This window comes from Planotetraspora thailandica (genome assembly GCF_016863335.1).
Taxonomy (GTDB): domain Bacteria; phylum Actinomycetota; class Actinomycetes; order Streptosporangiales; family Streptosporangiaceae; genus Planotetraspora; species Planotetraspora thailandica.
The window spans coordinates 1-57,671 of record NZ_BOOR01000032.1 but is presented as its reverse complement, the minus strand read 5'-3'; the positions used below and the strand labels follow the sequence as shown (position 1 = coordinate 57,671).

Genomic DNA, 57,671 nt, shown 5'->3' with positions numbered 1-57,671 from the left:
TTTCGCACCCGCACCTTGCGCAGAGCGCTGGACGCCACCATGGAGGCCGCCCTCCGGCCGGCGAGGAGGGCTTGATGAAGCGCCAGGTCAGCTACCAATGGCGGTTGCGTGAAGTGATGGCCACCCGAGGCATCTTCGCCGCCTCCGATCTGTCCCCGCTCCTGGCCGAGCGCGGCATCGAGCTGTCCTCGGTCCAGGTCTGGCGCCTGGTCACCCAGACCCCGGAGCGGTTGTCGCTTCCGGTGCTCGCCGCGCTCTGCGACATCCTCGACGTCACCCCCGCCGAGCTGATCGCCACCCGGGCTGAGAACGTCGCCCCACGTCGAACCGCGGTCTCCGGTGGCGCCGAGGTCGTCGACCTGGCCGCCACCATTCGCCCCAAGCGTGCTCGGATCACCGGCAACAAATGAGCCCCGCCAATGTCAGCCGCGAGCAATACGAGCGCTGGCACATCCGCACCTGCGCACGCTGCAACCGGCGAGCACCGAAATCGGCGGAGTGGTCGGACGGGCCAATCTGCCGGACCTGCTTCGAGCGGGCCATGCGGGTGCGGGGCCGCTGCCCAGGCTGCGACACCGAACGACTACTACCCGGCCGGGACACCTGCGGGATCGCTGTCTGCCGAGACTGCGCGGGTATCAGCCGCGACTTCTTCTGCGACCGCTGCGGCTTCGAGGGCATGCTGCTCGGCGGCCGGCTCTGCGAACGATGCACGCTCGCTGACAAGCTCACCACGCTCCTGGACGACGGCACCGGACGCATCCACCCACCCCTGGTGCCACTGCACGACCTGCTGACGAGCATGGACCGGCCCAAAAGCCGACTGATCTGGCTGCGCAACCCTCAAGTCTCGGGTCTGCTGCAAGACCTCGCCGCCGGACGGGTCGCACTCACCCACGAAGCGCTGCAGCAGGTCCCGACCTGGCGGACCGCCACCTACCTGCGCGATCTGCTCATGGACAGCGGTGCCCTGCCAAGCGTCGACCGCCGGCTTCTCTTGTTCGAACGCTGGCTTGCCGAGCGCCTCGGCTCCATCACCGATGCCGAGCAGGCCCGGCTGCTGCAGCACTTTTCCATCTGGCACCAGCTGCGCAAGCTACGAGCCAAGGCGAGCAAGGGGCCGCTGGGGCCCAGCACCATGAACGAATGCCGGCAGCAGATCACCCAGGCCAGTGCCTTTCTCGTTTGGCTCACCGAACGCGGCGTCGAGCTGCCATCCTGCGCTCAGGCGGACCTCGACGCCTGGCACGCCGAAAAGTACGCCACCCGACGCCCCGCGCGAGTCTTCCTACGCTGGTGCATGACCACCCGCCGCATGCCAACGCTAACGATCCCCGACCGGATCACGACGAACCCCAATCCGATGGGCCAGCACCGCCGGATCACCGTGCTGCAACGGATTCTCACCGACGACACCCCACCACTCGGGGCCCGGATCGCGGCCTGCCTGGTCCTGCTCTTCGCCCAACCCGTCAGCCGAATCGTCCGCCTCACCGTCGACGACGTCCTCCACGACGACGAGCACGTCGCATTTCGGCTCGGCGATCCACCCTCTCCAGTCCCCGAACCAGTAGCGGACTTGCTACTGAGCTACGTGCAGGCCCTGCAGGACAACACGTCGGCTACGAACTCCAACCCCCGATGGCTGTTTCCCGGCCGACGGACGACCCGGCCAATGAACCCCACCACCCTGCGGGATGCGCTACGAGAAATCGGCGTCCCCGTCGAGCGAGGCCGCACCGCCGCTATCCGGCAACTCGTCCTGCAGGCCCCGCCTCCCGTGGTCGCCCAAGCACTCGGCTACCACGACAAAAGCACCACCAGGATCGCCGCCGAAGCCGGAGGCACCTGGAAGAAGTACGCCCCCGGCGATCACCCTCGATGACTCTGCTTCCTGGCACCCAGGCAACGGGATAACCCGTTGCCGCCACGTCTGGGGAGGTGGTGGAGTGCCTCGGTGACCAACACCTCGGCGCGAGAAGAATTCTCTGCCCTGCTCGCCCGTGTCAGTGCCGACCCGGCCGTCATAGGGGCCGTCCTCAGCGGATCACAGGCACGGCAAGGCATGGCCACGCACCGTTCCGACTATGACATCTACCTGATCACCACCGATGACAGGGCAGCCGACGAAGAGCGCCGCGACTCCCGGCTGGACGTCATGGCCATGTCCCTGGAGGAATTCCGCGCGCACGCGCTGCCGGGTTCGGGCTGGGAATGGAACAGGTACTCCTTCACCCATGCCCGCGTCCTCAAAGACCGGCCCGACGGCCTCATCGGTGAACTTGTCGCCCGCAAGGGAGCACTGTCACGCGAGGAAGCCCATCAGACAGTCGCCGCCTCACTGGACACCTTCGTCAACGCCGCCTACCGCTGGCTGAAAAGCCACCGCGACGAACGCGCTACCGAAGCCCGCCTGGATGCCGCTGAAGCTATTCCTCCCCTGCTGACCTGCATCTTCGCTCTCCACCGCCGGGTCCGCCCCTATAACAAGTACCTCGGCTGGGAACTACGGAACCATCCCCTGGGACCGCCTCCATGGCGCCACGAAAGGTTGCTGCCGCTCCTCGAAACAGTCCTGTCGCACGCCACCCCGCAGACGGCTCGCCGGCTCTTCCTCGACCTGGAACCATTCGCACGCGCCGCCGGTCACAGCTCGGTACTGGACGCCTGGGGCGACGACCTCCACCTCCTGCGGCAAAGCCCTAGCTGAACAAACAACGCGCAATGGCTGTCGGAGGCCGGCGTCGATCAACCGGCCCTTCGAGGCTGTCGTCACGGAATGTGAGAACAGACCAAGAAAGAACGAGGAATACAGACCGGCCGATCAACGGTGCCTACCAGTCTCGACCCCGCACACGCTCGATCGGGGTCGAAGCGTGGTTCACAGCAGCGGTCGCAAGCGTCGGGTGGTTGCCTACCACCGCCGACCGCCGACCGCCCAGCGACGCCCGTCCAACGCCGACCGCCGCCCCGGCGGAACCGGTCGGGGCGGCGGCTCGTGGTCGTTTAGAGGCGGTGGTTACTCGGCGCGCTTGGGCTTCTTCGGAGCCATGACGAGGCCGTGGCAGGTGGCGCCCTCGGAGTTTTGTTACGGTAGTTCGCTCAGACGCCGAGGCTCCGCCGCATCACTGCGGTCGCGACAGCAGTCTTCGTCCGCAAGGGCAGAGGGAGGAACGCGTCGAGCGCGCGGAGCACGCGGTTGACCGCACCCGGCACGTGCACCACAGCGCGTCCGAGGGCGGCCAGTGAACTGGCGGCCACCGCCTCCGGGGTCATCGCCCACGGAGGCAGGCGGGTGCTGCCGCTGTGCGTGTGGAAGGGAGTCACCGAGGTGCCGGGCAACAGGGTTTGGAACGCCACGCCGCTGCCCCGGTTCTCGTACCAGACGGCCGTGGCGTAGGACAGCAGGAACGCCTTGGTCGCCGAGTAGACGGCACTCCAGGCGATCGGTGCGATCGCGTTGATCGATGCCACGTGCACGACCGCGCCGCGGCCGCGGGCCAGCATCGGCGGCAGCAATGCGCGGGTGAGCAGCACGGGAGCAAGCAGGTTTACCCGGACCATGTCGGTGTAGGTAGCGGCGTCTGTAGCCGTGAAGAGCCCTTTCGTGCCGAACCCGGCATTGTTGACGAGTATCTCGACGCGCCGGTCGGCGATGAGGTCCGGTAGGCCGCCGAGGACGGTCTCGGCCGCGAAGTCCTGGCACAGCGACTCCACCCGGACCCCGTGCCGGTCCCGCAACTCGGCGGTCACGCGTTCGAGGTTCACCGCGTCGACGCTGGTCAACAGCAGGTTGACGCCGCGGGTCGCGAGCGCCGTCGCATAAGCGAGCCCGATACCGGACGACGCACCGGTGACCAGCGCCCACCCGCCTTCGGTGGTCGCGGCGGCAAGAGCGGCGGCACCGGGCCCTACCGGTCCTCGCGGCCTCTTCCGATCAGTTGCCATGGAGGTGACGCTCCTTTCCTCCGGTCACCGGGGCAGGCGTCCGGGGAGGTAGGCCAGAGCTCAGTGCGGCGCGGCGCAGCTTATACCACACCATGCGCACAATGCCGACGTACCGCCGATCGATTCTGTGTACGTAGACCCAGCCGGTCTTCTCGATCCCGTCGACCAGGACGGGGCCGACGTACAGCGGACGCGGACGCGTGGACTCGTAGAAATCGCGTAACGCGGGGACCTCGGTGCCCATGAGAACGGCTCGCTTGCCGACCTTGCCGGCCTGCCGCAGTAATTCCCACCAGAAGAGGTAGGACCGCCAGCTCCGGCGTAGGCCGGGCTCGAGCCAGACGCACGTGAACTCCTGGGCGTCCTCCGAGTCGACGGACATTTCACAACGAGCCCGGTCCGGTGCCGGGATACGGATGAACGTACGAAAGGGCGCGCTCACCCCAAGGACGAAGCCACAGGTGAGGGCAGACCCGTTGACACCGCCGAAGACGTGTGAGCGCCGCAGGTAGTCGAGCGGGACGGAGTAACCCGAATGCCGGGCATAGTGATCCGCGAATGTATGGAGCTCGGTTTCCGTGTACAGCCGTCTGATCCTAAGCACGCCGACGCGGCTCACAAGCTTCTTGGGCATTTCTATTTCTCCGCGAGAACGGTCGTGTCAGTTCGGCTGGACGATTGCGCTGTGCGACGCCGGCTTTGTTCGGCTGAGCCCCGTCGGTAGTAGATCGGCGCCGGCCGTAGTGGCCGGCAGGCCCAGCCCCCCAGGGCCGCGAACAACGCCGGCGATATGTCGCCTGCCCGGGCACGTCTTGTGGCGTGGAAGGGTAACAAGGTGAGCCTTCCTCGTGATGCATGGCTTGCCGCAGCAGCATGCTTCACGGCGGCCGTCGCTAGCATCGGGAGGTCCCTAACCCCACCCCCTACATCGGCCCGGCCGCTGCTCAGTCGTCGGCGGTCAGGTGCTGGGTCAGGGTGGCGCGCGACTGGATGCCGAGCTTGGCGAAGGTGCGGGAGAGGTGAGCCTCCACCGTCTTGGGGCTCAGGTACAGGCGCTCCGCGATCTGCTGATTTGTCAGTCCGCCCACCGCGAGGTCAGCGATCTGGCGTTCCCTGGCGGTGAGCGCGGACAGCGGACCGGCCGGTTTCCGCTGTCCCCGGGGTACGCGGGCGGCCAGTCGGCGTTCGTCGCGCGTCGCCGCGGCCGACAGCCAGGCCGCCCCGGCGGTGGCGTACAGGGATTTGGCCCGGCCTAACTCGTCCCGTGCCGTCACGACCGAGCCCTGAGCGGCGTACAGCTCGGCGGCGAGCTGCCGCGTCAGCCCCTCCTCCACTGGCGCGCCCGCGGCGGCGAAATGGTCGGCGCCCCGTGCCGCGTGAACGGCCGCCTCCTTCGGCCGCCCGGAGAGCATGAGCACCTTCGCCTGCGCCCGATGCGCGAACCCCAGCGAATGAGGCAGACCCGACTTCATTGCCCGGTAGAGGGCGTGTTCGGCGAGCGAGCCAGCTTCGGAGCCGGTGCCGGCGGTGGCCATGATCACCGCCTGGAGGGCCAGGCAGTACGTCCTGGTCGGTTCGTCGGCCGGGTACTCCCCGGTCAGCGCGGCGAGGGCGCGGTCCGGCTGGCCGGCCTCGGCGTACACCATCGTGAGGTCGAGCCGCGCCAGCCCCGACCACCAGCCGGACCTGGGGAGAGTCCCGGAGATGCGTTCGGCCAGTTCCAGGGCGGCTCGGGGGCCGTCCCGCCACAACAGCGGACGCAGCAGCAGGATGCTGGACATGGCCAGCGTCTCCCGGCTGTGGATCAGCCGGGACGCCTCGCGGGCCTCCTCGGCGGCGGTCACCGCCTCGCGCAGCCGGCCCTGCCGCTCGTACAGCGCGGACAGGGCGATGAGGAGGTACGGCACGCTGTGGCTGCGCCCGGCACGGTGTGCGATGTCCAGCCCGCGGCGCAGATGCCGTGCGGCGTCGTCGTGGCGTCGCAGGTGGATCTCGACCCAGGCCAGCGGCGCGACCAGCTCGAGGTGCGGCGCGAGCACGTCGTCGGTCAAGGCGTCCGTCAGCCACGCCGCCCGGTCGGTCTCCCGCCGGCTCTGTGCCACGTGTCCGTCCCGCAGGCTGGCCAGCGCGTGAATGGAGCGGGCGGCTGATTCCAGCGCCTCGTCGTCCGCGTCCCGCAGGGAACGGATCGCGTCGGCGGCCGCGAGCCGGGCCTTTCCCGGCTCCCGCCCCATCAGCTCGACCGCGGCCAGCCCGACCTGGGCCAGGCTGGTCGGCCGGTCGCGCGCGTGCGGCCGGGTCAGTTCGGTGGAGACGAGTGCCTTCGCCTCGTCGTAGTCGCCGAGCAGGCGATAGATCATCGAGGAGAAGCTCACCGCCGCGATCCGCAGCGGCCCAGGCGTCCGCATCACCTCCTGCAGAATCTGCCGGCTGGCCGCCAGTTCGCCGGTCACCCCCAGCGCGCGGCCCAGCGCCCATTGCAGCTGGATCCGCCACAGGGCATGGTCCGCCTCATCCGGCAGCAACCGGATCGCCGTCCGCAACAGCCGGACGGCGGTGGACGGAGCGGCCTCCACGGCGGCCGCGGCCGCCGCCTCCAGCGTCCGCACCGCCTGTACGTCGCCGTGCTGCGCCGATCGTGCGGTGTGGTGGGCCAGCAGTTGCAGCGGGCCGCCGTTGCCGCGCAGATGCTTTGCCGCCCGGTCGTGCGCGCGCGACCGCCAGGCCGCGCCGGCCATCCAGTACGCCGAGGCCCGGACCAGGGGGTGGCGGAACCGGAGAGAGGCGTCGGCCTCGACCACCAGGCCTACGCCGACCAGGTGGTCGACGGCGCGATCGAGGGCGGCCTCGGGCAGTTCGGTGATGGACGCGACGAGGTCCAGCGAGATCGGTTCGCCGGCCACCGCCGCCGCGCAGGCCACCTGCCGTACCTCCGGCGTCAGGGCGGTCAGTTCGGTGCTGAGCACGGCGAGCAGCGCCCGCTCGGGTGCGCCGGTCGCCGCGTCGCCGGCCTCCGCGAGGGCGGTCAGCGTCTCCACGCCGGCGTCGGCGAGCACCTGAAGATAGAGCGGGTTGCCGCGCGTGGTGCGGTACAGCAGCCGTCGTCGCCCGCGGTCCGCCTCCGGCAACAGCGCCGCCATGTCGCTCTCGCTCAGCGGAGCGAGACCGATGTGCACGGCCGCGTCGCCGAGCTGGGCGACGGCCCGTGCGATCCCCGGGGGCACCTGAGCCGTGCGGTACGCGGTCGCGAGCAGCAACGGAGCCCGTGGCGGGCGGCGTAGCAGATATTCGGTCAGCTCGATGGAGGACTGGTCAGCCCAGTGCAGGTCGTCGAGCACGATGGCGAGCGGCCCGGCGGCTCCCTGGTCCTCGATGAGCCGGCGCGCACGCTGGAAGAGCCGGTACCGGCCGAGCCCCTCGCGCCGGGCCTCCGACGGCCCGGTGGCGTCCATCAGCAACTCGGTCAGCGCGCCATGCGCGTCCCGGCCCGGATCGCCCCGCTGCGGCTCGAATGCGGCGAGGTAGACCCCGAACGGCACGTTACGCTCGAACTCGGTCGCCTGACCGTGATGGACGGTGAACCCACGGGCCCGGGCCAGATCGGCCAGTTCGGCGAGCAGACGGGTCTTTCCCATCCCCGGATCGCCCCGCACCGCCACGGCCCGTAGCGCTCCGTCCGCCGCGCCCGACACGGCGCCCGCAAGGAGGCCGAGCTCAGCGTCGCGACCGACCGGCCTGCCATATGTCGCCCCGTCGGCCATCTTCCCTTGAATATCCGGTCCGGTGAGTAGCAGAGACGCGCCCAGCCTAGTCGGCCCGGACCTCCTATAGTTACGGCGAGCCGCCACCTGCATGTGATCGCGCGCCAGCAGGGGTGGGGGCTGGCGGAAGGCGGAATCGGAGGCGGGATCGCCGTGCTGGCCGGGCAGGCAGGCGCGCCGCAACTGGCCGGCTCCAGCCTGAAAGCCGCCCTCGATGCCGACTGGGACGACCCCGCCGCCCGCGGCCAGGCCCTGGCGGTGGTGCTGCAGTGCCTGTGACCGCGGTGGAGTCGTTCGTCGCTGCCCAACCGGCCGGGCCGGGCACCGACGCCGCCGCGACCTGCGTGGCCCTAGCCGCCACCATCCGCGATCAGGACGTCGTCCTGGCCTAGTACTACAGCCAGCTTTCGTGATCTATAGTTCTGGATCATGTCAGATGGGTTGAGCGCGGGCGACCTTCACGAGTGGGTGGCCGGGCTGGACGCGTTGTTCGCGCGGGTGGCAGGACGGTTCGGGCGGGTGGAGCCGCGGCGGCAGGCGCGGGCGTATCTGACCGGCTTGCTGGCCCCGGTGGAGCGGAAGAATGGCTGGCAGTTGGCCGAGGCGGCCGGGGACGCGACGCCGGATCGGATGCAGCGGTTGCTGGTCAGCGCCCGCTGGGACGCCCGTGGTGTGCGGGCGGATCTGCGGGCGTATGTGGTGGAAGCACTCGGGCACCGGGATGCGGTGCTGATCGTGGACGAGACCGGCTTCATCAAGAAGGGCACGAAGTCGGCCGGGGTGCAACGTCAGTACTCCGGCACGGCGGGCCGGATCGAGAACTGCCAGCTTGGCGTGTTCCTGGCCTACGCCTCCCCGCGGGGCCGAGCGCTGATCGACGCCGAGTTGTACCTGCCCAAGTCCTGGCTGGAGGACCAGAGGCGGTGCGAGCAGGCCGGCATCCCTGATGAGGTGGAGTTCGCCACCAAGCCGATGCTCGCCCGGCAGATGCTGGCCCGTGCCTTGGACGCGGGCCTGCCGGTGTCGTGGGCGACGGCCGACGAGGCCTACGGCATGGACTACAAGTTCCGCTCTTTCTTGGAGCGGCGCCGTGTCAACTATGTGGTCGCCGTCCCGAAGAACCAGATCGTCGCGGGTGCCACCCTACGCGCCGATACCCTCGTCGAGGACGCCCCGCCCCAGGCGTGGAAGCGCCTGTCGTGCGGCGATGGCGCCAAAGGGCCCCGGCTGTACTACTGGGCGCTGGCCGCCGTGCACTACGAGACCGAGCCCGGCTATCAGCGCTGGCTACTGGCCCGGCGCGCCCTGGCCCCAACCGCCAAAGGCGAACTGGAGATCGCGTACTACCTGTGCCACGGTCCCGCAGGAACGACGATGGATGACCTCGTCCGCGTGGCCGGAGCTCGCTGGGCGATCGAGGAATGCTTCCAGACCGCCAAGAACGAGACCGGCCTGGACCATTACCAGGTCCGCCGGTTCGACGCCTGGCATCGCCACATCACCCTCGCGATGCTCGCCCACGCCTACCTCGCCGTCACCGCCGCGCATGCCCCAAAAGCCCAAGCGGCCTGGTCCGCGTCACACCAGCAGAGGTCCGCCGTCTCCTGGCACACGTGATTGCCCCCGGCGCACGCGCTCTTGAGTTCGCACTGGCCTGGTCAACCCACCGACGCGACCATCAGACCCGCGCCCGCAACAGCCACTACTGGCGACGCTGGCTAAGACATCACGAAATCAGGCTGTAGTACTAGTACCCGGATTCACGAAGGCATCGCTACCACCGAGTGGCGCTCCAGCCCGCGAAATGACGATCCCCTCGGGCACCTGGGAAGGGCACATCGACACCTATGCCGGGAGCATTCCACTCATCCTAAACGTGCGAAACGGGCAGGTGGAGGCTTCGCTGGACGGGGACGAGCGGTGGCGGCGCAGATGGTCACCGCCACCGGGGACTGGGATCTGCGCGCCCTTTTTGCCGTGCAACTGCCAACGCCGGACGCGCGGGCGAATCCTCCCCTGCTCGACCTGGACCTCAACCAGCAGGACGGCGTATTGGCCGGCGCCGCCCGGTCGCTGAAGAACGGCGAGCAGGACGGCCGGGTCGGCAACTACCTCAGCCACTGGTGCGAACTGCGCCCCTTCAACAGGTAGAGATCAATCGTCATGGACGTCCTCCGGATCCCCCAGCAGTCGCAACCCCCCAGGCAGCTCAGGCAGGGCGAAGGAGTAGCGGCCCAGCATGTTCACGTGCGTTGTGGATGAAGGGTGAAAGACGGACGACGTCTTCATCGCGCACGTCGAAGCCCTGCGTTCGCAGCCGGGTCACGGCGGCGTCCATGTAGCGGGTGTTTGAACAGCACTACGGCGTTGAGGACCAGGCCGAGCGCTGAGGCGGCCAAGGCTGCCGAGCTCACCGCGAGCGGCCTGCGTCTGGTCCCACGCTTTGACCATGGCCCACTCGCGTATCCCGCACCAGCGGTTGCTGTCGCTTGATGCCCGGCTGGCCCAGGCAGCGGCTCGGCCGGTTATCGTCCCCGAAACGGTCGTCGTCGACCGCGGTGCGGTCTTTCTGTCCGAGACGTTCCTGCGGGCCTGCCGGAAGCTGGGCATCTCCGTCCAGCCTGCTCATCCTGGGACTCCGACCGATAAGGGAAACGTGGAGCGGACCTTCGGCTCGATCAACACCCTGTTCTGCCAGCACGTCGCCGGCTATGTCGGTTCCAACGTCACCATGCGCGCCCGCGACGCCGAAGACACCGCCGTGTGGACCCTGCCCCAGTTGCAGGAACTGTTCGACGAATGGGTGGTGGCCGGATGGCAGACCCGTCCTCACAGCGGCCTTCGAGATCCCCAGCGCCCTGTCCGGGAACTCGCGCCAAACGACATGTATGCCGCATTGCTCACCGTCGCCGGGTACGTGCCTTTGCCACTCGCCGGGGCCGACTACATCGAGCTGCTGCCGGTCGAGTGGCGGCGCATCACCGCTGATGGCATCCAAATCGACTACCGCACCTACGACTGCCGTGACCTGGGCCCCTACCGTCACCAGCCGTCAGGAGTGACCGGCAAGGGCAACCGGTGGGAGGTCCGCTACGACCCCTACGACCTGTCGCACATCTGGGTCCGCGACACCCGCCGCGGCGGGTGGATCACCGTCCCCTGGACCCACCTGCCGATGATCAGCCCGCCCTTCGCCGACTTCACCTGGCGCGCCGCCCGCCAGATCGTCACCGACGCCGGCGCAGACTCCAGCGACGAGACAGCCGTCGCCCGCGCCCTGAACAACTTGCTGACCAGGGCGAGCCAGGGCCCCTCCAGGCGGCGGATCGCGGCGAAAACCAAGGCCGCCCCATCAGCGCTTCCCGCAGTGGCGGCGCCCGTGCTCGAAGTCGGCCCCAGCAACAGCACCGACGACGAAGGCGACAGCGGCGAACCCCTGCTAGGCACCGCGGTGCCGTTCGGCATCTTCGACCCGACAGCAGAAGACCCTTACCGGTGACCATGGCCCAGCAGACTCCCCCGTTGCCCCTGGGCACCCTGACCACCCGCGCTGGGTGGGCCGCATTCGTCGACCAGCCGCCCAGCAGCCTGGACCTGCTCGGCGACGACGAACGGAAGCACCTGACCGACGCCGAACGCGACACCTACGATCAGGCCCGGCACCTGCATCACTCCAGACTCGCGGTTGTGGCCACTCCGACCGTCAACAAGGTCACAAAACTGGGCCGACGTCTCATGCTGCTCAACCGCGGCCAGTTGTCGGCACGCCGCGGACTGATCGTGAATGGGGCCGGAGAAACGGGAAAGACCACCGCGATCTCCCAACTGGGCAAGCACCACGAGCATCTCGCCCGCCGACGCCGAGTCGCTCCCGGGCCGTTCCTGCCGGTCGTCTATGTCAGCGTTCCGCCGGCCTCCACCGCCAAGATGCTCGCGGCCGAGATCGCCCGCTTTCTGGACCTGCCACTGCCCAAGAGCTTCAACCAGGTCGCCATCACCAACGCCGTTTGCGAAGTACTCCACACGATGAGCACCGAACTGGTGCTGGTGGATGAGATCCACAATCTCTCCTTGAGTACCCGCCCCGGCGCGGAAACCTCTGACCAGCTCAAATACCTGTCTGAACGCATCCCCGCCACGTTCGTTTACGCGGGTATCGATGTCGAGGGCGCTGGCCTGTTCAGCGGCTTGCGTGGTCAGCAGATCGCCAGCCGCTTCACTGTCGTGGCCACCCAGTCCTTCGCCTACGGCACGAGCCGGCAACGGGCGGAATGGGCCGCCCTGGTCGCCACACTCGAGCAGGTCCTCCGGCTTCACCGCCACGAGCCGGGCACCCTCCTGCGCCACGCCGAATACCTCTATCGACGCACCGGCGGCATGATCGGCAGCTTATCCGCCCTCATCCGCGACGCGGCCATCGAGGCGATCATCGACGGCAGCGAACGCATCACCCTCGATCTCCTGGAAGCTGTAGAACTGGACCGCACCGCCGAGAACCAACGCTCCACTACCAGCAAACGATGATCGAGCCCTGGCAGCAACCCGCGCGGGCCTTACCGATCCCAGCACCCCCGGTCGCGAAAGAAACTACCGCCTCCTACATTCGGCGACTGGCCCGGGCCAACGGCCTCGACACCCGCATCCTGCTCCGGCACCTTGGCCAGGGCTCATCCACACCCAGCAGGCCAAGCGGGCGGACGGCCCAGCACCAGCCCACGGCGGCCGATCAGCATCTCGACCCCTACGACGTCGTACTCAACGACCCGGCATTCGACCGGCTCGCCCAGATCAGCGGTTACGCCACGGGCCAACTGCTCGCCACGCTGACCATGCCGCCCGACACGATGCCTGCGACTTCGCAACCCCGATGGCGCTTCAAGAAGCTCCAGGCCATCGACAACGCCAGGCTCGCCTGCACGCACTGCACCAAAGCCCGCGGCATGAACGGCCCGGTCATCGTCCGACTCCCCGTCCAGCACACGATTTGCCTCGTCCACGCCCGTTGGATCGCCGACCCGCCCTACCCCATCTATCCGCACACTCAGGAGGAGCAGGTCCAAATCCCCCTCAGGACGCTGCCCGAACTGCTCGATGCCGCCCGGCTTCACCGCCGACTTGCCCGCCGGCATACGCCCTCCGCCGCCCTCACCGCCTTCCACGAGGCGCACAACTGCGTCAGCCTGGTCTCCCCTTCCCCCGCACACGCCGAACTCCCCGCACGGTGGGAAGACCGAAGACGGAGGCTCGCCCACGCCTCCGCCCCGGCTCTCACGCTCACCCACCTGACCCGCTGCCCCGAAACCGTCATATGCGCCTCGATACTGCTGTCCCCCTACTGGACCGAGGCGGCACGACGATTCCACGCCGGCGAGGATCACAGCCGTCCAGACTCGGAAGACTTCGCCGCCGAACTCCGGCGACGACTCTCGCTAACCGACGACCTCTACCTGCTGACCAGCAACATAAGCGTCTACGCCCGGCACCACGTCTGGCGTCATCAGTCAGGCGAAATAGATCAGATCGAATGGGACTACGAGCCGGAGCCCTCTCCAGACCTATCTGATCCACCGCAGGCCAGCTCCCCCGCGTGGATCAAATCGGGCGAGAACTGACATGCCGACTGCCGCCACTCCAACGCCTCAGGTACGTCGCGGTACTCCAACAGGTGCTGGCCGGCGATCTCCTCCAACAGGCTGCGTACTTCGGCAGGGCTGGCGTAGAAGAACTCGCGCCGCAGATTAACCCGATTGACCCGCCGCTCACTCAACTCGTCGTGGAGCCGCCCTTCGAGGGAGACGGCGTCCTCGCTGAAGATCAGCGCATGGATGTCAAACTTGAACGGCACCGAGGCGTCGCCCAACTCCCGGACCCGGTCCTCCGGCTCAAGACGACGCGTCATGCCGATCTTGACGACGCTCTCACCGAAGGCGCCGACGTTAGAGATCACGTAGACGTAACCGGCCCGGATATTGGCTTCACGGGTTTCGACATCCGCGACCGCGGCTCCGATCTCCTCCAGCTTCGCCTTCAACTCCGCCGCCCCGGCTTCGTCCCCCTTGTCGAGCAGCTTGGCCAGCGCGGCACGATAGTGCGACTCCTCCTTGCGCAGGCGCGTCTTCTCGCGTTCGAACTCCCGCCGCGCGGCTTCCTCCTCGCGCTGCTGTTCGCGCTGCGCCCGTATCCGCTCCTTCTCCTCCTCGACCTTGGCGAGATAGTCCGCGGTCAGCTCGAGCTCAAAGACCCGCAACCGGTGATAGTCGTCGCTGACATGGATGTTCATGGTCTTGCCGAGCCGTACGATCGCATCCCCGGCCTTGCGCAGCCGGTCGATGGCGGACTGGAGCTTGTAGGGGCGCATCGTCCGGACGCAGTTGTCCGCCTCGGCGTTGTAGGCACGGAGCATCAGCTTGGAGAAGTCACGGACCATGCGCCGCCCTTCGGCGGCCGACCCGTTGACCGTCCAGTTCGTCGCGCCCAGTACTGCCCGTTCGTTGCGGGCCATGCTCTTGATCTGCTCTTTGATCTCAGCCAACTTCGCCTTGTAGGCGACCGCGTCGCTCAGCGGATGCTGATACTCATAGACGCCGACCTCCTGCAACAAGACCAGATCCTCTGTCTGCACAACCTGCGCCCCGATCTCCCGCAGCTGTCGGCTCGCCTCCTCAATCGCTGCCTGTAAGCGGCTCTGCTCCGCACTGAGTGTCTCGATCACTGCCGAGATTTGCATCGCGTCCAGGCCGCCCAGGCGTTCGACCCACTCCCGCAACTGGGCGTTCTCCGCCTCCAGTCGCTTCTTGCCGCCGAAGAGCCCACCACCCGAACGTTGTGGAACGGAAACCTGGGCGGAGGGTGCGGCATGACCGACGGTGGGAGCCGGACTAGAAAAGGAAGCGGTCTCGGTGATCCAGAACTGCCAGTCGACCGGAGCCGAAGGCCAAGACGGGTCCGGTTGCCACCCCGGAGGAGGCTGCCACCCAGGAGGCGGGGCTGGCCATCCCGGTGGCGAGTTGAACCGGTATTCCGTCATGAAGCTCTCCTCCACTTCCGACCCAGTCGTCAGGCCAGACCGAGAGAAAGACAGCCGCCGGATTGAAGTGGTTTACCGGACAGCGGGCGTCACGGCACATCGTGACGGAACCGTGAGCCCAGGTATGAAGTGGAGGAGATGGCAATTCCTCGAACCGTAGAGGCATGCGCTGCGTTCCCCAACCCGGCGCCCCAATGGGGTCGCTGAGACCCTTAGCCACAGCCGTTTCAAGGCCTCGGTGCCCTTGCCGACACTGCAAGATCACCCTACTGGTGAAGGATCGTTCAAAAAACTCCCATTCTTGCGACGTCGAAGCTCTAACGACACGTTTCTTGCCTCAAAGTCGCTCCGGTGCGCAGAGTCTGCAGAGCGGAGAGCTGAATGAGTCGCCGGATTATCGCGTTCGTCGGAGTTCTCGGTCTAGCGGCGGCCGGATGCGGAACTACCACCAAGCCCGCCTCCACCGGCATGTCGGTCCCATCGACGACTTCCAGCAGGGTGGCCTACTCCGCGAACGCGTCAGCAGACCATGAGGTCACCGACCTCTTCCTCACTCCTGCGGAGGCCGACCTGACCGGCGGTTATACGCGAACCGTCGCGGAAGGCACCCTCACGCAGCTGGGCGTCTGCGTCCCGCTCAACCCGATGAACATCCCCTCCGTTCCCGTGGACAAGCACTACGCCACCGCCAAGCAAGAGATCGGCGTCCCCTACAAGGGACATCTCACCCAGCAGGGCTGGGTACTGCCCAACGAAGCCGACGCATCCGCCCTCATGAAGCAGGTCACCCGACGACTGCCCCAATGCCGCTACCACGGCTCCACCAGCGACCCGGTCGACCGGACCAAAAAGATCAGCAGAACCTCCACCGCCCAGGCCTACCAACCCGACGGCTTCGGCTGGCACGGCCACCAGATCGAGCAGCTCTCGAACGTCAATGGCGAGCGCGCGTCCGTCAGCACCATCCTCGTCGTCCAACGCGGCCCGATCATCCTGGCCCTCGACTACATCAACTACACGACCGAAACCCCCGAACACGCCCTACGCGCCTACAACCTCGGCATCCTCCGCAAGATCCTTAATCGTGCGGCGTGAGCGCCCTGGCCGGGGGGTAGCCCCGCCGGACCCCTTTACGTCGTAGATTCATAAGTTCATGGCAGTTCGTTTGAACATCGAGCCCGATCACAGCCACGAGAGGGCCGGAGTATGCGGCAACCTGCGGCAACGAAGGGCAGCCGGCTGTCGGCAACTGACGTTCCGTCCGAGCAACAAATGAGCAACGAGAAACAGAAAGCCGTGATCACATCTTTCGTGATCACGGCTCCGACCTGCCGACACTTGTCTGCTTTCACGGCGGATAGGTCCGCGTCAGGCTGTACGGGGAGCACGGCGAGGGGGAACTCCGCGCTGTGCGCCTCGGCTCCGATGCCCAGCGGGGCGAAGACTTCATGCACCGCCACAGCAGCGGCCTTCGGCCCATCAGGGACGGGCAAGACCAGGATGGTGCATGCGCCAGACCACTCGACTCGTTCGACGACCCAGCGGACACCCTGCGGAGGAGCGGTCGCTGAGGAGCCAGGCGGCGGCCTGGACGATCTCGTCGAGATCGGCCGCGCGGCGCAGCGGGGTGTGCGCCTTGAGCCGGTCGACGAGACCAGGCGAATCCGCTTCCCCCGTACGGATCATCTCGGTCAGCGTGGTGCCGGGGGCGATCGCGTTGACGCGGATGCCTTCACGGGCCGTAGGTGACGGCAGCCGACTCGGTGAGGCTGTTGACCGCCCGCGACACCTTATGCGAGGGAGTCCCTACGTCAGAAAGCCGATCCCGGGACCGAGACGATACCAGTCAGTCCCGGTCGTTCGGCTGCGCCGCCCAGTAGTCGCTCGATGCCTTCGATGCCGCCGTGGCCGCGGCCGTCTCGAAGCCCGGAGCCATGGCGGCCGACGTGCCCGCCAGATACTGGTGGTGGTCGATGCCGAGCAGCCTGATCCAGCTCTGCTGTCCATAGGTGAGCGCGATGAAGCAGCCGAGCTCGACGAGTTCGGCTTCGGAGAAGTGCCGGTGCAGCCGCTCCCAGAACGCGTCGCCGGCATCAAGGCCCCAGGCGATGGCCTCGGCGTAGGAGAGCGCCGCGCGCTGCCGCTCGTCGTACTTCGGAGACGACTCGAAGTTCAGCAGGTCGTCGTACTGCTGCTCGGCCAAGCCCGCGGCGGTGGCCTTGACCGAGCGCTGGTTGCCGCAGAACTCGCACTTCACCGTGCGGGAGATGTAGACCCGGCAGAGTTCTTTGATCGCGTGGTCGCAGACGCCACCGTGGAACAGCGCCTTCCAGGAGTCGGCGAACGCCCAGAAGGCGTTCGGCGCGTGCGCGCGGACGGCCGAGCTCTCCGGCCGGGGCGTGCCCTCACGGGCACATCTGTGCATCTCCTCTCGCATCGCCTCGTCCATCGACTCCATCGCCACGTAGCTGATGCGGTTCGTGTTCGTCACAGTGCGCTCCCATCTGGTGGGCGGTTCCGCTCCCCCGGCCAGAACGCCGCAATCGATTGCACACATGATGTTGCACCCGCACGTAAGAGACGGTCAAGAAATGCGGCGGCGGGGGCGACGCCCAGCGCGCGACCGGATCGTCGAGCACCGAGGCCAGCACCACTCGTGACGCAGAACTCGCTCGTCTGCAGCGCGATGCCGCGGAACTGCATGCCAGCCTCGCCCAGCAGCCGCCGGTTCAAGCTCAGCCCGCAGATCGCCGCGAAGCTCAAGCAGCACATCGAAGACAGCAAGCTGGAGCGCGACGACCTGCTCTTCCTCTACCGACCCGAGGAGTCCGCGCCGCAGCCCAAGCTGGGGTCGGCACAAAATCCGGAGTTGACCGAGCCGAACGCGGCCGGGCGGCGATATCGGCACGGGATGCTCAGCGCGTATTCTCCGGGCAAGTGCCGCTGCGCGTACTGCAAGAACGTTTACGCGGTTTACCGTGCCGAGCGCCGAGCCTCCGGCGACCCACGCCGACCACGTCGCTGAGACACCGACGGGTACATCCCCCGCCGCTGGTTCCGCGACCAAGTGTGGCGCCCCGCCCTCGCCGCATCAGGACTGGAGTTCAAGGTCAAGATGCATGACCTCCGGCACGCCCACGCCTCCTGGCTGCCAGCCGACGGCGCCGACCTCCAGGTCGTTAAAGAACGGCTGGGCCCACGACAGCATTTCCACCACCAGGAAATACCTTCACACCCGTCCCGAGGCCGACGACACAGCCCTCGACCGTCTGGCCCGAACCCGCTCACGCTCCTGACGCTGATCAAGCAGCGCCACGTTGACCGTTTTGCCGACTGATAACGGACGCCAGACCGCATCTCACGCCAATGACCTCGTGAAACGTTTCAAAAACAGGCTCCCCGGGAGAGGCGGACCCGCGCTGCTCAGCGCCTTCAGTGCAGCGACGAGTTTGCTTACTTCTACCCTGGAACAAGGGCCGCATCGCCGTCGGAGGAGAGGATGCGTACGGGTGGTAGGTTTCAATGACGCACAGACGGGACGCGTCCGGGCGGGCCCTCGCGGAAAGCCGGTTTCGGAGGGTTGCTGAACTGGTATGGCGACGAGCATCAAAGAGGTTGCCCAGCGCGCGGGTGTCTCCCTCGGCACCGTCAGCAACGTGCTCAACCAGCCCGAACGAGTGGCGGAGGCCACCCGCAAGCGCGTCCTGGACGCGATCGCGGAGCTTGGCTATGTGCGCAACGATTCCGCTCGTCAGCTGCGCGCCGGCAGGAGTCGCCAGATCGCGGTCGTCGTACTCGACGTGGCCAACCCCTTCTTCACGGACATCGTGCACGGAGCCGAGAGCGTCGCCGAAGAACAGGGAGTCATGGTCGTGGTCTGCAACAGCGGCGAGAACGCTGACCGCGAGCGCCGACACCTGGACTTGTTGGAAGAGCAGCGTGTGCGTGGCGTCCTCATCACCCCGGTGGACGACAGCCGCAACTCTCGCCTCGAGGAACTGGTCGCGCGCGGGACGCCAGTGGTCCTGGTAGACCACGGCTCCGGGTGGTACAGCCACTGCTCCGTCGCCGTCAACGACGTACTGGGCGGCCACCTGGCCGGTGAGCATCTCCTCGCCCAGGGCCATCGCAGGATCGCCTTCGCGGGAGGGCCGATGACGATCCAGCAGGTCGCCGACCGGTACCAGGGTGCCAAGCTGGTCCTCGATGGGGTGGCAGACCTGATCACCATCACCACGCCCAACCTAACCGTGGCCTCGGGGCGGGCGGCCGCCAGCCAGATCGCCGACATGCCCGGCACCAAGCGGCCGACCGCCGTCTTCTGCGCTAACGATCTGCTCGCATTGGGGATGCTGCAGGAGATGACACGACGAGGCGTCCAGATCCCGAAGGAATTCGCCATCGTCGGCTACGACGACATCGAATTCGCCGCGGCGGCGGCTGTACCGCTGTCCTCCGTACGCCAGCCGCGCGAACAGCTCGGCCGTACGGCGACCCAACTGCTGCTGGAGGAGATCCAGGCTGACGGCCATCACGAGCACCGGCAGGTGGTGTTCCAGCCGGAGCTGGTGGTGAGGGAGTCCAGTAGTCATCCGCCACGCCGTCGTTCCCGGGTCTCCTCGTCCGAGTGACGCCAGTGGCCGCAGTGCGGCGCGGGGCCGGTGATCTGTGCGTCGGCCCCGCGCCGTCTTCGCCGGCCGACCAACGGATCCATCCAGTGTTTCGCGCTCCTTTACATCGCGGGTATGGACCAGTGTTCGCATAGGTTCCAGCCGGTACTCGGGATCCGGCTCGTCAGCGGGCGCGCTGATCGTCGCCGGCAGTTGACCGCCGGCGGCCCGGGCCTCGTGGTTGAGCATCTGCGGTCTTGCAAGGTGGCTCCCAGCAGAGCATGGCCCGGCCGGTGTGGACGTACCGCGACCGGCATGGCCGATTTGAGTTAACTCCAGCGCCTCGCCTTGTCATAGAGGGCACAGAGACGTAATTTCAGTGAAACGATTCATTTCGCACCTGTCCCCCCAGGGTTTCAGTCTGGACGATCAGCTGGGAGACGACCGATGACTGGCGTCCCCCTGCCTTGTCACGCCCGAATTCCTCGTGACACCCGAACGTCGAGACCGGACAGCACGGGGAGGCAGTTGCCGAAGGAGGAGAATCCCCATGCGAGGAAGCGGTGTGTGGTGGGCACATTTAGGTGGTGCGAGACGCCGTCGGTCAATGTCCACAGCCCTGGTCGGTGCGATGATCGCGCTGGCCGTCGCGGCATCGCCGACCCCGGCGAATGCGGCGGATGAGTTGCCCACATGGCCAGCCAATCCGGACTGGCAAAGCCTCGTCCCTGGGCCGGCGAGCGACGACGTCCCGCCCGTCGACATCGTCAGGACGCACGGCTCAGTAACCAACCCAGGAGCCTTAACAGGCGAAAGCGCAGGCTCGACAGTTCTGACGGTGACGCCAGGGGGGCCTTCGGCCATCGTCGTTCTCGACTTCGGCAAAGAGGTCGGTGGAACGCCCTATGTTGCGGTGTCCGCCTCCACCCCCACGGCGCCTACGACGTCGAACACGCTACGGGTGTCGACCAGCGAGGCGCTCACCTTCCTCAATACGAACAAGACCACGACGCTGTCCAGCACCACGAGCGTCGGAGACACAAACGTCAAGGTCGGTAGCGTCGCCCCCTTCTACGTCGGCTCACCGATCACCATCGATACCGGCACCGGTAGTGAGACACGGACCGTCACCGCGGTCGGAACGGCCGGCACCGCGGGAACAGGCATCACCTTCAGCCCGGGGCTGACGAGCGCACATGCGGCGGGCACAACCGTAACCGGGATCGGCACGTACGCGAACGACAACGGCAGTCAGATCAACTTCTCGATCACCACCCCGCAGACGTACACCGGCGGCCTTCGCGGCGGTTTCCGGTTCGCCTCGATCGCGCTGACGACGCCCGGCACTGTCACGCTGACGGCCGCCGGAGTGAACTTCAAGGCGTACCGTGCGAGCCCGGACAAGTACCAGGGTTATTTCATCTCGAGTGACGACCAGCTCAACAAGATCTGGTACGCGGGCGCGTACACCGCTCAGATGGACATGGTGCCCACCGGCGTCGCGTCATGCTTCAACGTTCCGGTCATCTTCGACGGCGCCAAGCGCGACCGTGCCATCTGGTCCGGTGACCTGATGATCACGAACCCGGTCGCGATGCTGTCGATCGGCTCGAACAGCGTCCCCTATATCAAGGGCTCGATCGACAGCATCATCAATCTGCAAGCCGCGAACGGCCGGCTGACGAGCGCCGTCGGCTTCAGAGGATGTGGGGCCTTCGACTACGCGGTGACCTACTCCGCCTACTCGGCCATCATCGCGACCCAGTACTACCGCTACACGGGCGACACCGCCTACATCACCGCGCTCCTTCCGAAGCTGGAGGCCGCGACGGCATACCACGCGACAAGGCTAGACGCCAACGGCCTCGTCGTGACCAACGACAACGACTACTGGCAGACGCGCCAGAACGGCGAGGTCACCGAGTACAGCCTCGCGTACTACGAACTGCTTCAGGACATGATCTGGCTTGAGCACCAGGTCGGAACGCCGCAGAAGGCTGCGGAGTACACGGAGAAGGCGGCCGCCCTCAAGGAGGCCATCAACTCACGGCTCTGGAATGCGAGCGCCGGGCTCTACCAGCACACGGACACCCGGCCCAACGTGTTCCCGCTGGATGCGAACATGAACGCGATCCGCCTCGGTGTCGCGCCGACCGACAAGGTCCAGAGCATTCTGACCTACTTCAAGGACAGATGGCAGGCTCACGGAAGCGAGATCTCGCAGCCGTCTCCGAGCATGGCCGACCCCGGCGGCCACACCATCGAGCCGCTGAACAACACCTGGGAGATGATGGCGAGGTTCCACAGTGACGACGCGGCGGGCGCGCTGGACCTCCTGCGTCGCATGTGGGGTGTGCAGGTCGATCCCAACAGCGGCTTCTACACCGGCACATTCTGGGAGTTCGTCAACAGCGAGGGCCTGCCGACCCGCGGGTTCGACAGCCTCGCCCACGCCTGGGGCGCCGGCCCGACGCAGCTTCTCACCGAGTCCGTCCTCGGGGCGACGTCGGTCGACCCCGGCTACGCCACATGGCAGGTAAAGCCCCAGCCGAGTGACCTCGGGTGGGCTCAGGGACAAGTTCCGACCGCGAGCGGTCCGCTGACCGTCAAGTGGGCGCAGAACACCGGCGCCGGCAAGTTCCACATGGAGGTAGTGTCACCGGCAGGAACCGGCGGCGAGGTGTGGGTGCCTCTGGCCTCGGCGACGAGCGTCAGCGTACCGCTGACACCGGGTGCGACCTTCGTCCAGCGCGCGGGGAACTACGACGTGTACCGGGTTGGCGCCGGCACTTTCCAGTTCAGCTCCCAGCCCGTGACGTTCCAGTCGCTCCAGCAGCTCGTCACCTACTTCAGCACCGACCCGAACGTGACGGAAGGCTTGAACGACAAGCTCCAGGCAGCCGCCGCTGCCAAGAGCGCGGTGGTCCGCGGTAACCAGCTCAACGCGTTCGCCAATCAGGTGAAGGCGCAGACAGGGAAGGCGCTGACGCCCGACAAAGCGCAGATTCTGCTCATGCTCGCCACGGCACTCCGGTAGGCGACTCTCTGGCGCGGCCCCGGGCACTCACCGTCCCAGGGCCGCGTCGCCGGCGGTCAAGTATCTCCACGCGAAGTAAGGGCTTGCAGATGATTAACACGCCGAGTTGATCTCTTGCGGGAGGACGTCGGTGTTGAGGGCGTAGGCGGTGAGGTCTGCTGCCGAGTAGAGACGTTTCTGGGTGGGTGTGATGGTGTAGCCGGCCTGGTCGAGTAGGGGTCGGATTTGTCGGATGGCTCGGTTGGCGGTCATGAGGGTGACCTGGAACAGGTCGGCGAGTACTGCTTGGGCAGGCCGAGGCGGTGGTGCAGCACGGTGATCAGAAGGCGTTCGGTGAGGGTGAGGGAGGGTGGCGGCCGGTTCCGGCCGTCACTTTCCGTGGGCCGCCGCGCGGGACTGTACGGTCTTCGGCTCTGTCTCTCTTTCGGCTCTGTCGCAGATTCGGTGGTGACGAAAGGTCCGGCTGCGTCACAGTGAGTCATGCTTGCTCTTGATCAGCTTGTGAGCGTGGTGTTCTCGGGGTTGTCGCCGCTGGTGGTGAAGGACATCGTGGACGACGGCGAGCGGATCCGCGTGCGGGCGCGAACTCCAGACGGGGCGGTCGCCTGCTCAGGGTGCGGGGCTGAGACAGCGCGGGTGCAGGGCTACCACGACCGGACCGTTGCCGATGTCCCTGTTGATGCGCGCCGCGTGCTGGTGGTACGGATCCGCCGCCTGGTCTGCCCGACCCGTGGCCGCCGCCAGACCTTCCGCGAACAACTGCCCGGCGTACTGGAGCGTTACCAGCGGCGCACCACTCGTCTGACCTCGCAGATCGGTGCGATGGTCCGCGAACTGGCCGGACGAGTCGGCGTGCGCGCCTTATCCGCTCTGACTGTCGGCCTGTCCCGGCACACCGCACTGCGCCTTTTGCTGCGCGTGCCGTCGCCCCAGCCTCGGGTGCCCCGTGTGCTCGGCGTGGATGACTTCGCCCTGCGCCGGCGCCACCGCTACGCCACCGTGCTGATCGACGCCCAAACACGCGAACGCATCGACGTCTTGCCCGGCCGCACCGCCGATGTCCTGGAAGCCTGGCTTCGTGCCCATCCCGGGGTGCAGGTCGTGTGCCGGGACGGCTCAGGCGCCTACGCCGAAGCCGTGCGCCGTGCGCTGCCGGACGCCGTCCAGGCCGCCGACCGCCGGCACCTATTGGCACAACCTCGGCGACGCCGTCGGGAAAGAAGTAGCCGGACACAGTGCCTGCTGGGCCAAGGCCGGACCGCCGCTGCAGGACGGCAAACGCGCCAAGACCACACGCGAACGCTGGCATCAGGTCCACGACCTGCTCGGCAAAGGCGTCGGCCTGCTGGAATGCGCCCGCCGCTTGAACGTGTCCCTCAACACCGTCAAGCGCTACGCCCGCGTGAGCGAACCCGAACGCCTGCAACGCGCCCCGCAATACCGGCCCACCCTGGTCGACCCCTACCGTGACCACCTGCGGCGCCGCCGTTCCGACGATCCCGCCGTCCCCGTCGGCCACCTGTTCAACGAGATCAAAGCCCTCGGCTATCAGGGCAGCTTCAACCTCCTCTACCCCTACATCACGCAAGGCCGTGTCGAAGCCGATCGCCTGCCCATCTCACCCCGCCGCCTTGCCCGGCTCCTGCTCACCCGGCCCGACAGCCTCAAAGACGAGCACCGCCGCTTGTTGGACGACCTCACCACCGCCTGCCCGCAGATGATCGACCTGGCCGAACTCGTGCGCGGCTTCGCCGACCTGCTGCGGCCACACGAGGACAACGCCGACCGTCTCGGCACGTGGATCACCACCACCCGGACCTGCGATCTGCCTCACCTGCACGCCTTCACCCGCGGCCTCGACCAGGACCACGACGCCGTCCACGCGGCCGTCACCTTGCCCTTCCATAACGGCGGCACCGAAGGCGTCAACACCAAGACCAAGCGCATCATGCGCCAGATGCACGGCCGGGCCAGCTTCGCGTTGCTCCGCCACCGCATTCTCCTGGCCTAACGCTCCGTCACCACCGAAAGAGAGACAGAGCCGTTGACTGGACGGACCCGCTCGAGGTGGCCTCAACTCCGTGTCGTGCTTTCACAGACGGGTGCTGTCTGCTGGCGCCGGAAATCGGAGTGGTGGTGACGCCGATTTCCGGCCCAGCAGCGTTCTTGTCCTATGTCCCTAGCGGAAGCACGGCCATAGGCTCAGGGCTCACTACTTGGCGGAGTACGTCATCTCGACGAAGGGCAGAATCTTGGCCTGCTTCGGCCCGTAGGCGAGGTACACCTGGTCGTTCTGCCACCAGTTCCTGCTGTTGAGCTGGACCGGGATTACTCCCCGGTCCAGCTGGAGGTTCTGCAGCGTTGAACTGTAGTCGATGACGATCTTGTTGACGCCGTCCTTGAGGTAGGGACTGATGTCGATGACCGGCTTGGTCAGGCTGATGCCTCCGGTGTACTCGTCGTGCCCCACCAGCGGGACCTGCTGACCGGTGCCGTCGTCGATCGTGGGCTTGCCTACTCCGCCGACGTCCTTCTTGACCTTAGTCGGGTTGGTGGACACCTGGCCGCCGACCTTCTGGCCGTTGATCCAGACCTTCATGCTCTCGTTGAGCTGGTCGCCGAAGTCGAGGTACGCACCACTGGCCTTGCTGGCATCCCAGGCGAAGCTGGCCTCGTAGTGTCCCGTCCCCGAGACCGCCTCGCCGACCTGCGGGATGTTGTTCCACGTGTCGAGCTTGTCGAGGTGGACGTTGATCGGGGTCTTGACGGTCGAGGTCAGGGTGTTGACGGTCGTGAGGCCGTCGATGGTCTCGGTGCGGACGAGGTTTCTCTCGGTGCTGTTGGGCCGCCACGACTCGACCGTCAGGTCCCAGCCGGTGATGTCGTAGGGCGCCGGGACGGTGACGTTGCTCCGGTAGAGTTTGCCGTTGCTCAGCTTCGTGGACAGGATCCCGCTCGACTTGGCACGAACGGCCACGCCGTCCGGAACGGCGTACGCCGAGTCGGCGTTGGTGGAGATGATGCGCGGTTCCTTGTGCAGCTGTCCCTTCTTGACCTTCTCGAACGCCAGCAGGGCGATGTTGTTGAAGTCGAGGTCGATGGGCACCAGGGTGCGGCCGTTGGTCCACTCGTAGATGGCAAGCTGGGTCACGTCGCCCGTCCAGGCATCGATGGAGTAGGGGACGAACTCGCCCTCCATCACGAGCTTGGTCTTGATGTTCTTGCCGGGGTTGGGAGCGTCCCGGACCTCCGGTCGCAGGCTCTGGCTCCGGTAGGAGCCGTCGTCGTAGTTGTAGACGTAGACGAAGCGGTTGCCGTCCTCGTCCTCGCGGGTCTGGGTCAGGAGCTGCTGGTTCTCCTCCACGTAACCGGCGTAGGGATAAACGCCCATGTCCTGCAGCTGGGCCATGACGTCGTCGTGGTAACCGCCGGGGGTGGCGCTGAAGTAGTCCTCGATGGGGTCGAACACGGTCGCGACCCGGACGGTGTGGAGCTTCTTCAACTTGTCGATCACGTCCTTCAGGTCGGCGTCATTGCCGTCGTTGAACGGCGTCCTCGTGGCCGCATCGTCCAAGATGACGACCTTGAGGCCCTTCCTCGCCAAGGAGAGGATCTTCTTGGCCCCTTCGAGGTCCAGCCAGTCCTGGTAGAGGACGATGGCCTTGTAGCCGGCCGGTTCGATGGTCTTGGACCCGTTGTCGAAGTAGACGCCGTCCTCGAACAAGAAGGCCGGGCTGAAGTAGTCGTAGGTGTAGCCGTAGTCCTGCAGCTCGGTCGAGCGGTAGTAGACGCCCATGTGAGCCAGCTGCCAGTTCATCTGCGCGACCCGGGGGTTGGTGCCGTTGCTCTCGGCACGGAACGCCATGCCCTGGTTCCAGTTGTTGTGGATGAACCCGACGTCGGACCGTGCCTTGCCGGTCCGCAGCAGCTGCTGCACGCGACCCAGGTGCGCGTTGTACTCGTCGTAGTCGCGCGCGCTGGGATGCCGGGTCCCGGGGTGGAAGAAGTTGCGGCTGAAGCCGGGCCATGCGTAGCTCCCGTAGGCGAACTCCGCAGCCCACACGTGCCAGATCATGCGCTGGAAGCCGGCGGCGTAGGTGCGGTAGAAGTCCTTCACCTGCATCTGGCGCGTTGTGTACTGCGGCAGCTCGGCTCCCGACTCGCTGGAGAGCACCTTGTTCGTGAGCTTGGCGCCGCCCGACCAGAGCCGGAAGATGTCGACCTGGTCGTACTGGTTGAAGTTCTCCGCCTCCGGGTAGTCGACGGCCATGATGGGCTCGGAGATCTCGAACGAACGGCCGTAGGAGATCTGAGCGCGGGTCTCGATGCCCACGGAGTTGAGCCATTCCTTCAGGGGCGTCAGCATCCTCTCGACGTACAGGTCGGTGAGGACGTCAAGGAAGTCGTTGATGATCTTCTCGCGCCGATCGGCGTCGCCCGCCAGGTCGTAGGTGCCCTTGGCGCGGTCGATGTAGGCGTTGTAGACGGCGTTGACCTGGGGGAGGCCGTACATGAGGAAGACGAAGGGCATGATGTCGTAGCCCTTGCGCTTCTCGAACTCCGCCGCCATGTCCTCGGCCCACCACGTGATGCCGGCCGTGCCAGGGTTGATTTCGAGCGAGTCCATGAAGAGCTGGACGTCCCCGTCGAGAATCTTCTGCCGCAGCGCGGCATCGCTCAGGTAGTGCTGCTCCCAGAACGCCCTCAGTGCCGCCACGCCGCGCGCGTCGAAGTAGTTGGTGGCGTAGCTCGTCTGCGCCGCCGGTGAGGAGGCCTGGTACGTGCCCTGGGTCCAGATCGCGAAGACCCGGTAGGTCCCGTCACCCGGAGCCGTCCAGCTCAGGCTCTGGGTCCAGACGTCGGCCCCTTGGGTGACGGGCAGGTCGACGCGACTGTCGGGGTCGACGGCGTTGCCAGAGACCACCTTGTAGGCGTAGGCCGTGACGAACCTGGCCCCCGTTCGCCGGGCGTTCGCCGCCGGTGCCGGCAGCACCGTCAGGGTCTCGCCGGGGTTCACCGTGCCCGTGCCTAGCGTGAGGTTCTGCATCGCCGCCTGGCTGTCCGGGTCCAGTCCCGGCACGTTGGAGGTCGACCAGTTGGTGCCCGACGTCAGGTAGACGCTCATGCCCAGGTCGAGGAGCTTGTTCATCATCAAGCTCCACTTGTGGCTCCACATGTCGGAGCCGTAGGCGTAGACGGCGTCGGGTGCGCCACTGTCGTTTTGCATGCAGAGCTCTACGCCCCGGAACCCGCCGTCGTACAGGGCCTGGATCTGTTCGAGCAGGGTCTCGTCGGTGTGCGCAGCATCGCCCAGCCACCACCGCACGTCGCTGCTGAAAATCCGGTCCGGGTCGAGGTACTTGCCCTCAAGGTCCTGGGCGAAAGCTGTTGCGAGGGGCCCGGCCGCGCCGCTCGCATTCCCGGCAGCGTAGGCATCACCGGGCTTCAGGCCGCCGGCGGCCAAGGCAAGTGCACCGGCTGCGGCCATGCCGTGCAAAACGCCGCGGCGGGTAACGAGCTTCCCCTCGTTCGGCTGGTTCGTCGTCGAGTCGTTCAACTCACTGCTCCTTCCGAGATGCTCATCGAGTTCCTCCCCTGACGCCCGGCCGATGGCATGGAAAGGGGCCGTCAGGGCGGGCCACGGCCGATCGGCCGTGGCCCGTCATGCGTTGCATGTGCCTGATTCGCGGCACGGGTGCCCGGGAGTCGACTCCCGCGCCGCTTACCAGGACAGTCCGTCAGGCACTCCGCGAAGCCACGGAGGCACTACCTCGCGACGAAGACGAAGTCGTTGCCCGACGGAATCGTGTAGATGGCGTAACCTCCCTCGGTCCGAACGAAGGTCGCCCTCGACGGCGCGTACACCGTCTGCTCCTCGGTCTTCGGGACCCGGATCTCGGCCGTGGTGTTCGGCGGGACCGTGACCTTCAGCTTGAACCGGTCGCGACCGTCGGACTTGGTCCAAGAACTCTTGGCGATGCCTTGCGGCGTCATGTAACTGGCTTCGGCGTTCGCCAGGTCGCCGACCGGCTTGGGCTGAATGATCAGCTTGCTGTATGCCGTGGAGCCCGGAGCAGAGCGAATCCCTGCGACTCCGGCGTGGAACCACTCCTCGATCTGCGCGAGGATCATGTGGTTCTTGGAGTCGCCCCGGTTCCAGCGCTCACCGATGGTCGTCATCCCGCCGGGGTTGGCCGGGGTGGACGCCATGAAGAAGCCGTAGCTGGGCTGGTCGTCCTCCTGGAGGACGTCCCAGAGCACGCTGTCGCGGTTGCCGTCCATCAGAGCGCGGACGGTGGGAGCCATGCCGATGGTGCCGCCGCTGAGATGCGGCCCGTCTCCGTTGGGATGGAAGGCGTAGATGAGCTCGACCAGGGCGTTCAGGACGCTTTCACGCTTGTCCGCGGGGACCAGGCCGGCGTCGAGCGCGAGTGCCTGCGCCGCCTGGGTGGCGCCGGTCGTGCCGGCGTTGCCGTTGGCGGTGTATCGGCCCAGCGTGTCATTGAAGAACGCACGGTTGAAGGAGTCCTTGATCTGCGCCGCGAGGAGCGTGTACTTCTCTGCGTCGGCGGTGTGACCGGTGAGCTGGGCCATCTGCGCCATCTTGGTGATCATGATGTAGTAGCCCCAGGTCCCGGTGATCCGGCCTGATGTCTGTTCGGCGGACACCCAGTCGGCCAGCGCGGCGTTGACGATGTTCGCGTTCTCGCCGGTGCCGACCTTCTGACGCTGGATATAGTCGACGAACTTCACCATCTGGGGGTAGTACTGCGTCATCGTCCGGGTGTCGCCGTAGTACTCGTGCAGGAAGGCCGGCACAAGGATGATCGCGTTACCCCAGTTGATCTCGTCGCCGAACTGGCCCGTGTAGCCCCAGTCGTAGACCGGGGTCTTGAGCGCGACATTCCCGGCCATCGTGGTGCCGGCAATGGACTGGCCTTCGACGAGGTGACGCATGGTCGTCCGCATGAACGCGTCGAGCTCGAAGTTCCGGTGAATGGAGCCCATTGGCATGGTGTAGTCGGCCGGGTACGACAGCTTCTCGCGTCCAGGACAGTCGGTGAACACCGACATGATGTTGCTCGCGAAGGAATAGCGCGCCATGTTGTGGATGCGGTTGACACGCGCGTTGGAGCTGGTGAACTCGCTTGCGACGGGGATGTCCGCCTGCAGTCGGATGCCCGTGATGAGGTCCTTGGTCGGTACGTAGTCAGCTGGCAGACCGGTCACCTGGACCCACTGCATGCCGAAGTAGTTGAAGTTCGGGTGCCAGACCTCACCGCCCCCACCGTGGGCCGTGTAGGTGTTGAAGAGGTTGGTTCCCCGCGAGCCGCCGCCGCCCATCAGCGAGGCCTGGTTCACGGTCCCGTCGGCGTTCAGCGACTCAGCCGGGGACATCCTCACAGTGGTACCGGGCGGGACTCGACCCAGATTGAGCTTGGGCCAGCCGACGAAGTTCTGACCGAAGTCGAACACCCATGTGCCGGGGGCGGGGTTGGTCACGGAAATGGGCTTGAACTTCTCCTGTTCCATGACCGGCTCAGCGGTCCTCGCCACCAGCTTGGTCGCGAGGTTCGGAGGCGGGGCGATGCCCGCGCTGACCCAGCCCGTGGGGCTGCCGTCCCGGCGCTTGGCGGTCGGGGTGAGGTTCGAGCCGGGCTTGTCCCAGCCCGGCTGCTCCCGGCGGGCGTCATAGTCCGATCCGGAGTACCACGCGTCGGTGACAAGAGCGCCGAGCGCGGTACGCCACGACCTGTCGGTGACGATGGTGTCCGAGGTGCCGTCCGTGTAGTCGATCTCGATGCGCCCGATGAGCCGCGGTGTCACGGCCGCACCTGCGGAGGCGTCGCTGGCCGCGATGTTGTTGCCCGAGCCGGTGACCTTGGCTCCGGCGGTGTGGGCGGCCGACAGCGCCGGGGTGAAGGTAATACCGGTTCCGGCGGCCCCAGCAGTGCCGATTTGGGTGATCGTCCGGGACTCGAGCCGGTCACCACCCTGGCCGGTGTCGACGTTGATCGTTCCACCGACGTGGTAGTTGGAGATGCTGTCGACCTTGACGTTGGTCGCACCGGCGGCAGTGTCCGCAACCAGCGTCCCGTTTCCCTTGAGCTGGCTCTGCCACCAGGAGTAGGGCGAGGTCCGACCCACGGCCGGGTTGGTCACGCTGCGACTCACGTAGGCCGGCCCGTTGCCGAGCTCGACGCCGATGGTGTTGTCGCCGGCTCGCAATGCCTTCGTAAGGTCGTAGGTGCGGTACTCACTGGACAGCTGGTAGTTGGAGTTGCCCGGCGCCAGGACCTCGTCTGTCAGTTCCTTCCGGTTGACGGTGGCGTGGTACAGACCGACACCCGACAGATAGAGACGCGCGTCGGCGACCTTCTTCTTGCTCGGCACCTGGAACTGCCGGGCGAAGATGGGCAGCGCCTGGTTCGCCTCCCGGTCCGAGTAGTCGATCCAGCGGGCGTCACCCCAGTCGCTCTGCTGCAACAGACCCACGGTCCACTTGGCGGGGGCCGACCACTTGGACTCCTGCTCGTCGGCGTCCCAGACGCGAACGCGCCAGACGACGGTCTGCCGGGACCGGAGCGCCCCTCCGAAGATCACCTGCTGATCCGCGCTCGCCACCCGGTCCGTCGTCCAGATCAGGTCACCGGCTGCCAGCTTCTTTTCGGACTCCGCCGCCTGCACTTCATAGGCGGTCTGCTTGTCAGCTGGGCAGGCGATCACCGCACCCGGCTTATAGCACGGATGCGAGCGAGCCTGGCTGGTCTCTGCGGCCTGCCAGCTCAGGACAGGCTGAACATCGTCAAGTCCCAGGGGCGAGTCGTACCGCCCGTCCACGCCGAGACGCTTGACCTCGACATTGCCGGGCCCTCCGTGAGCCGCTGCGAAGGCCGAGGACTCGGTCGCCGTCAGTGGCACGACCACGGCGAAAACCAGGCCCATGGCGGTCATGGCACGTCGCGAACGTTTGTTTACTGGCATTGTCCACTCCTTTCATTTAAGTACGGGAAGCATCGTTTCCGGCCGTTCAACGGCAGCGTGCCGGTGTCCGTGATGAGCTCCAAATCAATGAGCGAAACCGCATGACTGCTGCTTCTACGGGCCGGTCCTCGGTAATCCGCACTCGGTCGGTCCAGAAATGGCGCCGGATTTGGATGCTCCACCGCGCGCAGGAGATCCATTCGCCGGGCGCCCGGCCAGAGAGTGCTCCCTACAGCGCTGGACAGCCCGGCCGAGCGGCGCCGCTCGGGACTCGCGCCGGAGGATGCCCACTACTCCCTCCACATTTATTAAATCGTTTTATTGTTTCCAATAATTAACCTAAGCGTTTCACGGATGACAGTCAAGGCCGCATTCTCGAAACAAATGAATTCGAATTCAGGCATGCCGGAGCGTCCATTCGACCGCGACTCAAGGGATCGAACGGACCATCCGCCGGCCCCTCGCCTACCTCGATGAAGCGGCGCGAATCAGGGAAGCAGTGAATCCGAATATTGGTTACATGCGTACGGCTTCAGGCGGATGCTGAGGTCGATGCGCGGAGACGGTTGGCGGCGTTGGCCCAGCCGGCAGAGGATTCGATGGGTTCGTAGGTACGGAGGGGCTGAGTCTCGGCGATCAGCGAACGCAGCGAGGTGAGGCTGGAGATGAGGCCGAGAGAGCGGGCTTGGATCCCGATGTTGCCCAGGGCCGTGGCTTCTACGGGTCCCGCTATGACGGGAAGTCCGATGGCGTCCGCGGTGAGCTGACAGAGGAGTGCGTTCTGCGCGCCACCGCCGACGATGTGGACGACGTCGGCCCTTTGGCCGGACAGCGTTAGCGCCTGCTCTATGGCGATTCGGTGGCCGAGCGCAAGGCTGTCTATGACACAACGGACGACTTCAGGCTTGGTTTCGGGTACGGGCTGACCGGTGACAGCGCAGTAATGGGCGACACGAGCGGGAATGTCGCCGGGCGGCATGAAGACCGGGTCGTTGGGGTCGATGACGCTACGCAACGCGGGAATCTCAGCCGCCCGATCGAGCAGGGAGCCGAGCTCGACTGGAGCGACACCCCACGTACGAAGGGACTCGGAAAGCAGCCAGAGACCCATGATGTTGCGCAGGTAGCGAATGGTTCCGTCGACGCCGGTCTCGTTGGTGAAGTTGGCCGCTCGTCCCTCTTCGGTGAGGATCGGAGCCGAGGATTCCACGCCGGCGAGCGACCACGTACCGCAGGAGATGTAGGCGACATTCCGGTCGACGGCGGGAATGGCGGCTATGGCGGACGCGGTGTCATGAGACGCAACGGTGGTGACGGGAGTCCCGGGGAAGGCTCCCGCCGCAGGGAGGATCCGGCCCGCCGGTTCACCGGGTGAGCGAAGACCGGGGAAGATGCCGGGAGGCAACGACAAAGCGTCGATGATCTCGTCCGACCAGGTACCACGACATACGTCGTACAGCCCGGTCGTCGAGGCGTTGGTCTGTTCCGCGCCGCGTTGCCCGGTCAACCAGTAGGAGATCAGGTCGGGGATGAGCAGGAGAGTGCCCGCCTGTCCGAGGAACGGTTCGGCGGCCAACTGGTAGAGGGTGTTGAACGGCAGGAACTGCAAGCCGTTGATCTCATAGAGACGCCGGGAGCCGACACGATCGTGTACCCGGTCGATGACGGCGGTCGTGCGATCGTCACGGTAGTGGACCGGGTTGCCGATCAACCTGCCTTCCCTGTCGAGCAACCCGTAGTCGACGGCCCAGGAGTCAATACCCACGGAGTCCAGATGCCGGGCATCGATTCGGTGCAGCCCCTCGAGGACATCGTGATACAGACCGAGGATGTCCCAATGCAGCGTGCCGCTCAGACGAACGGACCGGTTGGGAAACCGGTAAATATCAGTGATCTCCAGCCGCTCCTCCCCCACCCGGGCGGTGATAACGCGACCGCTGGAGGCACCGAGGTCGATCGCGGCGATCGTCGCGGTCATGTGAGGGATCTCCAAAATGCCGGGCTCGGGTACCGGCGGGACAACGAGCCACCGGCATACACGGGAAAACGGTCACGGCCGCGTCCATCCGCGGAAAAGCGCTTCATCAACTCGTGGACTCTCGGACGACCAGTTCGGGCTGGAACATGATCTGCTGGTGGGCGTGTGACCCGGGGTGCTCGCATTCATCGAGCAGGAGCTCGGCGGCGATCCGGCCAAGCTTGTAAGGGGGCTGACGGATCGACGTCAACGGGATCGCCGAGGCCAGAGCGTATTCGATGTCGTCGTAGCCGATGAGCATCACTCGGCCGGGCACGCGGACTCCCTGTTGGAGCAGGACCCGCAGCACCCCCATAGCGAGCAGGTCATTGGCACAGAAGACGGCATCCGGTAGTTCAGCCAGAAGGTGCTCCGCGGCCTCGTGCCCGGCACGGGGTGTCATCTCGTCGACGATCACTTCGCGGAGAGTGCCGCACCCCGCCTCTCGCAGGGCTTTCCGCGCGCCGGCTCGCCTGTCGGCGTTCTGCCGAGTGGTGAGCGGACCGCCGACGAAGACGATGTCGCGAGCGCCGCGCTCCAGCAGGTGGGCAACGGCCAATCGGCCACCGGCCACGTCGTCGACCGTGACCGAGCACTGGTCACTGCGGGTGGCAGCATGGTCGAGCATGACGGAGGGAATGTTGCGTTCACGCAGGCGTGCCAAACTCTCCCCGCTGTCGCTCACCGGGGTGACCAGGACACCGCGGACCTGCTGCTCCGCGAGCATACGAACGTTGCGCTGCTCGCGTCCCACCTGACTGGCCGAACCACAGAGGATCACTCCGTACTCGCGTTCGCTCATGAGGTCCTCAACACCGCGCGCCATCTCGGTGAAGAAGGGATTGCCCAGGTCGAGCATCATCAAGCCGATGGTCCGGCCGTGGCCGGCACGCAGGCTCGCCGCCGACCCATTGCGGACGAAACCCAGCTCCTTGATCACTTGCTCGACGCGCGCCCGGGTCTTGGCGGCGACCCGCTCAGGTTTGTTCAACACGTTCGACACGGTCCCGGGAGAGACCCCGGCGAGCTGAGCGACCTGCTTGATGCCGACCGGCCCGTCACGCGAACCGGGTTCCGATCTTGGCATGAGAGACCTCGCAGGGCTGGGGTGCGGGCGTAACGCTCGCCACACTTTGACGGTCCCGTTGAAACGTGTCAAGCCCCAAAATCCGTCAAAACTGCACCCTTGACGGCTGCCACTTGTTACATCTACGTTCCTTCAGACGCGAAATGTTAAAACGTTTCAACATACCCCGCCAAGGCCGCTCGACGCGGCCGGCGATAAGGAGGAGAGGGCGTGAAGGAACATGGGTAGCGGCGCCCATCTCCAGGGCAGATCAGCGCTGCTCGAGGTGGATGACCTCACGGTCGAATTCCCGGGTATCCGCGCACTGGACTCAGTGCACTTCGACATCCTCGCCGGGGAGGTGCACGCACTCGTCGGGGAGAACGGCGCAGGTAAATCGACGCTGCTGAAGGTTCTTGGCGGAGTGCATCGTCCCAGCTCCGGGGAGGTGCGACTGTCCGGGGAGGCCTACCACCCCCGGCGGCCCGCAGACGCGCTGGCAGCCGGTATCGCGGTCATCTACCAGGAGTTCAACCTCTACCCCGACCTCACAGTCGCCGAGAACGTCTTCTCCGGCCGGGAGCCGTACGCGAAGGGCTCGCGCGGCATCCGGTACGCCGAGATCAACCGGCGTACCAGCGAGCTCTTCGCAGTGCTGGGCGTCACCATTGACCCGACCGCGACGGTCGGCAGCCTGACGGTGTCGGAGCAGCAGTTGGTCGAGATCTGCAAGGCACTGTCGGTCGACGGCCGGATCATCGTCATGGACGAGCCGACCGCCGCCCTATCAGCCGACGAGGTCACCCAGCTTCTGGACGTCGTCAAACGACTGCGCGCCGAGGGTCGCAGCGTGATCTACGTCAGCCACCGGCTGGACGAAGTCTTCGCCCTGGCCGACCGCGTGACGGTGCTACGAGACGGCAAACACATCCGCACCTGCGACATCGCCGATACCGATCCCGACGGGTTGGTCCGTCTCATGGTCGGCCGCGACGTGGAGTCGGTGTTCCATCGTGACCAGGTCAGCGAGGGCACAGTCGTGCTGGAACTGACCGATGTCAACGCGGGACGTCGGCTGAAGGACATCTCACTCACCGTGCGCGCGGGTGAGGTGGTCGGCATCGGCGGCATCGCAGGCGCCGGGCAACCCGAACTCTCACAAGTGATCTTCGGCGCCCTCGGTGTCGACTCCGGGACGATGACGCTGAACGGCGAGCCCTTCCGGCCGCGCCACCCCGGCGACGCCATGGCCCGGGGCATCGGCTTCCTGCACGAAGACCGCAAGGTAGCGGGGAACCTGCCGGACCTGTCGATCCGACACAACCTCACCATCTCCATCCTGGACAAGGTGCGCACCGGCATCGGCCGGTTTCTGGCGCCGGCCAAGGAGACCGACGTCTACGACGGCTACCATCGGCGGCTCAACATCAAGGCGACCGGTCCGGATCAGCTGATCGGCCAGCTTTCCGGCGGCAACCAGCAGAAGGTCCTCCTCGGACGTGCGCTGGCTCCAGGCGGAAGGTTGTTGCTGCTCAACGAGCCCACTCGAGGGGTGGACATCGGCGCGAAAGCCGAGATCCACCGCCTGATCAACATCCTCACCGCAGATGGTGCGGCCGTGCTCATGGTCTCCAGCGACCTACCCGAGTTGCTCGGGGTCAGCGATCGCGTCTACGTGATGGCCGGTGGCGAGATCGTCGGGCACCTCACCGGAGCCGATCGCACAGAGGAGAACGTCGTGGCGTGCGCGACGACCGGCCGCCGCATCTTCTCCAAGGAGCTGAGCAAGCGATGATCGATGCGATCAAGAAGGTGCCGCTGCTGGTACCCCTGGTCCTGGTGATGGTGATTCTCTCAATCTCCACCGACACGTTCCTGACCGTGGGAAACCTCGAGAATGTCCTGGTAGCCGCGGCGATCCTGGCCATTCCCGGGATGGCGATGACGTTCTGCCTGGCCATGGGCGAGTTCGACCTGTCGATCGGGTCCACCGTCTCTCTCACAGGGGTCGTCTGCTGCAGCGCCCTCATCGCCGGTCAGCCTGTCCCCATTGCCCTGTTCCTCGCGTTGGCCGTCGGCGCGGTCATCGGCCTGGCCAACGGTGTTGTGATCACAAAACTGGGGGTGACGCCATTCATCGCCACTCTGGCCACCATGGTGATCGTCCGCGGCGCGTCGCTGGCCTACACCGACGGGCACGACCAGATCGTCAGCTCCGCGGGGCTCAAGTACCTGGTCGGTGGTCGGCCTCTGGGCATCCCGATGCCCATCGTGCTGGCCGTGGTGGCGGCGGCGCTGGGCTGGTGGACCATCAACCGGACGCGCTTCGGCCGCTGGGTCTGCGCGATCGGATCGAACCGGGACGCCGCGACGATGTCCGGGCTGCCGGTCGATCGCATCCGCATCGCTGTCTACATCCTGGTCGGTCTGTCCGGGGGGGTGTGGGGTCTGCTGATCTCCAGCCAGCTCCAGAAGGGCAACGGCCAGCTCGGCCTCGGCTTCGAACTCGACGCGATCACCGTTGTGGTCCTGGGCGGGACCGCCCTGCTAGGAGGAAGGGCCTCGATCATCGGCACGCTTCTGGGCGCCGTGATGATCGAAACCATCCGGAACGGCCTCAACCTCCTTAACACTCCACCGGCCTACCAGCGCATCAGCGTGGGGCTCCTGCTGATCGCGGCCCTGGCGCTGCTGGCCTTCCGCCGCGAGGACCGCGGCGCCAAACCGAAGCGGGCCCTGGCAGGGGTGCAGGAGAGTGCGGCATGACCACTGAGACGATCATCGAGAGGACCGGGGACAAGCCCGCCAAGATCTCTTTCGGCAGGTTATGGGACACCTGGGGCGTCACTGCGATCCTGATCCTCCTGTTGCTGTGCACCCCGGCGATCGCCCCTGGCTTCCTAGAGGTCGAGAATCTTCAGTCAGTGCTCCGCGAGAGCGCGTACGTCGGCATCGTCGCCGTCGGGATGACCTTCGCCATCGCCAGCGGCGCCTTCGACCTGTCCGTGGGCGGCCAACTCGCCCTCACCAGCGTCGTCAGTCTCATGGCCTTCAGCGGTGGCGGCACCGCGGCGGCCATCGCGGCCGCGATCGTCACCGGGCTTCTCTGCGGTCTGGTCAACGCCGGCCTGATCACCCGGCTGCGGGTGCCGCCGTTCGTCGCCACCCTCGGTTCGCTGTTCGTCTTCCGCGGCATCGCCTACCTACTCACCCAGGACGGCCCGAAGACCCTGCCTTACAGCCAGATCCACTCGCCTTTCGTGAAGCTTGGCAGCCTCAACATCGCCGGTCTGCCGCTTCCCTTCATCATCATGGTGGCCGTGTTCGCGGGTGGCTGGATCCTTCTCCGGCGTACCGCGATCGGCCGCCGCACCCTTGCCTATGGTTCATCGCCCTCAGCAGCACGGTTCTGCGGGATCTCCGACACCAGAATCAGGCTGTTCGTATTCGGGCTGGTCGGACTCACCGTCGGAATCGCCGCGCTTACCTACATCACCCGAGTCTGGACGGCCGACGGCTCGGCTCAGGACGGCTTCGAGCTCAAGGTGATCGCCGCAGTCGTGCTCGGTGGCACCGCCCTCAAGGGAGGCAAGGGCACCCTCGTCGGCACGTTCTCCGCCGTGTTCCTCGTCAGTGTTCTCAACGAAGTGCTGGTCAGCCGTGGCGTCGAGTCCGCCTACCAGCGCATCGTGCTCGGTTGCGTCCTCATCGTCGCGCTGACCATCGACGGCCTGCGCACTCGCTTCGCCGGCCCCGGCTCTTTCCGAAGAGCCATCACGGGCCTGATCCCGCGTAAGACGACACAGGCCACGTCCTGATCAACGCACCACAGTTCCGAGCGGCCCACGAGCCGACCGGCCAATGGATCGTGCACCGGCGCGGTCCTCCCCCACTCAGAAACCCCCCATCCCAGGAAGAGACTTCGCATGAGCACCAAGAAGATCCTTTCCCTTGCCCTACTTGGCACTCTGGCCCTCGCAGGCTGTACGGACTCCAGCGAAACCACCGCGGGCAGTGCGGCCCCCTCCGCGAACAAGAAGATCACCGTGGGCTTCTCGGTCTACGACATGCAGTTCGAGTTCTTCCAGAAGATGGCGAAGGGCACTCAGGACGCGGCTGCGGCCAAGGGCTGGGAAGTCAAGCTCCACGACGAGAAGAGCGACGAGAATGAGATGGTCACCGGCGCTTCCGCGCTGATCGACCAGGGCGTCGACCTGCTGATCATCAGCCCGTTCAAGCCCACTGCGCTGGGACCGATCATCGCCAAGGCCAAGGCGAAGAACGTACCCGTCATCGTCGACGACATCGGCGGCGGCGGCGCCCCCTACGACGCGATCGTCATCTCCGACAACGCTGGCGGCGGCAAGCTCGCCGCAGAGTTCATGGACAAACAGATCCAGGCCAACGGCAGCAAGAGCAAGAACGTCGCTTCCATCACCTGCGAGCCGTCCGCGACCTACGCCGCCCGCCGCAACGCCGGCTTCAAGGCCGAGATCGAGACCCGCGGCTACAAGGTCGTGGCGGAGCTTTCCGGCAACTCCAAGGCCGAGGAGGGCTACAAGGTCATGAAGGACATCCTGTCCAAGAACCCGGACGTTGCGGGCGTCTTCGCCTGCAACGACCCGATGGGCGTGGCCGCTGCCAACGCCATCAAGGACGCAGGCAAGAGCCCGCTCACGGACATCGTCACCGTGGGATTCAACGCCGACCCCGAGGCGCTGACCGCGATCAAGTCCGACAAGCTCTCGGCGACCATCGCCCAGGACCCCACCGCGATGGGCGCACTCACCGTCAAGCTCGGTGAGCAGGCCCTGAACAAGCAGCCGATCGAGTTCTCCAACGCTCCCGAGCGCGAGGTGTTCAACCCCGTCACCCTCGTCGACAAGACCAACGTCGACTCCATCAACTAGCACGTTGGGGTGGGGCGGCCACAGCGTGCCGCCCCACCACGAACACCCGCAAAAGATCGAGAGCTTTGGGATTCGGGGATTGTGAGCATGATTGACTTCACCACCGGGCTGAACAACCTGGCCATCGAGACGCCCTCATGGGCCTACGGCAACTCCGGTACCCGGTTCAAGGTGTTCACTCAGCACGGGGTCCCCCGCGACCCCTTCGAGAAGATCACTGATGCCGCTCAGGTGCACGCTTTCACCGGTGCCGCTCCTACGGTCGCGCTGCACATCCCCTGGGACAGGGTTTCCGATTTTGCCGCGCTGGCGACGCACGCCACCGATCAGGGTGTGAAGCTGGGCGCGATCAACGCGAACGTGTTCCAGGACGACGACTACATGCTGGGGTCGGTCACCAATCCCGATCCGCGGGTACGCCGCAAGGCAATCGACCACCTGCTGGAATGTGTCGACATCATGGACGTCACAGGGTCGCGAGACCTGAAGCTGTGGTTCTCCGATGGAACCAATTACCCAGGTCAGGACGACATCCGCGCCCGCCAAGACCGGCTCTCCGAAGCCCTTGCCGAGGTGTACGACCGGCTGGGCGACGGTCAGCGAATCCTGCTGGAGTACAAGCTGTTCGAGCCGGCGTTCTACACGATGGACGTGCCGGACTGGGGGACCTCTTTCCTGCATTGCATCGCCTTGGGGCCCAAAGCCACCGTCTGCGTCGACACCGGCCACCACGCACCGGGTACGAACATCGAATTCATCGTGGCGATGCTCCTGCGTGCAGGAAGGCTGGGCGCGTTCGATTTCAACTCGCGTTTCTACGCCGACGATGACTTGATGGTCGGCGCGGCTGACCCGTTCCAGCTTTTCCGGATCATGCATGAGGTCGTGCGCGGCGGCGGGCTCGACCCGGCGACCGGAGTCGCTTTCATGCTCGACCAGTGCCACAACATCGAACCCAAGATCCAGGGTCAGATCCGTTCGGTCATGAACGCGCAGGAGGCCACCGCCAAGGCATTGCTGGTGGACGCAGACGCGCTGAAGGCCGCCCAGTCCGCGGGCGATGTGCTGGGCGCGAACGCCGTTCTGATGGACGCATACAACACCGACGTCCGGCCGCTTCTCGCCTCGTGGCGGGAGGAGCGCGGCCTGGCCGCCGATCCGATGGCCGCTTACAAGGCCTCGGGCTACTTCGACAAGATCGTCGCCGAGCGTGTCGGCGGCACCCAGGCCGGATGGGGAGCCTGAACCACCATGAACACCGTTGACGACCTGCTGAACCGCTGCCACGAACTGGGTTCCGACCCTCGCAACACTAACTACGCCGGAGGCAACGCCTCAGCCAAGGGCAGCCAGACCGACCCGGTCACTGGCGAGACCGTCGACCTCATGTGGGTGAAGGGTTCCGGAGGGGACCTCGGAACTCTGACGGCGTCCGGTCTGGCCGTGCTCCGGCTCGATCGGCTCCGCTCTCTGGTCACCGTGTACCCGGGGGTGGAACGCGAGGACGAGATGGTCGCAGCGTTCGACTTCTGCGGCCACGGCAAGGGAGGCGCAGCACCGTCGATCGACACTGCGATGCACGGGCTGATCGACGCAGCGCATGTCGACCACCTCCATCCGGACAGTGGGATCGCGATCGCAACAGCCGATGACGGTGAAGAACTGACCCGATTGATCTTCGGAGATCGGGTGGTCTGGGTGCCGTGGCGGCGTCCAGGATTCCAGCTGGGGCTGGACATCGCGGCGATCAAGGCGGAGAACCCGCAGGCGATCGGCGTAATCCTGGGTGGCCACGGCATCACCGCTTGGGGCGAGACCTCCGCCGAATGCCAAGCGAACTCCCTTGAGATCATCCGGCTGGCCGAGGCCTACATCACCGCGCATGGCAAGGCCGATCCGTTCGGCCCGGTTCTGCCCGGATATGAGCCCCTGCAGTCTCCCGAACGGCAGGCCCGGGCGGTGGAGCTCTTCCCGTTGATCCGCGGCCTGGTCTCGACCGACCGACCGCAGGTCGGCCACTACACCGACAGCGACGTGGTGCTGGACTTCGTCTCGCGCGCCGAGCACCCGCGCCTGGCGGCTCTGGGCACCTCGTGCCCGGACCACTTCCTGCGCACCAAGATCTCCCCGCTCGTGCTGGACCTGCCCGCAGACGCGCCGCTCGACCAAGTGAAGGATCGGCTGCGGGAACTGCACACCGCCTACCGCGCCGACTACACCGCGTACTACGAGCGCAATGCGGTCGAGGGGTCACCTGCGATGCGAGGCGCCGACCCTGCGATCGTCCTGGTGCCGGGTGTGGGCATGTTCTCCTTCGGGGCGAACAAACAGACGGCGCGCGTGGCGGGCGAGTTCTACGTCAATGCGATCAACGTGATGCGGGGCGCCGAGTCCGTGTCGTCGTACTCCCCGATCGACGAGGCCGAAAAGTTCCGTATCGAGTACTGGTCACTCGAGGAGGCCAAGCTCCAGCGGATGCCCAAGCCCAAACCGCTGGCCGCTCGCATCGCGTTCGTCACCGGCGGCGGGTCGGGCATCGGGGCGGCTACCGCGCGGCGTCTCGCCGCCGAGGGTGCGTGCGTCGTCGTCGCCGACCGTGATCTCGGTGCCGCTCAGAAGATCGCCGATGAACTCGGGGCGACCGCCCTCCGTCCGTCGGATGTCGCGATCGTCGTAGCAGCCGACGTCACCAGCGAGGACGACATCCGTGCCGGCCTGGCCGCTGCCGTCTTGGCCTTCGGCGGCGTCGACCTGATCGTCAACAACGCCGGGCTGTCCCTGTCCAAGCCCCTCCTGGAGACCACCGTCGCCGACTGGGACCTCCAGCACGACGTCATGGCCCGCGGCTCGTTCCTGGTCTCCCGGGAGGCGGCCCGCATCATGATCGAGCAGAATCTGGGCGGAGACATCGTCTACATCTCCTCCAAGAACTCCCTGTTCGCGGGACCGAACAACATCGCCTACAGCGCCGCCAAGGCAGACCAGGCCCACCAGGTCCGTCTACTGGCGGCCGAACTGGGCGGCCGCGGAATCCGCGTCAATGGGGTCAACCCCGACGGTGTGGTCCGTGGCTCCGGCATCTTCGCCTCCGGCTGGGGCGCGAACCGGGCCGCCGTATACGGCGTCGAGGAGTCGAAGCTCGGCGAGTTCTATGCCCAGCGCACGCTCCTCAAGCGCGAGGTCCTGCCCGAGCATGTCGCCAACGCGGTTTTCGCCCTGACCGGCGGCGACCTCACCCACACCACCGGCCTCCACATTCCTGTGGACGCGGGAGTGGCGGCGGCTTTCCTCCGATAGACGCCGATGACTGTCTCTTGCAGATGCTCCGTCACCCCAACTCACCAAACAGTCACCTCACTCAAGGGAGAGAGGGCATGGTCTCGAGTCATCCCAGTAGGCGTGCTGCGGCAGGCATACTCGCCACCGCACTCGCTCTGGTAGCCATCCAAGGCAGCGCGGGCGCCACATCCGCCGGCGCCGCCCCGGCGCTGTCGAAGGGTTCGAAGGCCGGTACAGACGCCGTGACCACTCTCGCGGGCGGAATAACGCCTGCAGAGTTCATGAGCCCGAAGACGCAGTACAAGCCGGCCATCCGCTGGTGGTGGCAAGCCCCCCTGACCAACGACGAAGCCCTGCGCGAGATGGACGCAATTGCGCAGGCAGGCTTCGGGGAAATTGAAATCGCCTTCTCTACCGGCGCCTGGAACACCGATGACCAGCGCACCATTCTGGGCAATGTCCTCGAAAAGGCCAGTGCCATGAACATCAAGATCTCAATGACGATGGGCCCTGGCTGGCCGATCAAGACGCCCAGCACTGCGGCCGGCTCGGGGTACGCGTCTCAGGAACTCCAGTATGGGAGGGTCAACGTCGCTGCTGGACAGACCTTCTCGGGGCCTGTCCCGCCACCGATGGATGCGGCGACGCAGAAGCAGCCCACCAAGCTCGTTGCGGTGACCGCCGCAAGAGTCGTGCAGTCAGGCCCTGAGGTCACCAGCCCAGGTACGCCGCCACCAGCCTCGACGGTGCTTGACCCCACGTCGCTCACCGACCTCACCGGGAAAGTCACCGATGGAAAGATCTCCTGGAAGGCGCCGGACTCGGGGAACTGGATCCTCTTCGGCTTGTGGTCGCGCGAGAACTCAGGTGGCTACACCAGCCTCTTCGATCCCATCGCAGCGCAGAAGGCTGGGCAGGATCTCGACCAGTTGCAGATCGGTCCGGACAACGCCGCCAAGCTTCACAAGTCCGGCGCAGATATGTTCGAGGACTCCTTAGAACTACACGCGACATCGATTGACTGGGCCCCATCGATGGCCCAGGAGTTCAAGAGCCGTCGCGGCTACGACATCGCCAAGTTCCTGCCGCTGCTCTTCGTCCAGGGCGAGTTCGACTACCCCGTCCCGCCCAAGGAGCCAGTTCCCGACTTCGCGCTCCCGGACGCAAACTCTGATAAGGTCCGCCACGACTTCTACCAAACGCTGACTGACCTCTACATCGCCAACCACCTGGGCGAGTTCCAGAAGTGGGCAGCCAAGTATGGGATGCAGTACAAGGCGCAAGCCGCGTACCAGCAGACTTTCGAGCCGGTGCGCAGTTTCCGCTCTCTCCAAGAGATGGGCGCGCGGTCGGAAGGAGAGTCGCTGGACGCCGCTGAGAACCTGCCCATCTCCGTTGACGACCCGCAATGGACGAACTCGCTGCGATACCTGCAGGAAATGGCCTCGGGTGTGCATCAAGCCGGCGGAACTCAGCTGAGCATTGAGCAGGGCGCCTTCTTCAAGCCGGCCTACTCGATGAACCTCAGTGACTACCAAGACCTGATGGCCAAAGAGTGGGCGGCGGGGGTTTCTCAGACTTTCGTCCACGGCTTTGCGCTTCAGGCGCCGAATGCCGCCTGGCCGGGGACGTCGCGATTCAGGGAATCGACCACTGAGAGTTGGAACGACACGACGTTCCCGCAGTGGTCGAGCTGGCCTACCCTGACCAGCTACCTTGCCCGTGGAACGCGCGTGCTCCAGACCGGGACGGCCAAGACCGACGTGGCCATCTATAGCGACTCGTTCCTGTCAGCCAGAGGTAACCAGAACCCATTCGACGGCCGTCGACTCCAGGAAGCCGGGTATTCCCTCGAGTACCTGGATCCGGTCGGCTTGGTGGAGGAAAGCAACCCAAGCAACGGCGAGCTCTTTCCCGACACCAGCGGCTACCGCGCCCTGGTGATTGACCGGCGTGCAATCTCGCACCAGGCTTCGGCTGCAATTCTGAAGGCAGCCAAGGCCGGCGTCCGGATCGTGTTCGTGGGCGACCTGCCTGACAAGGACACGACCTTCGCGTCAGGTGCGAGCGGTGACCTGGCGGTCCAGAAGGACGTTGCAGCCACACTCCGACAGCACTCCGCGACGCAGGTCCTCGCCCAGAGTGACGTCCCAGCCGCACTCGAGCGGCTGGGCCTCGAGCCCCGCGTGGCATCCGACGGCACGAGACTGCTCACCCAGTGGCGTCAGGTCGCCGGAGGTGCATACATCTACCTCTATAACCCCACCAGTAACCCGGTCACTTTCAACCCTTCATTCGCCGTCGTGGGCGTCCCATCGCAGATGGACCTCTGGGACGGTTCGGTGCAGCCGATCGCGCAGTACACCGTCAGCCACGGGCGCACCAACATCCCCATGACGTTGCAGGGTAAGGAAGCCCGCGTTATCGCAATCGACAAGAACGCGACCCCGGGAGTGCACGTCGTCGGTGACACGCAGCCAGAAGGTGGCCGCCTCATCGTGGCAGACGGCAAGATTCAGTTCCAAGCCGTCGAGTCCGGCGAGGAGTCGTTCAAGCTCTCGAACGGGCGCACTGTCACCGTCGAAGCACTGGTCGACCCGGCCGACGATGTCCCGCTGTCCGGGCCACCGTCCAGCCGGCCGTCCATTATCGACAGGTTCGGAACATGGTCGCTTAAGGTCCAGACCGCAACGCCAACGGGAAGCCAGACCGTGTCGGTGCCCAGTGGCCTGGGTGACACGCAGTTCCAGCAGCACTACCTGAAGGACTGGCGGGACATCACGTCCCTGAATGGGGAGTCAGGGGTGGGAACCTACACGGCGACCACTCGGCTTCCCGACGGGTGGCAGCCAGACGAGGCACACCGCATGTTGCTGAACATCGGGGTCGTGAATGGGACGGCCAGCATTACGGTCAACAACACGCTGGTCGGGTCCCAGGTTACGAACGGCCACGACTGGGATATCGCAAAGTTCCTGCATGCAGGCACGAACACGGTGACAGTCGAAGTTCGAACCACCTTGCGCAATGCCCTATCGAAGTACGTCGGGCGTTCGACGGCCAGCCAGCCGTACGGTTTGCGCGGGCCCGTTACATTGACACCGGCCAGCACGCACGCGATCTTCACGTCGAGTCGATAGTCAGTGAGCCGCAGCGGGCACAGCTGTGGGGCCCAAAGTCCCGGAGCTGTGCCCGCATCGTGCGGCTGCTCGGGCGCTGGGGCTGGACCCCAAGTCGCTGATGGCCGGTCGTAGACATGGGCGCATCCGGGCACCAGATCGGGAAGGACCAACGATCCGCCCAGCTGCTCTGGATCCGCAATGGTGCCGGAAGACGGCTGAGTTCGAGACCAGCCGCTCATCACGAGAGAAGTGGCGTTAGTCGTGGCCTTCCGTTGGCGCGGCCCAGTCATGAAACGATTTTGGCGGCGGGGGGCGACTGGCCAGCCTTGCAATTAGACCGATGCCCTCAGAGCCCTGAGCCGATCCGCGGCGAGAGCTCGGGGGATGGCGGAAAGCCGACGACCGACCCACGCCGCTCCTTCCGTCCTGATCAGCGATCACGCCGTCCACATCGGCCCTGCACGTAATGCCGTACGGCCATTCCTCCAGGAGCACACCGAGAATTAGATCTTCCGCGCCGCCTTGGATGATTCGGTGCAGCCACTCGGCCGCCGCGCCCAGAGAGACGAAGGCGAACAGCCAAGGCATGTCCGCGGGGGCTCGAGAATCGCTCCGCTGTCCCGTTCGCCGAACGATCTTCTCTTCGAGTTCGGTGATCACGACCAGAAGACTGTTCAGCACGGTCAGGCTGGGAACGTGCCGGAGCTCTTCACTCGCGTAGTCCCCAAACAATCGGGCCATGTCGTCATGCGAAATGAGCACCCGCGCTGAGATATGAATGCTCGTTAACAGCTCCACCATCATGGCGCGAGTCACCCCGCTCAGAGCCGGGCCCTGCGAGCCTCATCCCGCGGAGCGCCGGCAGGGCGACCACATAACCGATCGACGTCGCCGATCCTTCCTCGACAGAGGGAGGCATCTCAGTCGGGAGCTGGAGCGAAGGAGGCGGTCACCATCGCGGGAGATGCGAATCCTTCTCCGCCAGGCGCACAGGCGACGCCGATAGGAGAAGGCAATGCCTAGGAGCAGCACAGCCACTGCAGTGGCGGAGATGACCGCGGGAGAAGGGCCGGCGGAGGCCGTCTCGTGGCTCACCACTCGTCCAGCGCGCGAGTTCACCACGGGCGGCGCGGCCCCACACCCGGAGTCCTGAGCGTCGACGGGTCTTCTTTGTTGGGTCGTTGCCTCGTATCGTCTGGAGCTACAGCGACGTGTCGAGAAGGGCGATGCGTCTTCGGGTAATGCGTCCTTCCTGATTGAAGCACGCGATCGGCTGTCGCAACATCGGAGCGGGCAACGAGAGATTCGGAACCGCGCTCCTGGCCATCGCCGTCAGAATGCCGATGCCGCTTGGCGGATTTCCTCACTTGCGCCCGTCCTTTGTGCTCCCTGACAGGCTGGGACGGATTTACCTCAGGAGCCTGAATCGGGGTTGCTTGCTCCGGGATCACTTGCACACTGGATTGCTTGACAGACTGCTCAGGGACACCCCCGCCTGCTGGTCCCAGGCGCGCGACCAGCAGGCGGGTGACATGTGGCGGTTCCGATACGGGATCGTCGTCAGCCGCGCTTGACAGCGACCTCATACTTGCCACCGGGGACTGTCAGCTTCACATAGCCATCCTCGGCCACGGCCTGATAGGCCTTGGCAGTACCGCGGTCCCACGCCGTGCGGCCGTTGACGGTGACGACCGACCGCCCGGTGACGGGCACAGCGATGGTGCCGCTCGTACCCGCTGGCGTTGTGGTGTCGAGCTCGAACCGCTCAGTCTTTAGGTTCGACGACCAACTGGTCTCGATGTCGCCATACTTCGTCGGTACGGCGCCTTCGGCCCACTTGAGGCTGCCGGAGCGCGGCTTGATGCTCCACGTCGCATAGCCGGGGTCGACCGGAGTCACGCCGAGGACCTGTTCAGTGAGCTGTACGGTGGGCGATGCGGCCCATCCGTGGGCGAGGCTTGCGGTCGTGCGGTTGACGCCGCCGTTGTCGTTCTTGAACTCCCAGAAAGTGCCGGTGTAGAGCGGGTCGTCCTCGTCCACCATCGGCCCCCAGGTCCGGCGCATCAGGTCGAGGGCACCGGCCGTGTCGCCGACGGCGAAACGCCCAGCGGTCTCCATCCCATTGCCGAAGGGCTCGATCGTGTGACCGGTCGGGTCCTTCAGACCAGGCCCCATGATGGCGCCGTAGGGCGTCCACAACGTCTTCAGCGCAGCCAGCACGCTGTCCCGACGCTCGGCCGGAACGAAGCCGTACTGGAGGGCCAGGGCGTTGGCGTCGCCCACGAGGACGTTGGGGTTGACGTTGCTCTGGCCGTACGCACCCAACTCCGGGCTCCAGAGTCTGGCGTTGACGGCGGTCTTGATCGCATCGGCCTTAGCGTCATATCCATCGGCCGCGGCAGCGGAGCCGACCTTGCGCTCAAGCCAGGCCATCTCGCGCAGCAGGATGTAGTAGTCGATGCTGTACTTCGTGACCTCCCCCGTTTGACTAGCCTGCCAATAGTCCCGGTCGTTGGACACGACCAGGTTGTTGGCGTCGAGGAAGCTGTCGTTGTAGGCAAGTTCCTTCCGCAGAGCGGGCAGGACGCTCGTGATGTAAGCGTCGTCACCCGTGTAGCGGTAGTAGTCGATGATGGCTCGCGCGCCGTACCCGGAGTAGTTATTCGAGTAGAAGAGTGGGGAACCGCTGGGCGAATTACGCTTCGAGAAGTCGGGCGAACCGGGAAGCGCGCCGTCGGCCCGCTGCTTCGATAGCAACACGTTCAGCGATGACTTGAGGTATTCGGCGCCCGCGTCGCCCAGGGTGCTGAGCGCCGTGGGACCTTGAACCAGCAGGTCGCCGGTCCAGATGCTGCGGTCCCGCTTTGCTCCGTCGTAGATGCGGGCGTCGGGCAACCCGTTGAGCCCAGGAGCCTTCAGGTTCATCTGCAGGGTGTAGGCGCCGGAGTACCACATCTTGTTCAGCTGCTTGTCGCTGGACAAGAACCAGCCCTTGTAGTCATCAGGCGTGGCGCGGAACGCCTGGAAGTCGACCCCAGCGGAGGAGATGGACACGCTGCCGGGTGAGGACAGCGTGAGCAATATGAAACGGAACCCACCGTGGAAGCCTCCAGACAGCCGACCGGCGCCAGTGGGCTGCAGCGTGTCTGGACCGCCGACGCCTGCCAGCCCTCGGGATTCATCAGAGCTTGGAGCTCCCGGCGAACTGGACACCGCCGTTCCTACCGCCAGATCGCGTGTCAGCGCAGGACTGAAGGAGGCGGTTTTGGCTGTGGCGTCGAAGCCCGCGATTGTCCGGGTCTGGGCGTCAGCTCCGGTGCCGAAGACGATGCTGTTGCCGACTTCGAGGTTCGCGACGGAAGCCAAAGTGACTTCCGATACACCTCTTGCCGCAGCCGACGCGACGGTCGTAGCCGCGGGCGAGCGAAGGAACTGGCGGGCTTCTCCAGTCACCAGGGTGAGGGTGGGAGCACCTTCGACCGCTGTGACATCGATGTAAGGCGTACCACCGACCTCCTTGCCGAAGTCGAGCACGACCGAGGCCGGCGCCTTGCCGGCCACCGTCGTCAGCGTCGTCACCGGGCCCTTCCCCTTTACCAGGGCGTTCGGATGACGCACGCTCCCTCGGATATCGACGTCGATCGGGGCGACCTGCGGGGACGACGGGCCGAGAACATACGAATGCCAAGCAGGGGCAGACGCCCCTTCAGCCCCGACAGGAGCTCCAAGTGTCGCCGCCGTAGTCAGGACCGCGAGCGCAGCGACCGTGCCGACCCGGCCCGCACCTGGTAACGCCTTTCCAGTCTTTGAGCGCTTCATGATTTCTACCTTTCTCAAGACAGCCGTCTATTGGCGATCGGCTCATAAGAGGGACATACACACGCAGCCAAGCGGCTGTTTCGAAATTCGCGCACCCGATTAAAACGTTTTAATCAGGTGTTCAGATTTCCTCAGGGGTCGATCTTCGTGAAGCAGTTCGTGCGCGCGGAGGATTTGTTCTACCTGCGCCGCCCGTGCTGGCTGGGTCCGGCCGAGAACTGATCAGCGGTCGCTGCCGACTAGATCATGTTCATAGGCCGCTGGTGTCCCCGGACGCGGTCTCCAGACGACGTCGTTCTCTTGCCGCGGACGCGATGCGGTGACCCCGTTCGATCACTTCTCCTTGTACGCCTGGTCCATCTGCTGGAGCACGGTGTCCGGGTCCGCCTTGTCCGCGAACAGGTCTTGAATACCGGTGAAGTGGGCCTGCTGGACCTTGGGGTTGGGCCAGAGCTGGTCCATGAAGGGCACCGTCTTGCCCTCCTTCTGGAAGTCGACCAGCGGCTGGAGGGCAGGATCGACCTTGAACTGGTCGTTGGGGATGCTCGGGAGAGTGCCGGTGGCTCCGGCATACAGGTTCATGGCCTCCGGAGTTGCCATGAAGTCGATGAGCTTGGAGGCGAGCTCGGGGTTTTTTGCCTTGGCGTTCTGAGCGAACCCTGCTCCGGCCGCGCCGGGCATACGGGTCTCGTCCGCGTTGTCGGTCGCCGGCACCGGGAAGAGGCCGAACTCAGTGCCCTCTGGGGCCTGGGACTCGGCCTGATTGAGGACCGAGGTCACCTGGATGTCGGCCACCGCGTCGCCCTTGGCCAGCTGGGCCACTGAGGTCTCGAACGACGTGCCGAGAGGATCCTTGGAGAAGCAACCGCGCTTGTTCATCTCCAGGTACTTGGCCATGGCGGTCTTCCAGCCGGAGCCCGCGAATGTCGCGGAGCCGGACTTCATCCGCTGGTCGAAGTCCTTGTCGGTCGCGTACACCGTCGTCGCGATGAGCGCGTAGTCCGCCAGCTGAGTGACCCAGTCGGTCTGGTTGCCGAGGGCGAAGGCGACCTTGCCCTTGGACTTGGCCGCGTCGCAGAACGCCAGGAGCTCGCTCCAGGTGGTCGGAGGCTTCGCGCCGATCTCGTCCATGGCCTTCTTGTTGTACAGAGCGCCGATGCCGACGAACGTCATCGGGACGATGTAGGTCTTACCACCGACCTGGGTCAACGGTTTGATTCCCTCGGGAATCTGCGCGGTCCAGGAGCGACCGGACAGGTCGGCGAGGTAGCCAGTGGGGGCGAGCACCTCGACTGCCCCTGGATTGCCGTTGCCCGGCCAGGTGAAGAACACATCGGGCGCCGTACCCGAGGACAGCTGGGTGCGCAGTGTGCCCTGGTACTGCTCGGTGTCGGAGTAGGTAGTGATGATCTTTTCGCCAGGGTTCTTGGCCTGGAAGGCTTTCAGGACGGCCTCCATGCCGGCCCGGTCGGTGGCCACTGCGGCGATTCGCAAGCTTTCCGAGCCGCCTGAGGCATTGGTACCGCTGCTACACGCGCCTGTGGCGAGGGCGCCTGCGGTCATGACGGCCACGAGCCGATGGGTAGGACGCATGGGGATCCTCCTCGAGGAGGTGTATGGGTCGATTTTCACAACCGGAAATCAGTGAGAAAGGCCCCTTCAACGCCCCGGAGCCGCCGCGCTGAAGTGGTAGGTGCCGGAGGCGAGACGTACGACGAGCTCCTGCGGGAGGTTGTCGACGATCTCGATGCCGGCGCGTTCGTGCAGCTCCGCCAGGCCTTCGCGAACACTGTCTGTCTCTGCTGTCGGAATGTGCAGGGTGGCTTCGGCACCGGGCGGCACTGCCACCTCGATGCGAACCTCTTCCGTCTGGACTTCCGAGTGGATTGACCACCCGCAGGTGACGGCGCCGAGAGGTGTCTCCTGTCTCGCCTGCGCCCAGGTGAGCTTTCCGCCGATGGCCGGACGCAGCAGCAGCCGGCGGTACGCGATGGAATCCGGCTGCTGGTTGATGCCGGCGACGCCTCCGAACAACCACTCGCCGATAGATCCGAGGCTGTAGTGGTTGAACGAATTCATGGCCGCCGACTGGAAACCACGTTCCTTGGTCCAGCCGTCCCAGCGCTCCCAGATCGTGGTGGCCCCGTGCCGGATCGAGTAGGCCCAGGAAGGATATGTGTCCTGGTGCAATAGCGCGTAGGCCAGGTCGGCGTGGCCGTGCTCCGTCAGTACGGGGCACAAGAGCGAAACCCCGACGAAGCCTGTAGTGAGATGCCGGCCGCGTGCCTCGATGTCGGCGACGAGGTGCCGCACCGCCGCGGATACCAGTCGTTCAGGCATCAACTCGAAGGCCAGCGCGAGCAGATAACCCGTCTGGGTCCCGCCTTCGACGTGGCCTTCGTCGACCGAAGTGTCCACGAATGCGTTTACGAACGCGTCCCGTATGCCCGCATGCAGTGCCTCGTAGCGCTTGGCGTCGGCGTGCTCTCCGAGCACCTCGGCGGCCTGCGCCACGATCTGCGTGCTGCGCGCGAAATAGGCAGTGGCCAGCAGCTCACGGGGCGTCTCCACGCCCTCCACCTGGAGCCAGTCGCCGTAGTGCTGGCCCACTCGATGGCGCCAGATCAGGTCGGGGTTGTGGCGGTGGATGTGGTCCACCCAGGCGGCCATTGCCTGGTACGAACGTTCCAGGACACGCCGATCACCATATGCACGGTAGAGATGCCAGGGGATGATGACCCCACCGTCGCCCCACGCCGGGGCTCCCTCATGATCGAGGCATAGCTTCGGGGCCACGTCGGGGAAGGCACCGTCAGCGTCCTGGGCCTCTACGACATCTCGCATCCACCGGGCGAAGAATGCACTCACATCGGCGTTGCGGCAGGCGGTGGGCAGGAAGACCTGGGCATCGGCCAGCCAGCCGAGCCGCTCGTCGCGCTGCGGGCAGTCGGTGGGGATGGACACGAAGTTGCCGCGCTGCCCCCAGCGGATGTTGGACTGCAACTGCGTAACGGTCTCGTCCGAGCAGCTGAACTCGCCTGTCCACGGCATGTCGCTGTGCAGGACCCTTCCGACTACATCCTCGGCGCGAAGGTCACCGGGGTAGCCGGTGATCTCGGCGAATCGGAATCCGTGGAAGGTGAACCGAGGTTCGAACACCTCCACCGGATTCCCGCCGGCGATATACACGTCTGTGGCCTCCGCCGTCCGGAGGTTCGCGACGTACAGTTCTCCGTCGGCGAGCATTTCCGCATGCCGCAGTCGGACCCGCTGTCCGCGTTCGGCTCCTCGAATCGTCAGCTTCACCCGTCCGACCATGTTCTGGCCGAAGTCGACGATGAAATGGCCTCCAGGGCGTTGGACCACCGACCGGGCGGGCAGTTCCTCCGTCATCCGTACCGACCGGTCGGGCGTGGCCTGGAGCACCTGGGTGGAACGATCTAGCACGACGGCCGCGCCCCATCTGCTGTCGTCGTACCCGGCAGCGTCCCAGCCGGGCAGCTCGTCCCGGGCGTCGACGTACTCACCCATCAATAGATCGGCGTACTTGATCGCACCGGAACGCTCCCGCCAGCTCTCGTCCGAGCAGATCCAGCGGCGCGAGCCGTCCGCGAAATCGAGCAGTATCTGCACGATCGCCTGGGGGGCCTCGCCATAGTGGAGCGCTTGTCTACGCGAGTCGAAGCCGACATAGCCACTCCACCAGCCATCGGCCAGCACCGCACCCAGGACGTTTTCACCATCGGTGAGCAGTTCGTCGACATCGTAGGTCTGGTACAGCACACGGTCGTGGTATTCGGTCCAGCCTGGCGCCAATTCAGCGTCTCCGACTCGCCGCCCGTTGAGCCGTAATTCGTAGAGGCCGCGGGCGCTGGCGTAGATGCGGGCGCGAACCGGGCGGCGCCCGTCCAAATCAAACGAGCGGCGCAGATGCGAGGCCGGCAGCAGGTGCCGCGTCCGGTCGGTACGGTCGTCATCCTCCGGTGGGTCCATCACCGCCGCCGCCCGAGGGTCACGGCCGATCCACGCAGCCTGCCATTCGTCGGCGTGCATGAATCCGGTCTCGAACCAGGAGTGCGCCGATCCGGACCACCGGTCCTCAGCATTCCAGACCTCGACCCGCCAGTGATAACGCGTCGATGACTGCAGAGGCGGCCCGTCGTACGCAATGACGTTGTCCTCCGACAACCTGCGTCCGGTGTCCCAGATCAATCGCTGAGCATCGGCCAGGTCGTCAGGGCCCAGTGCCACGGTCAATCGGTAGGAGGTCTGCCTATCGCCTCGGTGTGCGGAGCGGAGCCTCCACGACAGGCGGGGGAACGGTTCGTCCAGCCCCAGAGGCGTCTCCAACATCTCACAGGTGAGCGCATACGGAGCCAACACGTTGGGTTCTTGCAAAGCGGTGTTCATCCCTTCAGTCCCCCTGCGAAGCCCTTGATGATGTGGCGCTGCATGAGGAAATAAACAATGAGGATCGGCAGCATGGCGATGACCAAGCCTGCGAACACGAGATTCCATTGCGAGACGAACTGACCGAGGAAGCCGAAGATTGCCACCGGAATGGTCTGCTGATCGCTGCCGCTGAGGTACAGGAACGGTGTGAGGAAGTCGTTCCAGATGAAGATGGCGTTCAAAATGACCACGGTGCCGGTGACGGGCCGCAGCAGCGGGAACACCACGCGCCAGAACACCTGGACCGGGCCCGCTCCATCGATGAGCGCGGCCTCCTCGTACTCCCGGGGAACGACACGGAGGAACCCCATATAAAGGAATGTCGCGAAGGGAACCTGCAATCCGCTATAGAACAAGACCAGCGACCACAGAGTGCCCAGCAGATGCAGATCGCGAATGGTCTGGTAGAGCGGCAACAGTGCCAACTGGAAAGGCAGCAGCAGGCCGAGCATCACCAGCAGGAACGCCCACCGGGACCAACGAGCCGTCACACGTGCCAACGGATAGGCGGCCATGGCCGAAATGATGACGATGAGCGCCACGCTCACCGCGGTCACCACGACGCTGTTGACGATGGCGCCGGCCAAGCCTGCCTCGCGCCAGGCAGCGGCGTAGTTGTGCAGCGTCGGCGACGTCGTCGGCGCGATGATCGAGGAGCCGTCTCGAGGATCGCGGAGCGAGAGGTTGATCAGGACATAGATGGGGAACGCGACGACCGCTGTCACTGCAATCATGACGATCTCGCGGGCCAGGGTGCGCAGGCTGTAACGGTTCATCGCGCCGCCCTCCCCTGACGGTGCAGCAACCGATATTGGCCACCGGATATGACCGCCACGAACACCGTCAGCACGATCGCCAGCGCCACGCTGTAGGCGTATTCGTTGAACTGAAAGGCATTTTTATAGATAAGCGTCGACAGGGTCTCGGTCGCGGTTCCGGGGCCGCCTCCTGTCATCACCCAGACCTGGTCGAACAACTTCAGGCCTCCAATGATCGACAGCATTAAATTGATCGTCGTCGCGGGAGCCAGCAACGGCAGAATGATGTGTCGCAGACGCCGCCAATCGCTTGCTCCGTCAACAGAGGCGGCCTCGTAGACCTCCTGAGGGATTCCCTGTAAGCCAGCCAGGAAAATGACCATCGAATAGCCGGCGAACTGCCAGATGATGATGCCCACCACACTGCATAGGGCCAGAGTCGGATCCCCAAGCCAGTTCTGCTGCCAGGAGTCCGGCCCTATGGCGGCGATCAGGCCGTTCAGAGCGCCTTCGGGGGCCAATATGTACTTCCACAACGCCGCCGTGACGACAGGCGTCATCACGGCGGGGGCGAACAGCAGGACACGGAGCACGTTCCGACTCTTGATCCGGCTGTGCACGCCCAAGGCGAGCAGCAACCCCACGGCGTTCTGGACGACCGTGATGGCCACCGCGATGATGAGCGTCTGCCGGAGCGCGTCGCGTGCGGCTTCGTCCTCCAGCATTTTCCGGAAATTGGCCAGGCCCACGAAATGCCGCATGGGGTTGAGCCCGTCCCAGTCGGTGAACGCGAACGCCGCTCCTCGGGCACTCGGCACCAACACTACGAAGGCGTAGAGGGCAAGTGCCGGAATCAAGAACCACGCGAGTACTGGCCGCGCTCGCTTCCCCGGCCGAGTAACCGTTCCGGCTGAACCAGCAGAGCTGCTCTTGGCCCGGCGCCGACCCGGCTCGGCCGACTGAGTCACCTCCCCCTCGAACCCTTGTGCCATCTGCGGCCTCCCTTACAAACATGACGATCGTGTTGCCGACAGGTAAACCGCACGGCGTTTCTTGGCAGGGATCTTGCGCTTGCAGCGACTCCGCCGATAGCCCGAAATGCACCTGCGGTAGCACGATGTTCACCCCGGCGGACCCGAAGGCTAAGGTACGGGCATGAGCGAACCCCCCGTCGACCTCATCAAGGGCCAGGTGTACATCACCGACGGGTCGGTGGCTTACGCCGGACACCACATCCATGAACGCAGCCACCCGATCCACACTCACAGCTTCATGGAGGTGGCCGTCGTGACCGGCGGCCAAGGTGTACACAGGTCGCTCACTGGCCGCAAGAAGCTGGAGGTCGGAGACGCCATCCTGCTCCGGCCAGGGGTTTGGCACGGCTATGAGGACTGTCTAGATCTAGACCTGCACAACTGCTGTTTCAGTAACGATCTGCTCCAGCGCGAACTCGCCTGGACGCGAGAGGACCCGCTCCTGGGATACCTGCTGTGGACCGGCCCTCACTCGATGCAGCGTCGTGGAATGCTGACCGCGAGGCTCGACGCACAAGCGCTCAAAGAGTGCGCGATTCACCTCGACGCACTTGGCAGGCTCCGAAAGGAGCCGGCGGGAGAGCACAGGGGCGACATCATCGGAAGGCTCTCCCTGTTTCTCAGCCACGTCGCTAGGGCAGCGGTCGCCGATCTCGGAGATGTCCCCGACAGGAACGGGCCCACGCATCCCGCCGTGGTGGAGGCCATGCGACTACTCGAGTCACGGCTCGCCCACAATTGGACCCTGAACGAACTCGCCGACGAGCTCCACCTGGCACCCCGCTACCTCATTCGCGTATTCAAGGCGGCCACGGGATTGCCCCCGATGGCTTATCTCGCTCAGCATCGGGCAGAGAGGGCGGCTACCCTGCTTCTGCACACCGACCAGCCGATTACCCAGATCGGTCAGAGCGTTGGATGGGCCGACCAGAACTATTTCGCGCGTCGCTTCAAAGCACACTACGGACTCACTGCGACGACCTACCGCCAGCGCTTCACACACCGCAAGGTCTTGCTCTGACAACTGCCGCCAAATGCAGCACGGACCTGTCGAAGCATCAATTCGAGCTGGCGGTCCGGACGTGCAAGTCAACCGTGTCAGGAGTCCGGCTTAGCGTCCGCGTCACGCCAATTATGTGCAGGACCGGCTCGCCGGCCAGATCTGCTCCCCGGACGGCCAGATGGTTGCCGGACCTGAGGTCCGTTGGATCGGGCGGCGGCATGGGCGTCGTCAGGACCGGCGCTGGGCGACGTCGTGGAGTCCGGCGCAGATCGCGAACCGGCTGCCGATCGACTTTCCTGAGGATGAGACGATGCGGATCTCACATGAGGCCATCTACCAGGCCCTATACATCCAAGGCCGCGGTACGCTGCGCCGTGAGCTGACTGCATGCCTGCGCACAGGCCGAGCACTACGCGTGCCCCGTGCCCGCACCCGGGGCCGCGGGAAGAAGTTCGTCACCGAGGAAGTGCTGATCAGCTGGCGGCCCGCCGAAGCCGCCGACCGCGCCGTGCCCGGGCACTGGGAAGGCGACCTCATCATCGGCCTGGACAGCTCCGCGATCGGCACGCTGGTCGAGCGCACCACCCGGTACACAATGCTGCTGCACCTTCCCCGATGGACGGTCATGGCCAAGGCCCGCGAGCCAAGAACGGCCCGGCACTCGCTGGGCATGGCGCCGGAGCCGTCCGTGACGCCATCGCCGCCACCATCACCACGCTGCCCGAACAACTGCGCAGGTCCCTGACCTGGGATCAAGGCGCGGAGATGGCCCATCACGTCCAACTGCGCATCGACACCAATCTGGAGATCTACTTCGCCGACCCGCACAGTCCCTGGCAACGC

The 57,671-nt window shown here is 65.7% G+C and carries 42 protein-coding genes and 2 pseudogenes (1 of these 44 running past the window's edge); 26 read left to right on the top strand and 18 right to left on the bottom strand.

The genetic code is table 11. The annotated features are described in order from the left end of the window. From Pth03_RS21920 to Pth03_RS21905, 4 genes are all read left to right on the top strand, one after another. A protein-coding gene (locus Pth03_RS21920; RefSeq protein WP_203946223.1) for a tyrosine-type recombinase/integrase crosses the window boundary here: on the top strand, positions 1 to 75 show its 3' portion. Its footprint begins 570 nt before the window's first position; the window shows 75 of its 645 coding nt (coding positions 571–645); its start codon lies off the left edge, out of view; its stop codon occupies positions 73 to 75. Next, positions 75 to 410 (top strand): helix-turn-helix domain-containing protein, encoded by a 336-nt coding sequence (locus Pth03_RS21915; RefSeq protein WP_203946222.1) that lies wholly within the window; start codon positions 75 to 77, stop codon positions 408 to 410. The genes Pth03_RS21920 and Pth03_RS21915 overlap by 1 nt, the downstream gene beginning before the upstream one ends. Continuing rightward, on the top strand, positions 407 to 1,885 hold the full coding sequence (locus Pth03_RS21910; protein WP_203946221.1) for a site-specific integrase: 1,479 nt from the start codon (positions 407 to 409) through the stop codon (positions 1,883 to 1,885). The genes Pth03_RS21915 and Pth03_RS21910 overlap by 4 nt, the downstream gene beginning before the upstream one ends. 72 nt (positions 1,886 to 1,957) lie before the next feature. Continuing rightward, positions 1,958 to 2,710 carry a hypothetical protein gene (locus tag Pth03_RS21905; RefSeq protein ID WP_203946220.1) on the top strand — a complete coding sequence of 251 codons (753 nt, stop codon included), beginning with the start codon at positions 1,958 to 1,960 and terminating at the stop codon, positions 2,708 to 2,710. Between the two features lie 392 nt (positions 2,711 to 3,102). Here the strand turns inward: Pth03_RS21905 and Pth03_RS21900 are convergent, their stop codons facing one another. The 3 genes from Pth03_RS21900 to Pth03_RS21890 all read right to left on the bottom strand — a co-directional run bounded on the left by Pth03_RS21900 (position 3,103) and on the right by Pth03_RS21890 (position 7,709). Next, the gene (locus Pth03_RS21900) at positions 3,103 to 3,948 is read right to left on the bottom strand and encodes an SDR family NAD(P)-dependent oxidoreductase (RefSeq protein ID WP_203946219.1); all 846 of its coding nucleotides are present in this window, start codon (positions 3,946 to 3,948) and stop codon (positions 3,103 to 3,105) included. Next, on the bottom strand, positions 3,938 to 4,330 hold the full coding sequence (locus Pth03_RS21895) for a hypothetical protein (RefSeq protein ID WP_203946218.1): 393 nt from the start codon (positions 4,328 to 4,330) through the stop codon (positions 3,938 to 3,940). The genes Pth03_RS21900 and Pth03_RS21895 overlap by 11 nt, the downstream gene beginning before the upstream one ends. A gap of 562 nt (positions 4,331 to 4,892) precedes the next feature. Further along, positions 4,893 to 7,709 (bottom strand): helix-turn-helix transcriptional regulator, encoded by a 2,817-nt coding sequence (locus Pth03_RS21890; RefSeq protein ID WP_203946217.1) that lies wholly within the window; start codon positions 7,707 to 7,709, stop codon positions 4,893 to 4,895. A gap of 93 nt (positions 7,710 to 7,802) precedes the next feature. Here Pth03_RS21890 and Pth03_RS21885 point away from each other — a divergent pair, with 93 nt between their 5' ends. The 4 genes from Pth03_RS21885 (at position 7,803) to Pth03_RS21875 (ending at position 9,860) form a co-directional block, all read left to right on the top strand. After that, the gene (locus Pth03_RS21885; protein ID WP_203946216.1) at positions 7,803 to 7,988 is read left to right on the top strand and encodes a hypothetical protein; all 186 of its coding nucleotides are present in this window, start codon (positions 7,803 to 7,805) and stop codon (positions 7,986 to 7,988) included. Beyond that, the gene (locus Pth03_RS42165) at positions 7,979 to 8,101 is read left to right on the top strand and encodes a hypothetical protein (protein ID WP_275413161.1); all 123 of its coding nucleotides are present in this window, start codon (positions 7,979 to 7,981) and stop codon (positions 8,099 to 8,101) included. Before Pth03_RS21885 ends, Pth03_RS42165 begins: the two co-directional genes overlap by 10 nt. Positions 8,102 to 8,138: 37 nt before the next feature. Beyond that, positions 8,139 to 9,326, top strand: a complete 1,188-nt coding sequence (locus Pth03_RS21880; RefSeq protein WP_203946215.1) for an IS701 family transposase — start codon at positions 8,139 to 8,141, stop codon at positions 9,324 to 9,326. 303 nt (positions 9,327 to 9,629) lie between these two features. Continuing rightward, on the top strand, positions 9,630 to 9,860 hold the full coding sequence (locus Pth03_RS21875) for a hypothetical protein (RefSeq protein WP_203946214.1): 231 nt from the start codon (positions 9,630 to 9,632) through the stop codon (positions 9,858 to 9,860). A 3-nt stretch (positions 9,861 to 9,863) separates the two neighbouring features. Here Pth03_RS21875 and Pth03_RS41640 read toward each other — a convergent pair. Further along, positions 9,864 to 10,099: pseudogene (locus Pth03_RS41640) on the bottom strand (Tn3 family transposase); the annotation flags it as partial. Between the two features lie 59 nt (positions 10,100 to 10,158). Between Pth03_RS41640 and Pth03_RS21865 the strand changes: the two are divergent. From Pth03_RS21865 to Pth03_RS21855, 3 genes are read left to right on the top strand one after another with little or no spacing between them, the layout of a single operon-like run. Further along, positions 10,159 to 11,208 carry a TnsB C-terminal domain-containing protein gene (locus Pth03_RS21865; RefSeq protein WP_203946212.1) on the top strand — a complete coding sequence of 350 codons (1,050 nt, stop codon included), beginning with the start codon at positions 10,159 to 10,161 and terminating at the stop codon, positions 11,206 to 11,208. A 23-nt stretch (positions 11,209 to 11,231) separates the two neighbouring features. After that, positions 11,232 to 12,233 (top strand): TniB family NTP-binding protein, encoded by a 1,002-nt coding sequence (locus Pth03_RS21860; RefSeq protein ID WP_239119255.1) that lies wholly within the window; start codon positions 11,232 to 11,234, stop codon positions 12,231 to 12,233. Further along, positions 12,230 to 13,321 (top strand): TniQ family protein, encoded by a 1,092-nt coding sequence (locus Pth03_RS21855; protein WP_203946211.1) that lies wholly within the window; start codon positions 12,230 to 12,232, stop codon positions 13,319 to 13,321. The genes Pth03_RS21860 and Pth03_RS21855 overlap by 4 nt, the downstream gene beginning before the upstream one ends. Here Pth03_RS21855 and Pth03_RS21850 read toward each other — a convergent pair. After that, positions 13,240 to 14,736: an SNIPE associated domain-containing protein gene (locus Pth03_RS21850; RefSeq protein ID WP_203946210.1), complete on the bottom strand. Its 1,497-nt coding sequence runs from the start codon at positions 14,734 to 14,736 to the stop codon at positions 13,240 to 13,242. The genes Pth03_RS21855 and Pth03_RS21850 overlap by 82 nt on opposite strands. Before the next feature lie 381 nt (positions 14,737 to 15,117). Here Pth03_RS21850 and Pth03_RS21845 point away from each other — a divergent pair, with 381 nt between their 5' ends. Further along, positions 15,118 to 15,831: a hypothetical protein gene (locus Pth03_RS21845; RefSeq protein WP_203946209.1), complete on the top strand. Its 714-nt coding sequence runs from the start codon at positions 15,118 to 15,120 to the stop codon at positions 15,829 to 15,831. 384 nt (positions 15,832 to 16,215) lie between these two features. Here Pth03_RS21845 and Pth03_RS41635 read toward each other — a convergent pair whose 3' ends face one another. Together Pth03_RS41635 and Pth03_RS21835 are read right to left on the bottom strand one after the other, a co-directional pair. Beyond that, positions 16,216 to 16,422, bottom strand: coding sequence for a hypothetical protein (locus Pth03_RS41635; RefSeq protein WP_239119254.1), 207 nt, complete (start codon positions 16,420 to 16,422; stop codon positions 16,216 to 16,218). 160 nt (positions 16,423 to 16,582) lie between these two features. Continuing rightward, a complete protein-coding gene (locus Pth03_RS21835; RefSeq protein ID WP_203946208.1) occupies positions 16,583 to 17,227 on the bottom strand; it encodes a carboxymuconolactone decarboxylase family protein in 645 nt (214 codons plus the stop codon). Between the two features lie 210 nt (positions 17,228 to 17,437). Here Pth03_RS21835 and Pth03_RS21830 point away from each other — a divergent pair, with 210 nt between their 5' ends. Beyond that, a complete protein-coding gene (locus Pth03_RS21830) occupies positions 17,438 to 17,761 on the top strand; it encodes a hypothetical protein (protein WP_203946207.1) in 324 nt (107 codons plus the stop codon). 66 nt (positions 17,762 to 17,827) lie between these two features. Here Pth03_RS21830 and Pth03_RS42160 read toward each other — a convergent pair whose 3' ends face one another. Next, on the bottom strand, positions 17,828 to 17,953 hold the full coding sequence (locus Pth03_RS42160) for a hypothetical protein (protein WP_275413159.1): 126 nt from the start codon (positions 17,951 to 17,953) through the stop codon (positions 17,828 to 17,830). A 376-nt stretch (positions 17,954 to 18,329) separates the two neighbouring features. Between Pth03_RS42160 and Pth03_RS21825 the strand changes: the two genes are divergently transcribed. The 4 genes from Pth03_RS21825 to Pth03_RS42550 all read left to right on the top strand — a co-directional run bounded on the left by Pth03_RS21825 (position 18,330) and on the right by Pth03_RS42550 (position 24,394). Continuing rightward, complete coding sequence (locus tag Pth03_RS21825; protein WP_203946206.1) at positions 18,330 to 19,367, top strand: LacI family DNA-binding transcriptional regulator; 1,038 nt, start codon at positions 18,330 to 18,332, stop codon at positions 19,365 to 19,367. An 817-nt stretch (positions 19,368 to 20,184) separates the two neighbouring features. Beyond that, positions 20,185 to 22,383 carry an alpha-L-rhamnosidase-related protein gene (locus tag Pth03_RS21820; RefSeq protein WP_203946205.1) on the top strand — a complete coding sequence of 733 codons (2,199 nt, stop codon included), beginning with the start codon at positions 20,185 to 20,187 and terminating at the stop codon, positions 22,381 to 22,383. Positions 22,384 to 22,863: 480 nt separating this feature from the next. Next, complete coding sequence (locus Pth03_RS42555) at positions 22,864 to 23,853, top strand: ISL3 family transposase (RefSeq protein ID WP_373318572.1); 990 nt, start codon at positions 22,864 to 22,866, stop codon at positions 23,851 to 23,853. Then, entirely contained in the window at positions 23,753 to 24,394 is a 642-nt protein-coding gene (locus tag Pth03_RS42550) for a transposase (protein ID WP_373318573.1), read from the top strand. Before Pth03_RS42555 ends, Pth03_RS42550 begins: the two co-directional genes overlap by 101 nt. A 201-nt stretch (positions 24,395 to 24,595) precedes the next feature. Here Pth03_RS42550 and Pth03_RS21810 read toward each other — a convergent pair whose 3' ends face one another. The 4 genes from Pth03_RS21810 to Pth03_RS21795 form a co-directional block, all read right to left on the bottom strand. Beyond that, positions 24,596 to 27,940 (bottom strand): glycosyl hydrolase, encoded by a 3,345-nt coding sequence (locus tag Pth03_RS21810; protein ID WP_203946204.1) that lies wholly within the window; start codon positions 27,938 to 27,940, stop codon positions 24,596 to 24,598. A 209-nt stretch (positions 27,941 to 28,149) separates the two neighbouring features. Beyond that, positions 28,150 to 31,368 carry an alpha-L-rhamnosidase gene (locus Pth03_RS21805; protein WP_203946203.1) on the bottom strand — a complete coding sequence of 1,073 codons (3,219 nt, stop codon included), beginning with the start codon at positions 31,366 to 31,368 and terminating at the stop codon, positions 28,150 to 28,152. 532 nt (positions 31,369 to 31,900) lie between these two features. Further along, the gene (locus tag Pth03_RS21800; protein ID WP_203946202.1) at positions 31,901 to 33,346 is read right to left on the bottom strand and encodes a rhamnulokinase; all 1,446 of its coding nucleotides are present in this window, start codon (positions 33,344 to 33,346) and stop codon (positions 31,901 to 31,903) included. Positions 33,347 to 33,452: 106 nt separating this feature from the next. Further along, positions 33,453 to 34,472 (bottom strand): LacI family DNA-binding transcriptional regulator, encoded by a 1,020-nt coding sequence (locus Pth03_RS21795; protein ID WP_203946201.1) that lies wholly within the window; start codon positions 34,470 to 34,472, stop codon positions 33,453 to 33,455. A 220-nt stretch (positions 34,473 to 34,692) separates the two neighbouring features. On the opposite strand from Pth03_RS21795, the gene Pth03_RS21790 reads away from it, so the two are divergent. The 7 genes from Pth03_RS21790 to Pth03_RS21760 all read left to right on the top strand — a co-directional run bounded on the left by Pth03_RS21790 (position 34,693) and on the right by Pth03_RS21760 (position 45,780). After that, positions 34,693 to 36,246, top strand: coding sequence for a sugar ABC transporter ATP-binding protein (locus Pth03_RS21790; RefSeq protein ID WP_203946200.1), 1,554 nt, complete (start codon positions 34,693 to 34,695; stop codon positions 36,244 to 36,246). After that, positions 36,243 to 37,217, top strand: a complete 975-nt coding sequence (locus tag Pth03_RS21785; protein ID WP_203946199.1) for an ABC transporter permease — start codon at positions 36,243 to 36,245, stop codon at positions 37,215 to 37,217. The genes Pth03_RS21790 and Pth03_RS21785 overlap by 4 nt, the downstream gene beginning before the upstream one ends. Next, positions 37,214 to 38,269: an ABC transporter permease gene (locus Pth03_RS21780; RefSeq protein WP_203946198.1), complete on the top strand. Its 1,056-nt coding sequence runs from the start codon at positions 37,214 to 37,216 to the stop codon at positions 38,267 to 38,269. The genes Pth03_RS21785 and Pth03_RS21780 overlap by 4 nt, the downstream gene beginning before the upstream one ends. A 108-nt stretch (positions 38,270 to 38,377) precedes the next feature. Further along, positions 38,378 to 39,361 carry a substrate-binding domain-containing protein gene (locus Pth03_RS21775; protein ID WP_203946197.1) on the top strand — a complete coding sequence of 328 codons (984 nt, stop codon included), beginning with the start codon at positions 38,378 to 38,380 and terminating at the stop codon, positions 39,359 to 39,361. A gap of 87 nt (positions 39,362 to 39,448) precedes the next feature. Beyond that, a complete protein-coding gene (rhaI, locus tag Pth03_RS21770) occupies positions 39,449 to 40,606 on the top strand; it encodes an L-rhamnose isomerase (protein WP_203946196.1) in 1,158 nt (385 codons plus the stop codon). A gap of 6 nt (positions 40,607 to 40,612) precedes the next feature. Further along, positions 40,613 to 42,658, top strand: a complete 2,046-nt coding sequence (locus Pth03_RS21765) for a bifunctional aldolase/short-chain dehydrogenase (protein ID WP_203946195.1) — start codon at positions 40,613 to 40,615, stop codon at positions 42,656 to 42,658. Between the two features lie 77 nt (positions 42,659 to 42,735). Further along, positions 42,736 to 45,780: a glycosyl hydrolase gene (locus Pth03_RS21760; protein WP_203946194.1), complete on the top strand. Its 3,045-nt coding sequence runs from the start codon at positions 42,736 to 42,738 to the stop codon at positions 45,778 to 45,780. A 237-nt stretch (positions 45,781 to 46,017) separates the two neighbouring features. On the opposite strand, the gene Pth03_RS21755 is transcribed toward Pth03_RS21760, so the two are convergent. The 6 genes from Pth03_RS21755 to Pth03_RS21730 form a co-directional block, all read right to left on the bottom strand. Then, positions 46,018 to 46,566, bottom strand: coding sequence for a hypothetical protein (locus Pth03_RS21755; protein WP_203946193.1), 549 nt, complete (start codon positions 46,564 to 46,566; stop codon positions 46,018 to 46,020). Positions 46,567 to 47,322: 756 nt separating this feature from the next. Next, positions 47,323 to 49,341 (bottom strand): alpha-L-rhamnosidase C-terminal domain-containing protein, encoded by a 2,019-nt coding sequence (locus Pth03_RS21750; RefSeq protein ID WP_203946192.1) that lies wholly within the window; start codon positions 49,339 to 49,341, stop codon positions 47,323 to 47,325. A gap of 573 nt (positions 49,342 to 49,914) precedes the next feature. Further along, a complete protein-coding gene (locus tag Pth03_RS21745; RefSeq protein ID WP_203946191.1) occupies positions 49,915 to 51,174 on the bottom strand; it encodes an ABC transporter substrate-binding protein in 1,260 nt (419 codons plus the stop codon). Positions 51,175 to 51,240: 66 nt separating this feature from the next. After that, entirely contained in the window at positions 51,241 to 53,991 is a 2,751-nt protein-coding gene (locus tag Pth03_RS21740) for an alpha-L-rhamnosidase (RefSeq protein WP_444544176.1), read from the bottom strand. Continuing rightward, on the bottom strand, positions 53,988 to 54,809 hold the full coding sequence (locus tag Pth03_RS21735) for a carbohydrate ABC transporter permease (RefSeq protein ID WP_203946189.1): 822 nt from the start codon (positions 54,807 to 54,809) through the stop codon (positions 53,988 to 53,990). Before Pth03_RS21735 ends, Pth03_RS21740 begins: the two co-directional genes overlap by 4 nt. Continuing rightward, positions 54,806 to 55,783, bottom strand: a complete 978-nt coding sequence (locus Pth03_RS21730; protein WP_203946188.1) for a carbohydrate ABC transporter permease — start codon at positions 55,781 to 55,783, stop codon at positions 54,806 to 54,808. Before Pth03_RS21730 ends, Pth03_RS21735 begins: the two co-directional genes overlap by 4 nt. Positions 55,784 to 55,946: 163 nt before the next feature. Between Pth03_RS21730 and Pth03_RS21725 the strand changes: the two genes are divergently transcribed. Further along, positions 55,947 to 56,846 (top strand): AraC family transcriptional regulator, encoded by a 900-nt coding sequence (locus Pth03_RS21725; RefSeq protein ID WP_203946187.1) that lies wholly within the window; start codon positions 55,947 to 55,949, stop codon positions 56,844 to 56,846. 100 nt (positions 56,847 to 56,946) lie between these two features. Next, positions 56,947 to 57,671: pseudogene (locus tag Pth03_RS21720) on the top strand (IS30 family transposase); the annotation flags it as partial.

Coding starts and splice junctions, on each gene's coding strand:
- Pth03_RS21915 (WP_203946222.1), top strand. CDS start 75: ATGAAGCGCCAGGTCAGCTACCAATGGCGGTTGCGTGAAGTGATGGCC.
- Pth03_RS21910 (WP_203946221.1), top strand. CDS start 407: ATGAGCCCCGCCAATGTCAGCCGCGAGCAATACGAGCGCTGGCACATC.
- Pth03_RS21900 (WP_203946219.1), bottom strand. CDS start 3,948: ATGGCAACTGATCGGAAGAGGCCGCGAGGACCGGTAGGGCCCGGTGCC.
- Pth03_RS21895 (WP_203946218.1), bottom strand. CDS start 4,330: ATGTCCGTCGACTCGGAGGACGCCCAGGAGTTCACGTGCGTCTGGCTC.
- Pth03_RS21890 (WP_203946217.1), bottom strand. CDS start 7,709: ATGGCCGACGGGGCGACATATGGCAGGCCGGTCGGTCGCGACGCTGAG.
- Pth03_RS21880 (WP_203946215.1), top strand. CDS start 8,139: ATGTCAGATGGGTTGAGCGCGGGCGACCTTCACGAGTGGGTGGCCGGG.
- Pth03_RS21865 (WP_203946212.1), top strand. CDS start 10,159: ATGGCCCACTCGCGTATCCCGCACCAGCGGTTGCTGTCGCTTGATGCC.
- Pth03_RS21855 (WP_203946211.1), top strand. CDS start 12,230: ATGATCGAGCCCTGGCAGCAACCCGCGCGGGCCTTACCGATCCCAGCA.
- Pth03_RS21850 (WP_203946210.1), bottom strand. CDS start 14,736: ATGACGGAATACCGGTTCAACTCGCCACCGGGATGGCCAGCCCCGCCT.
- Pth03_RS21845 (WP_203946209.1), top strand. CDS start 15,118: ATGAGTCGCCGGATTATCGCGTTCGTCGGAGTTCTCGGTCTAGCGGCG.
- Pth03_RS41635 (WP_239119254.1), bottom strand. CDS start 16,422: ATGATCCGTACGGGGGAAGCGGATTCGCCTGGTCTCGTCGACCGGCTC.
- Pth03_RS21830 (WP_203946207.1), top strand. CDS start 17,438: ATGCCAGCCTCGCCCAGCAGCCGCCGGTTCAAGCTCAGCCCGCAGATC.
- Pth03_RS21825 (WP_203946206.1), top strand. CDS start 18,330: ATGGCGACGAGCATCAAAGAGGTTGCCCAGCGCGCGGGTGTCTCCCTC.
- Pth03_RS42555 (WP_373318572.1), top strand. CDS start 22,864: ATGCTTGCTCTTGATCAGCTTGTGAGCGTGGTGTTCTCGGGGTTGTCG.
- Pth03_RS21805 (WP_203946203.1), bottom strand. CDS start 31,368: ATGCCAGTAAACAAACGTTCGCGACGTGCCATGACCGCCATGGGCCTG.
- Pth03_RS21800 (WP_203946202.1), bottom strand. CDS start 33,346: ATGACCGCGACGATCGCCGCGATCGACCTCGGTGCCTCCAGCGGTCGC.
- Pth03_RS21795 (WP_203946201.1), bottom strand. CDS start 34,472: ATGCCAAGATCGGAACCCGGTTCGCGTGACGGGCCGGTCGGCATCAAG.
- Pth03_RS21790 (WP_203946200.1), top strand. CDS start 34,693: ATGGGTAGCGGCGCCCATCTCCAGGGCAGATCAGCGCTGCTCGAGGTG.
- Pth03_RS21785 (WP_203946199.1), top strand. CDS start 36,243: ATGATCGATGCGATCAAGAAGGTGCCGCTGCTGGTACCCCTGGTCCTG.
- Pth03_RS21780 (WP_203946198.1), top strand. CDS start 37,214: ATGACCACTGAGACGATCATCGAGAGGACCGGGGACAAGCCCGCCAAG.
- Pth03_RS21775 (WP_203946197.1), top strand. CDS start 38,378: ATGAGCACCAAGAAGATCCTTTCCCTTGCCCTACTTGGCACTCTGGCC.
- rhaI (WP_203946196.1), top strand. CDS start 39,449: ATGATTGACTTCACCACCGGGCTGAACAACCTGGCCATCGAGACGCCC.
- Pth03_RS21765 (WP_203946195.1), top strand. CDS start 40,613: ATGAACACCGTTGACGACCTGCTGAACCGCTGCCACGAACTGGGTTCC.
- Pth03_RS21760 (WP_203946194.1), top strand. CDS start 42,736: ATGGTCTCGAGTCATCCCAGTAGGCGTGCTGCGGCAGGCATACTCGCC.
- Pth03_RS21755 (WP_203946193.1), bottom strand. CDS start 46,566: ATGATGGTGGAGCTGTTAACGAGCATTCATATCTCAGCGCGGGTGCTC.
- Pth03_RS21745 (WP_203946191.1), bottom strand. CDS start 51,174: ATGCGTCCTACCCATCGGCTCGTGGCCGTCATGACCGCAGGCGCCCTC.
- Pth03_RS21740 (WP_444544176.1), bottom strand. CDS start 53,991: ATGAACACCGCTTTGCAAGAACCCAACGTGTTGGCTCCGTATGCGCTC.
- Pth03_RS21735 (WP_203946189.1), bottom strand. CDS start 54,809: ATGAACCGTTACAGCCTGCGCACCCTGGCCCGCGAGATCGTCATGATT.
- Pth03_RS21730 (WP_203946188.1), bottom strand. CDS start 55,783: ATGGCACAAGGGTTCGAGGGGGAGGTGACTCAGTCGGCCGAGCCGGGT.
- Pth03_RS21725 (WP_203946187.1), top strand. CDS start 55,947: ATGAGCGAACCCCCCGTCGACCTCATCAAGGGCCAGGTGTACATCACC.